Here is a 57,671-nt window from a genome sequence, read left to right as displayed (position 1 = left end):
TGGGCTCGGTCACCATGTATGACGACCAGGGCCATGCTCACACGCTGGCGATGGACAACGTCGATGGCGCCCTCCATGGCCACGGGCGGCTGGCGTTTCAACTCCCTGACGACGAAACGCTGCAGCCGATCTTGCTGAGATTCGAACCCAGCGGCACCCTGGCCGCGCCCGAACGTTTCGCGCTGCAGAACCTCGACGATTATTTGCGCGAGGACGCCACCTGGCTGGCGTTCGCCTCGGCGTGCTTCGCCATCATGATGGCGATGGCGGTGATGGCGCTGTGCTTCGCCATCATGCTGCGTGACGTCACCTTCGCCTGGTACACCGGCTACATGCTTTGCTACGTGATCGTGCAAGGCGTGCAGACGGGCTTCCTGTTCCATCCGCTCGGCTTCAGCTGGCTGGCCGGCTCCGAAGTGCTGGTAGGTGTGTCGGCGGTGGCGCTGTCGGTGTCGTTCGCGGCGCTCTTCATCAGCCGATTCTGCGACGTGCAGCGTTATGCGCCAGCGTTGCGCGTGCCAGTGGTGGCGCTGGGTTTCGCCATGCCGTTGATCGTGCTGATGCGCTGCAGCGGCATCAACGAGCTGGTGGTAATGGCGCAAACGCTGGTCAATCCGGTGTTGATTCTCGGCGCCCTGCTTATGTTGCTCACCGCGCTCGTCACCGGCGCGCGCGGCTCGCGCCAGGCATGGTTCTTTCTTACCGGATGGACGCCATTGCTACTGCTGACCGCGCTGACCAGCGCGCAGGACACCGGCGCCTTGCCGAATCTGGACTGGCTCAACGACGCCAGCATCGCGATGGGCGCGTTCGAGGCGATCGTGCTATCGCTGGGCCTGGCCGATCGCGCGCTTACCATGCGCCACGATCGCGACCATGTTCGCGTACTGGCCGACCGCGATCCGCTCACCAACATCCTCAACCGGCGCGCATGGACAGAAGCGGCCACGCGCCTGCTCACCGATGCGGCCGGTTCGGATCGCTCGATCGCCCTGCTGTTTCTGGACCTGGACTACTTCAAGACCTTGAACGACCTGCGCGGCCATGCGGCCGGCGACCGCGCGCTGGTGACCGTGGCGCAGGTGCTAGGCAGCGAACTGCGCCCCACCGATCTGCTTGGCCGTTACGGCGGCGAGGAATTCGTCGCCATGCTGCACGACGTCACCCAGGACCAGGCCATGCAGGTGGCCACGCGCCTATGCCGGCGCGTGCATCGCCTGGAAATCCCGGTGGATCACGAGGATTTCCGCTTGAGCGTAAGCATCGGCCTGGCGATGCGCAGCATGGGCGATACGTTGGAATCGATGATCGAACGCGCGGACCAGGCGATGTATTTCGTGAAGCTCAACGGGCGCAATCATGTGCATGCGTATGAGCGGCGGGCGGAGATTTATGCCAATCGCAATCCGCCGGGGAGAGCGTAGCGTCGCTTTGATTTTTATAAAGGCGCAACGACTCTCGACAAGACAAATCACACCTCACCGTCATTCCGGCGAAGGCCGGTACGCGGGGAGAACACATGGATGTGTTCGGCTTTGAGGAGCGAGGAATCCATGCTCCGTACTGGCGATAGATTCCGGCCTTCGCCGGAATGACGTTGAGGTGATATGAATGATTACGCGCGTTTATCGGCAAGCTTCCTCGCTGCCGCCACCACATCTGCATCCCCCGGCAACACCAAAAACGCCGCACCTGCCAGCGGTGTAAAAGTATCCGCGCCCGCCACGCGTTCCAGCGGCGTGCTGCCAAAACCGGCTTCCACGATGGCGGTGATCACGCCCTCGCCCACGCCCGCGCTCTTGCGGCCTTCATCCAGCACCAGGATGTGCTTGGCGCCCTTGGCCTGCTCGGCGATGAAGCCATCGTTGAGCGGTGCCAGCCAGCGCAAGTCGACCACGCGCACCTTCCAGCCCAGTTCCTTTTCGATGGTGCGCGCCGAACGCAGAGCCATCGGCACGCCGTTGCCGAAGGTGAAGATCACCAGGTCATTGGCTTCGGCGTTATACACGCGGCCTTCGCCCAGTGGCATCGCTTCGCCGAGTGCGGGATAAGCGAACTGCCACTGGCTGTCGCCGGGTTCGTAGAGATCCTTGGTCATGTAGAGCGCGATCGGCTCCAAGTATGCGCACACGCGGCCATCCACTTTCGCCAGCGCCATCAGCGTGCGCAGCATGGTGGCGGCATCGTCGCCGCGGCTGGGGCAGCCGACGACCAGGCCGGGGATATCGCGCAATGCGGCGATCGAGTTGTCGTTGTGGAAATGCCCGCCGAAACCGCGCTGATAGCCGAGCGAGGCCACGCGCATCACCAGCGGATTGCGGAACTGGCCGTTGGAGAAGAACTGCAGCGACGCCGCTTCACCGCGGATCTGGTCGCAGGCGTTGTGGAAATACGCCAGGTACTGGATCTCCGGAATCGGCAGCATGCCCATGTTGGCGTAGCCCTGCGCAAGTCCGAGGATGATCGTTTCATCCAGCAGCGTGTTGAACACGCGGTTGCCCTTGAAGGCCTTGTGCAGGCCCTTGGTGACGGTATACACGCCGCCCTTCTGCGCCACGTCCTCGCCGAACAGCAGCGATTGAGGATACTTCGCCATCAGGTCGTGCAGGGCCTGGTTGATCTGGATGGCCAGATGGCGCGGCGGCAGTTTTTCCGGCAGCTTGTCTTCGCTGCCGAATACCGCGATGCGCCGGTCCTGGTAATCGCAGCGCTCGGCTTCCGCTTTTACTTGGTTTGGCGTGTAAGGCGCGAGCGGCGCCATCACTTCTTCCAGGCTTTGCAGGCGCGGACGGCGATCGGCTTCCTCAGCCGCGGCGAAGCAGCGCTCGCGGAAAGTTTCGTACAAGGCCAGCAGTTCGCCCTTCGAATACAGGCCTGATGCCAGCGCGATCGCCGCCGAACGCAGCAAGGGATCGGAGGCTTCCACTTCCACCAGTTCCTCGATGCTGCGCCATTCGATTTCGAAATCGGTGCCGGCATGACCCATCACGCGCGTGGTCTTCAAATGCAGGAACGTCGGCCGGCGTGTTTCGCGGCAATGCGCTACCGCGCGCTGCACCTGCTCGTAACCGCTGGCCAGATCCAGGCCGTCGGCAAAGAAATAATCCAAATCGCGACGATGCTGAAAATTGTTCGCCACCCAGCCACTGGGTGTTTTCACCGAGATGCCGATGCCGTTGTCTTCGCACACGAACAGTACGGGCGCCGGCAGTTTCTGATACGCCGTCCACGCGGCGGCATTGAATGCGGTTTGCGCGGTGGCATGATTGCTCGAAGCATCGCCGAACGAACAGATGGCGATGGAATCGTTGGGAATCGGCAACGCGTGCCCGATACGGCGCGCCTGCTCGATGGCGACGGCCGTGCCCAGGGCCTTGGGCAAATGCGAGGCGATGGTCGAGGTTTGCGGCAACACCCACAACGGCTTGCTGCCCCACACTTTATGGCGTCCACCTGAAGCGGGATCTTCCTTGCTGGCGGCGAACGACAGCGCCGAATCCATGATTGGATCCATGTCCGGCAGCTTGCGGAAGCGCTCGGCCATGAAGCCGCCAGAGCGATAATGCAGGAACGCCGGATCGGTGTAGCGCGTCAGGCGCGCCACCATTGCGTTGCCTTCGTGGCCGGAACTGCCGATGGTGTAGAACACTTTGTTCTGCACGCGCAGCACGCGCGCCATTAAATCGAGATGGCGGGAAATCAGTTGCGATTCCAGCAGTTCGCGAAATCCGCGCGCGTCCAGCGCGCTGCCTGGCAGCACCGATTCATGCTCGCCCGGCCTGGCATGCACGTCGCCTTGCCACAGCCGCACGAACTCGGTGAAGTTTTGGTCGACGATCTCGGCGCGATTGAAGCCCTTGTGGCGGGCGGCGATGGGACTGGAAGACATGGCGAGGTTCTCTACGATGATCGGTTTGGTGCGCCGTGCGTTTTCACAAGGCGCGCAGAAGATCGGCGCGCGCAAGATCCTTGGGGCGGCCGAAGCTTTCGAGGATGCGAATCTGCTCGTCGCGGGCGGGAATGGGCACCTCGATACCCGCGACATTCACGTGGACGACATCCTGCACGCGCACGGCCTGCCAGCCGCGCCCATCGTGCAGTTCAAGCCCGCCCATGACTTCGAGCGGCATGCCGGGAAACTGGAAACGCGCAAAGCACGAACGGAAGCGATCGGCACCGGCGGGGACATAATCAACATCCAGGCGCGACGGCCACAGCGAGATCAAACGTTGCGCGTCCGCGACGCTGGTCAACAGATCCAGATCGGCCGCCTGCACGTCGACGCCGGCCAGTGCAGCAGAGGCGCTACCGATTACCACCCACTCATCGCGGCAATGCGCGTGCAACTGCGGCACGCTGGCCGCGATCACTTCGCACAAGGCCGCGCTCAGCTGCTTCATGCGCGTCGAGCCCATTCTTCCCGCGTCTGGCCCCAGATTTCCACGGTGATGTCCTGATAAGGCTCCGGCAGGCCGGAGTGGCGCAGGAAGCGGGAACCCAGGCGCCTGGCCAGCGCCAGCGACGGCGCGTTGTCCGCGTTGATGGAATGGATCACTTCCGCCCAGCCCAGATGCTCGAACGCCCAGTCGATGGCCGCGACGGCGCCCTCGTAGGCATAGCCCTTGCCCCAGGCCTCGCGCACCAGGCCCCAGCCGACTTCGGTGCCCGGCCAGCCTTCCGGCTGCCAGGGCCCAAGCCGGCCGATCCAGCGGCCGGTGGCTTTCTCGATCACCGAAAACATCGAATAGCCCTGGATCATCCAGGCGCCGGCCAAGGTGAGAAAGCCGCGCCAGGCGACCGGGCGCGCCTGCATGCCGCCGATGAAATGGGCGGCTTCGGCGTCGGCCATGTTGCGTGCGTAGGCGTCGAAATCCTCGTGGATCGGCGGGCGCAGGATCAGGCGTTCGGTTTCGATGATGCGGATATCGTGGATCGACATGGTTGGCTCCCAGCACTTATCAACTGAGGTTGCGCGCCGCGCTCGCCCCCTCTCCCCTCCGGAAAGAGGATTGAGATGAGGGGTCGAGGCTTGCCGTAACCGCTACATTGATCTCGCTCCGATGGAGCTCTATCGCGAGAATGCCCCGTAACCCCAACCCTCTCCCCGCAGGGGGAGAGGGCGCCAAGATCAGAACGCGTTGATGCCAGTCAACTCGCGTCCCACCACCAATTGATGCACCGTCTCGGTCCCTTCATAGGTGATCACCGATTCCAGGTTCAACGCATGGCGGATCGCCGAATGCTCCACGGTGATGCCGGCGCCGCCGAGCATGTCGCGGCAATCGCGCGCGATGTCCAGCGCCATGCGCACGTTATTCCACTTCGCCAGTGACACCTGGGTGGGCTCCATCTTGCCGGCATCCTTCAGGCGGCCGAGCTGCAGCGAAATCAGTTGCGCCGAGGTGATGCGGCGGGCCATGTCGGCCAGCTTCAGCTGGATCGCCTGGTTGGCGGCCAGCGGGCGGCCGAACAGCACGCGCTCTTGCGTGTAATCCAGCACTTCTTTCAGGCAGGCCTGCGCGGCGCCGATCGGGCCCCAGGTAATGCCGTAGCGCGCCTGCGTCAGGCAGCCGAGCGGGCCTTTCAAGCCCTTCACGTTCGGCAGGCGCTGCGCATCCGGCACGCGTACGTTGTCGAGGAACAGCGCGGAGGTCACGGACGCGCGCAGGCTCATCTTCTTGTGCACTTCCTGCGCGGTAAAGCCCTTGCTGTCGGTGGGCACGATGAAGCCCTGGATGCCATCGTCGGTCTGCGCCCACACAATTGCAATGTGCGCGAGATTGCCGTTGGTGATCCACATCTTGGCGCCATTGATGACCCAGTCGCCGCCGTCTTTCCTGGCGTTGGTCTTCATGTTGGCCGGATCGGAGCCGCCATGCGGTTCGGTGAGGCCGAAGCAGCCGATGATTTCGCCCGCCGCCATCTTGGGCAGGTGCTGCATCTTCTGCTCTTCATTGCCGTAGGCGTAGATCGGATACATGCACAGCGAGCTCTGCACCGAGGCGAAGCTGCGCAGGCCCGAATCGCCGCGCTCCAGCTCCTGGCAGATCAGCCCATAGCTCACGCCGTTCATGCCGGCGCAGCCGTATTTTTCCGGAATGGTGGCGCCGAGCAGGCCAAGGTTGGCGATTTCCGGAACCAGCTCGGCGGGGAAACGCCCCTGGTCGAAGCAGTCGCCGATGATGGGCAGTACCTTTTCGTCGACGAACCGCCCGACGGTGTCCTGCACCATGCGCTCCTCGTCGGTGAGCAGGGAACGAACGTCGTACAGATCGAGCGGATTCAAGCGGGCTGCCATAGGAGTTCCGTGAACGGTCGGGGAAGCCCTACATTGTAGCCGTGGCGCCTGAGGGCGGTCATGACGGGGTGCAGCAGGGCTGCCAGGCTGGCGCAAAGGGCGCCCGTAGGTTGAGGTGTAAACCCCAACAGTGTCAGCGCAGCGCCCACGTGTTCGATTGCATGGGCAAGCACGCCCTGCCGAGGGTCAGAAGTAGTAGCCGATGTTCATGTAGAGCTGCCCTTTCCAGCGGTTGATGCCGCCTGCACCCGGGCTTTGCGCGTAATTGCTGCCACCGATGTAAGGGTCGTTGCGCCCTTCCAGCCATTCGACGTACACCGAGAGGAACTTCAGCGAGAACGATGCGCCGGTGATCCAGCGCTGCGTATCGCGAAACTGCGGATTGGATTTCTGGTAGCGGCTGTAGTTGGAATACAGCGTGATGTCCTTCGCCCAGCCGCCGAGATGGTTGCCCGGGATGGCGTAGCTGGCGTTGACGGAATACAGATTGCCGCGCGTGGCCAGGTTGAACGTGCCATCGAAGCCGCCGAGCGTCACCAGCTGGCTGCTGTCCGGATTCTTCGGCGTCATCAACTGCCGCGCGTATTGCAGCTTCACACCCCACGGTCCGTTGTTGCCGGCGTAGTGCGCGCCGTAGACCAGGCGACGCCCGTCTCGCTGCGTATCCAGGTTGCGCAAGGTGGACGCGAACAGGGAAACGCCCGCCTCGCCCTTCCACTGGCCGGCCTGCACGTCATGGGCAAGACGTCCGGCGAACAGGTTGCGTTCCACGTTGCGCGTACCGCCTTCCACCGAAGGATCGGCCGGCGTCAGCACGATCGAGTAGGTGCTGCCACGGCTGGTGCCCTGCCCCGACCATGCCGGTCGTGCGTAATAGCCGGCCTGCACATTCCAGCCATCGAGCGCCTGCACATACTTCACGCCGATCTCGCTGAAGTCTTCCACGCCCACGACGTTGCCCAGACTTTCGTAGAAAGTGTCGCCGAACAGCGGCTGCAGCCCGAACGGCACCTGGTTCAAGCCCACTTCGAGATGACGCCTGGCATCGAGGCGATAGCCTATCCAGGCCTGGTCGGCAAAATTGATATCGCCGAAACGGCGCGTGTACTGGAAGGGATAGTCCTTGCCGTAGAAGCGGTAGCCGGCCGCGCCGAGCCAGCTGTCGGAGGTGTACTTGGCGTTGAGCATCACGGTGTCGATGCCCAATTCGCGGATGCCACGGCTGCCATCGTGATCGACGCGCGCGCGTATCGCGCCGCCGAGGTTCCAGTAGTCGGACACCTCCACCGCAAGCGCGGGAGCAACGGCGCCAGCCAGCGCGACAAACAGGGCAGTGGCGATGCGGGTTCGTCCATGAAACATGGCGGTCGTTTCCTTACGTGGAGGACGGCGAGGCGCCAGCCTGCGTGCAATCTCTGCTGGGCCTATGCCACGGTTGGAGTGGATTCATCCTCGGCGACCCGACTGTCGAAGGATGCCCGCCTTTGCCCGCGATCCATGTAGGACGCGAGCCTGGATCAACCACCAAAATTCCTTAGGAATTGTCATTCACGCCCGGTATCCTGCTGCATCAGCGCGGCAAACCCCGATCCTGATCACCAGGATGGCCGGAACCCGCGCATCCGCCCACGCACAACGTTCTGCCCAGCTGCTTCGCACCGGAATTTGCATGATCAAAGGTATTCTTCTTGGCTTCGCCAGCTTCGCGGCCTATGCGATCAGCGATGCCTTCGTGAAGTCGCTGCACGGCTCGGTGCCGCCTTATGAATCGGTGTTCTTTGGGGCGGCGTTCGGGCTGATGGCCCTGCCCTTCATCATGAGCAAGGACAAGGGCGACCGCTGGCGCGACGTGGTGACGGCGCAGCGGCCGTCCTTGTGGTGGGTGCGCGCGGCGGCAGGCGCCTTCGGCAATATCGCCTCGGTGACGGCGTTCACGCTGCTGCCGATGGCCGAGGTGTTTACGATGATCTTCCTGATGCCGATCTTCGTGACGGTCCTGTCGGTGATTTTCTTGAAGGAGCATGTCGGCTGGCGCCGCTGGTCGGCGGTGGTTGTGGGTTTCGCCGGCGTGCTGGTGGTGTTGCGTCCGGGCTTCCGCGCGTTGGGCGCGGGCGACGTCGCAGGACTGGTGTGCGGCTTGTTCGCCGCCGCTTCGGTGGTAGCGCTGCGCATGGCCGGCCCGCATGAAAAACGCATCAGCCTGTATGGCGCGGGAGTGATCGGCCCGCTGATCATCGGCGGCCTGATGATGTTGCCGCATTTCCGCTGGCCGAATCTGCACGAATGGTTGCTGCTGGCCGGCTACGGCCTGCTCGCCGCGCTGGCCGGCGTGCTGCTGATGTACGCCACCTTGATCGCCCCCGCCAACCGCGTGGCGCCCACCCAGTACAGCCAGATGCTGTGGGCCATCGGCCTGGGGTATTGGCTGTTCGGCGACGGGCTCGACTGGCCGATGCTGGTCGGCATCGTGATGATCCTGGGCGCTGGCTTGTTCACGCTGGTGCGCGAAGAAAAAGTGACGCCATGGTGGCGGCGGCAGAAGATCGTGATTGGCGATTGAACGCGTGGGTTGGGGTGCGAACCTCGACATCGCTGTATATGCGCATATAACGATGTTGGGGTTTGCACCCCAACCTACGCGGCAATGCGTAAGCTTGCACAAGCGTCTGCCATGCGATCGCACCGGCAACATTGCCGGCCTGCGTAGCACTGCACGATCTTCACTTTCCGCATGCAAGCGTGCCATACCACAACGCCAATGCCATCGACAGACCCAGAAGACCCTGCTGTTTTAACCCGCTAATACATTGATGGTCGCGGCGGCGCGCCGAAATATGTCAACCACGCGCGCGACAGGCCGTTACAACTGTTCCGACCGTCGCGCTGACGGCCACCGTTCGCCTGGATCGCGATGCGTTTCGATCATTGAAAGCGCTCTCGTGAACACGGGAGCGGGTATTTGGAGATGGTTATGAGTGCGGACAGCCCGCGAACAGCCGGATACGCTCGCCGCCGACGCGGCCTATGGATCGCGCTAGCGATCTTGGTGGCGGTGATCGCCCTCGTGGTATTCCATATCGTCAACAGAAAACCGGCCAGGATTGGCGCGCCTGCGCAAGTGGTCAGCGTAGCGACCGCGCATCGGGGCGATATGCCGGAGATACTCCGTTCGCTCGGCACGGTCACGCCGCTGGCCACCGTCACGGTACTGCCGCAGTTGAGCGGGTATCTCACCGAAGTGGGTTACCAGGAAGGCCAGGATGTGAAGAAAGGCCAGTTCCTCGCACAGATCGATCCGCGCCAGTACCAGATCAGCAAGCAACAGGCCCAGGCGCAGCTGGCAAAGGATCAGGCTACGCTCGACCAGGCACGCGCCGATCTGGCGCGCTACACGCAGCTCTACCAGAAGAAATCGATTGCCGAACAGCAGTACATGGACCAGAAATTCCTGGTCGAGCAATCCGAAGCCGCGGTGAAGGCGGACAAGGCCAACATCGCGCAGTTCGATCTGGATCTTGCCTATTGCCGCATCACCGCGCCGGTCGACGGCCGGGTCGGCCTGCGCTTGGTGGACCCGGGCAACTACGTTACGCCATCCAGTTCCACCGGCATCGTGGTGATCACCACGATGAAACCCACCACCGTGCAATTCACGGTGCCGCAGGATTCGCTGGGCAAGGTGCTCGATCGCGTCAACAGCGGCGCCAAGCTGCCGGTGACCTTGTACAACAGCGACAACACCAGGCAGCTGGCTACCGGCACGCTGTATGCCATGGGCAACCAGATGGCGACCAGCACCGGCACGGTGACCTTGCGCGCAAACTTCGCCAACGACGACGAGAAGCTCTACCCGAACGAATTCGTCAATGTGCAATTGCTGGTGGATACGCTGCGCAACACCGTGCTGGTGCCGACGCCCGCCGTGCAAACCGGCGCGCCGGGCGATTACGTGTTCCTGGTGAATGCGGACGATTCGGTCTCGGTGCACAAGGTGACGCCAGGCCCGAGCGATGGTCAATACACGGCGATTCTTTCCGGCCTTTCCGCCGGCCAGACGGTGGTGACGGACGGTACGGATCGCTTGAGCGACGGTGCCAGGATCCGCGTTGCGCAAGCGCAGCCAGCCAGCGCAGCAAGCGCGCCTGCCACGCCATCATCCGCTGGTGCGGCGCACGGCAATGGAAGAAGGCACGGCGCCGGCCAGAACACCGGTTCCACCTCTGCGTCGTGACCGGCAACGTGTGATCCGATGAATATTTCCCGCCTGTTCGTGCTCAGGCCCGTGGCGACATCGTTGCTGATGATCGCGCTGGTGCTGGTGGGCCTGGTGGCGATGCGCTTTCTGCCGGTATCGTCCCTGCCCAGCGTCGACTACCCGACCATCCAGGTGCAAACCTTCTATCCGGGTGCGAGTCCCGACGTGATGGCGACCACGGTGACCGCACCGCTGGAAGTGCAGCTCGGCCAGATTCCCGGCCTGCAGCAGATGACGTCGAGCAGCTCGGCCGGCGCCTCGATCATCACCTTGCAGTTCGATCTGTCGCTCAATCTGGACGTAGCCGAGCAGAACGTGCAGGAAGCGCTCAACGCCGCCAATAGTCTTTTGCCCAGCGGCCTGCCCGCGCCACCGACCTATGCGAAGGTGAATCCGGCTGACCAGCCGATCCTGACGCTGGCCGTTACCTCCAAGTCGATGTCGCTCACGCAGTTGCAGGACGCCGCGAACAATCGCCTCGGCACCAAGATTTCCGAAGTATCGGGCGTCGGCCTGGTGACGCCATCCGGCGGCAACGTGCCGGCCGTGCGCGTGGAAGCTGATCCGCAAAAGCTCGCCGCTTACGGGCTCAACATCGACGACCTGCGCTCGCTCTTGGCCAATGTCAACGTGAGCCAGCCGAAGGGTAATTTCGACGGGCCGGCGCTCGATTACACCATCAACGGCAACGACCAGATCCAGGATCCTAAGGATTACCTCGATACGGTAGTGTCCTACCAGAACGGCGCGCCGGTGTTCCTGCGCGACGTTGCGCGCGTCACTCAATCGGCACAGAACGTCGAACAGGGCGCCTGGTACAACAACACGCCGGCGATCATCCTCAACGTGCAACGCCAACCCGGCGCGAACGTGATCGCCACGGTCGACCAGATCAAGCGCATCCTGCCGCAGTTGGAATCCACATTGCCGGCCGGCATGCAAGTAGCGATCGTCAACGACAGCACCGGCGTGATCCGCGCCTCGGTCGCCGATGCGGCTTTCGAGCTGGTGTTGGCGGTGATGCTGGTGGTGCTGGTGATCTTCGTGTTCCTGCGCAACCTGCCCGCCACCATCATCCCCAGCATTTCGGTGCCGGTGTCGCTGATCGGCACGCTGGCGATGATGTACGAGCTCAACTATTCCATCGACAACCTTTCGCTGATGGCGCTGATCATCGCCACCGGTTTCGTGGTGGACGATTCGATCGTGATGATCGAGAACATCGTGCGCTATCTGGAGGAAGGCGAAACGCCGTTGAACGCGGCATTGATCGGTGCAGGACAGATCGGCTTCACCATTGTGTCGCTGACCGTATCGTTGATTGCGGTACTGATTCCCTTGCTTTTCATGGGTGGCGTGATCGGGCGATTGTTCAGCGAGTTCGCGGTCACGCTCGCGGTGACCATCGTGCTCTCCGGCGTGGTGTCGCTTACCCTGGTGCCGATGTTGTGCGCGCGTATCCTGCGCGCACAGGCCGAGCGTCATCCCAGCCGTTTCGAACGCATCAGCGAAGGGCTGTTCAACAAGCTGTTGCACGCCTACGAGCGCGGGCTGCGTTTCGTGATGGCGCACCAGACCGCCACCTTGCTCACCTTCGTGATCACGATGATCATTACCGTGATCCTGTACGTGATGATTCCCAAGGGCCTGTTTCCGGTGCAGGATGTCGGCGTATTGCAAGGCATCAGCATTGCTGACAACTCCGTCTCCTACAGCAGCATGGTGGATCGGCAGGCGCAACTGGCCGAGGCCATCCTCAAGGATCAGGACGTCACCAACCTCACGTCCTACGTCGGCATCGACGGCACCAACAACACGCTCAACCATGGTCGCTTCCTGATCAACCTGAAGCCGCGCGACGATCGTTCGGATACGGCCGCACAGATCGCGCGACGCATCCAGGATGAAGTCGCGCATGTGCCGGGCATCAAGCTGTATCTGCAACCGGAACAGGATCTCACGCTCGACACCACTGTCTCGCCCAACCAATACCAGTTCGTACTGCGCGGCCCGAGCCTGCAGGCCTTCCAGCACTACGTGCCGGCACTGGTCGCGCGCATGAAGCAGATTGCGTCAATCACCGACGTCACCAGCGATTTGAACAACGAAGGCTTGAGCGTCAACGTCAACGTGAACCGCCCGCTGGCGGCGCGCTTCGGCATCACGCCCGCGACCATCGACAACGCGCTGTACGACGCGCTCGGCCAGCGCATCGTGTCGACCATCTTCAACCAGTCGAACCAGTATCGCGTGATCCTGGTGGCCAAGCCTTCGATGCTGCCGACGGTGGAATCGCTGGGCGATTTGTATCTGCCCAGCCAGACCGCCAGCAACGGCCAAGTGCCGCTCAAAGCGATCGCCAAGATCGAAGTGACCAAGTCGCCGCTGGCGATCAGCCATCTGGCGCAGTTTCCGTCGGTAACCATTTCCTTCAACCTCGCCAATGGCGCATCGCTGAGCAAGGCGGTTGAGGAGATCAACCAGGCCGAGCAGGCGGTAAAACTGCCACCATCGATCACTTCATCGTTCCAGGGCGCGGCGCAGGCGTTCCAGGATTCGCTGTCCAGCGAGGTGTACCTGCTGATCGCGGCATTGGTGGCGGTCTACATCGTGCTGGGCGTCTTGTACGAGAGCTTCATCCATCCGGTGACGATTCTCTCCACCCTGCCCTCGGCCGGCATCGGCGCACTGTTGGCCTTGATGGTCGCCGGCGCGGACCTGGACATCATCGGCATCATCGGCATCGTGCTGCTGATCGGCATCGTGAAGAAGAACGCGATCATGATCGTGGACTTTGCGCTGGAAGCCGAACGCGACCACGGCAAGCCGCCGGCCGAAGCGATCTTCGAAGCCTCGCTGCTGCGCTTCCGGCCGATCCTGATGACCACGCTGGCGGCGATGCTCGGTGCATTGCCGATGTTGCTAGGCACCGGCACCGGTTCGGAACTGCGCCGGCCGCTGGGCCTGGCGATCATCGGCGGCTTGACGCTGAGCCAGTTGCTGACGTTGTTCACCACGCCGGTGATTTATCTGTTTTTCGACCGGCTGGCGCAGCGGTTCCATAGCAAGCCGTCGCTGGCGGCAGGAGACAGAGCGCCATGACCTGGCGCGGAACCCGCGTAGGTTGGGGTGCAAACCCCAACGCTGCGATGTCGATCGGCATGACGATGTTGGGGTTTGCACCCCAACCTACGCGGCATCGGTGTGATGGGTGGCGGCCATGAACATCTCCGCCCTGTTCATCCATCGCCCCGTCGCCACCACCCTGCTGGCGATCGCCATCCTGCTCTCCGGTACGCTGGCGTATTTCCATCTGCCAGTCGCGCCGTTGCCGAACATCACTTATCCGGTGGTGGTGGTACAGGCCAGCATGGCCGGCGCGAGTCCGGACATCATGGCTTCCACCGTGGCCGAACCGTTGGAAAAACGCCTGGGCGCGATCGCCGGCGTCACCGAGATGACCTCCACCAGCACTGTAGGCTCTGCGCGCATCGTCATCCAGTTCGCGCTCAATCGCGACATCAACGGCGCCGCGCGCGACGTGCAGGCGGCAATCCAGGCGTCGCGCGCCGACCTGCCAAGCACCTTGCGCAACAACCCGACCTATCGCGAATACAACCCGGCCGATTCGCCGATCATGGTGCTGGCGCTCACCTCCGACACGCTTACGCGTGCGCAGCTTTACGATTCGGCCAATTCGGTGATCCAGCAGCAGTTGTCGCAGGTCGACGGCGTGGGCCAGATCACGCTGGGCGGCAGCGCCCTGCCCGCCGTGCGCGTGGAGCTGGAGCCGAACAAGTTGAACAGCTACGGCATCGGCCTGGAAGACGTGCGCGCAGCGATCAGCGCGGCCAATGCCAACAGCGCGAAGGGTTACATTGACCAGAACGGCCTGCGCTACGAAGTCACTTCCAACGACCAGATCCGAAAGGCCGCACCGTACCGCGACCTGGTCATCGCCTATCGCAACGGTGCGCCGGTGCAATTGCGCGACGTGGCCGACGTCGAGGATTCGGCCGAAAACATCCGCAACATGGGCCTGTACAACGGCAAGCCGGCGGTGCTGGTGATCGTGTATCCCACGCCTGGCAGCAACATCGTCAAGACCGTGACGCAGATCCGCAGCGTGCTGCCGGCGGTGGAAGCGACCCTGCCCAGCAGCATCCGCATCGGCGTGGCGATCGACCGCTCGCAATCGGTCAACGCCGCGGTGGGCGATACGGAACGCTCGCTGTTCATGGCCGTGCTGCTGGTGATCGGCGTGGTGTTCGTGTTCCTGCAATCGCCGCGCGCCACGCTGATTCCGTCGGTGGCGTTGCCGCTGTCGATCGTCGGCACGTTCGGGCCGATGTACCTGATGGGCTACAGCCTCGACAACCTCTCGCTGATGGCGCTCACCATCGGCACCGGGTTCGTGGTGGACGATGCGGTGGTGGTGCTGGAAAACATCGTGCGCCACGTGGAAAACGGCATGGACGTGCACGAGGCGGCGCTCAAGGGCAGCGGCGAGGTCGGCTTCACGGTGATCTCGATGAGCCTGTCGCTGATTGCGGTGTTCACGCCAATCCTATTGATGCCGGGCATCATCGGCCTGCTGTTCCACGAGTTTGCGGTGACGCTGTCGGTCGCCATCGGGCTGTCGATGGTGATCTCGCTCACCGTCACGCCGACCATGGCCGCCTATCTGCTGCGCCCGGGCGCCGCGATGCATTCGAAGGCGCGCTGGGCGGTGTGGTACGAGCGGCAGTTCGAGCACTTCAAGCAGGCGTATTCACGATCGCTCACCGCGGTGCTCGACAACGCGTGGCTGGTGGGCTTGACGCTGATCGGGCTCTTGGTGCTCAACGTATTCCTGTTCAAGCTGCTGCCGTCCACGTTCTTTCCGGAGCAGGACAACGGCATCCTGATGGGCCAGATCATCGCCGACCAGAGCATCTCCTTCCAGGCGATGGAAAAGAAGCTCGCGCAGTTGCAATCGATCGTGCAGAAGGATCCGGCGGTGGCCTCGGTGGCGGGCTTCACCGGTGGCCGTGCGCTCAACAGCGCCAACCTGTTCGTGGAACTGAAGCCGCTGGCCGAACGCAAGCTTTCCGCGGCGCAGGTGGTCGACCGCCTGCGCCCCCGGCTCAACGCCATCTCCGGCGCGAAGCTTTTTTTGCAGGCTGCACAGGACCTGCACATCGGCGGCCGGCAATCGGCTTCCGAATACCAGTACACGCTGACCAGCGACGATCCCAACGCGCTGTATACCTGGATACCCAAGCTGGTGACGGAACTGGGCAAATACCGCAGCCAATTGCAGGACGTAAACTCCGACCTGCAGCAGAACGGCCTGCAGACCTATGTGAAGTTCCACCGTTCCACCATGGCGCGCTACGGCTTTGCGCCGAACCAGATCGACAGCGTGCTGTATGACGCGTTCGGCCAGCGCACCGTGTCCACCGTCTACAACCAGCTCAACCAGTACTACGTGGTGATGGAGATCGCGCCCAAATACTGGCAATACCCGCAGATGCTCGATCGCATGTATTTCAGCAAGGCCGCTGGCAATCCCACCGGCACGCAGCAGACGCAGATGTCGTCCAGTATCGTCAAAGGTGTAACCAGCTACTCGGCAGTAAGCGCCTCCACCAGCGGCAGCGCAACCACCAACTCGCGCAATGCCGATGCACAGGCCAATCAGCTGACCAACGCCATTTCCAATGCCAAGGGCGGCACGTCCAGCGGCAGCGCGGATAGCACCGCGGCGGAAACCATGGTGCCGTTCCCGGCGATGCTCAGTTACACCAACAACCACACCGCCACGCAGGTGAATCACCAGGATGGGCTGGTGGCCGGCACCATCTCGTTCAACCTGCCGCCGGGCGGCTCGCTGGGCAACGCGTTGTCGGCGATCCAGCAGGCCATGCGCGAGATGGGCATGCCCGCATCCATTCATGGCGCCACGGCCGGCGCCGCGCAGGTGTATTCGCAGTCGATGTCGACCATGCCGCTGTTGATTCTCGCAGCGCTCGGTGCGGTCTACATCGTGCTGGGCATCCTGTATGAAAACACCGTGCATCCGATCACCATTCTTTCCACGCTGCCGTCGGCTGGCATCGGCGCGACATTGGCGTTGCTGATCTTCGGCACGCCGTTCTCGGTCATCGCGATGATCGGCATCATCCTTTTGATCGGCATCGTGAAGAAAAACGCGATCATGATGATCGACGTGGCGATCCATCTGCAGCGCGATGAAGGCTACGAACCGATGCGCGCCATCCATGATGCCGCGGTGCTGCGCCTGCGCCCCATCATGATGACCACCGCCGCCGCGGTGCTCGGCGCGGTGCCGTTGGCGATCGGCATCGGCCAGGGCGCGTCGCTGCGCCAGCCGCTGGGCATCACGGTGATGGGCGGCCTGATTCTCAGCCAGGTTTTTACCCTGTACACGACACCGGTGATCTATCTCTATCTCGACCGCCTGCGCGCGCGGCTGGCGCGCTGGTCGCAGACCCTGCCATGGAACCGATCGAACGCGAGTGCATGAACATGAAGACTTTGCCTGCGGCTCTGGCCGCTACGCTGGCGTTGTTGCTCGGTGGCTGCATGGTCGGCCCGGACTACCACCGCCCGCAAGTATCGATGCCAGCGCAATACAAGGAGCTGCCCGGTTGGACGACTGCCGCGCCCGATGCTGCCGAAGCGCCCAAGGGCGACTGGTGGACCGCTTTCGACGATCCGCTGCTCGATGAGCTGGAGCCGATGGTGTCGGTCTCCAACCAGACCGTGCGGCAAGCCTATGCGAACTACCAGCAGGCGCAGGCCGAAGTGAAGGTCGCGCGCGCATCGCTGTTTCCCACACTCGGCGTCACGGCAGCGGCCACCAAGTCGCGTACCGGAAGCGGAAGCAGTACCGGCGCCAGCCTGCGTCCTGCCATCGGCACGTCCGGTTCGCTGGAAGGCGACGTGAGCTGGGCACCGGATCTGTGGGGCAAGGTGCGCCGCTCGATCGAAGAAAGCAAAGCGGCCGCGCAAGCCAGCCAGGCGACACTGGCCAACGCCACCTTGTCCGAACAGGTAGCGCTGGCCAATGCCGTGATCCAGTTGCGCGTGACCGATGCCGACGCCGATCTGCTGCGCAAGACAGTGGATGCCTATACCGAATACCTGCACGTGGTCGCCAACCAGGGCGAAGCAGGCACGGTGCCGCCTTCGGATGTGCTTACCGCGCGCACGCAGCTGGAAAGCGCGCAGTCCAGCCTGATCGCCCTCGGCATCGCGCGTGCGCAGTACGTGCACGCCATTGCGGTGCTGGTCGGCAAGAATCCGGAAGAGCTGGATATTGCGCACAGCACCAGCCTGCCCACATTGCCAGCGACACCGGCAGGCATGCCATCAACCCTATTGCAGCGCCGGCCTGACATCGCCGTGGCCGAACGGCAAATGGCGGCGCAGAATGCCGCGATCGGCGTGGCCATCGCCGCCTACTATCCAAATCTAACCTTGTCGGCGAGCGACGGCTTCAGCCAATCGCCGCTCGCGGGCCTTTTGCACGTGGCCAATCATGTGTGGTCGCTCGGCGCCGATGCGAGCGAAACCGTGTTCGACTTCGGCGCGCGCCACGGTAACGTGCAGGCCGCCAAGGCCGCATACGAAGCGGCGCTCGCCAACTACCGCGGTACCGTGCTGGGTGCACTGCAGAACGTGGAAGACGATCTTTCCGGCCTGCGCATCCTGGCGCAGCAGTCGCACGTACAGGATGCGCTGGTGCGCGATGCCACGCAGGCCGCGCAGATCGCCTTCAACGAATACCAGGCCGGCACCGTGGACTACACCACCGCCGCTATCGCGCAGGCCACCCAGCTGAGCGCGCAGCAGAACCAGTTGAGCATCCTGCAAAAACAGTTGCTCGATACGGTATCGTTGATTGGCGACCTGGGCGGCGGCTGGTCGGCCGACCGGCTCGATGCGTCGCAAACCTCCTCTTCCAAGCGCTGAGCCGGCATGACCATCGACGCCAACCGTTTTGAACTCTCCCCGATCGTCGCCGGCCTGTGGCGCATCACGGAATGGAAGCTCGGTGTGCAGGAACGCGTGCGCTGGATCGAGCAGGCCCTGGCGCTTGGCATCACCACGTTCGATCACGCCGACATCTACGGCGACTACCGCGCGGAAGGCCTGTTCGGAGAAGCACTGCAAGCCTCGCCAGATTTGCGCAGGCGCATGCAACTGGTGACCAAATGCGGCATTCGCCTGCGTTCCGCGCAAAAGCCTTACCGCATCAATTACTACGACACCGGCGCGGCGTACGTAAGCGCGCAGGTGGAGCAATCGCTGCGCAACCTGCATACCGAACAGCTCGACCTGGTGCTGGTCCATCGTCCCGATTACCTGATGGATGCCGCCGCATTAGCGGAAACATTCACCCAGCTCACCCGCAAAGGCAAGGTGGCGCACTGGGGCGTATCCAATCACAGCACCAGCCAGTTCGCGCTGCTCAATCAGCACCATCCGCTGGTCACCAACCAGGTGGAGCTGTCGCCGCTGCAGATGCACGCCCTGGACGACGGCACGCTCGATCAGGCGCAACAACTTGGCTTGCGTCCGATGATCTGGTCACCGCTTGCAGGCGGACAGTTGTTCACGGGCGAGGATGAACCAGCCACGCGGGTGCGCGCCGAAATGTCCGCGATTGCCGCGCGCTACGGCATTTCGCTGACGACGCTGGCTTTCGCATGGGTGCTCCGGCATCCATCGCGTCCCTATCCGATTACCGGCACCGGGCGCATCGATGGTTTGCGCGATGCTGTTGCGGCATTGAACGTGCAACTCGATGTCGAGGATTGGTACGCGATCTGGACCGCAAGCAAAGGGCACTCCGTGCCTTGAACGTAGGTTGGGGGTGCGAATCTCAACGCCGTAATGCTTGCGACCTGCGATGTTGGGGTTTGCACCCCAACCTACGGATTGCTTACCCCATGCGGCACGTGCCCCGTCGCCACATGCTTGCGCGCCGATTCCACGTTCGCCGGCGAATCATCGAAAAAGATGTCCGCGCCGAACGCATCCAGGAACGGGCCCTTGTCGCGTCCGCCAAGAAACAACGCCTCGTCGATACGCACGCCCCAGCGGCGCAGCGTAAGAATCACGCGCTTGTGCGCCGGCGCCGAGCGCGCGGTGACCAGCGCGGTGCGGATGGGCGAGTTCTCCGCGGGAAACGCCGCCTGCAAGCGATGCACTGCGCTGAGAAAACCACGAAATGGACCCACCGATAGCGGCTTTTCAGCAAGCTCGGTTTCACTGCGATGGAATGCTTCCAGGCCTTCTTCGCGCGAGACGCGTTCGCCTTCGTCACCGAAGATCACCGCATCGCCATCGAAGGCGATGCGCAATTGTTCGCTGGCGCGCGGCGGCGCGGTGGAAGGCAGGATCGTCGCCGCGGCCACGCCGGCTTTCAACGCGCGGCCGACGTCTTCGGCGTTGGCGGAAAGAAAAAGATCCGCCCTGAACGGCGCAATGTAATCCGACGTCGGCGCACCGCTGGTGAACGCGGCGCGGCTGATTTCCAGCCCGTAATGCTGGATGGAATTGAAGATGCGCAAACCCGTATCGCCCGAGTTGCGCGACAGCAGGATCACCTCGACCGGCGGCACGTCGCCGGCAAGCTTGTTCAGGCCAAGCAGCTTTTGCACCAGCGGAAACGCCACGCCGGGCTGGAGGATTTCGTTCTCGTGATCGATCTGGAAACCACGGTAGGCATCCAGCCCTTCTCGCTCGAACAAGGCGTGGCTGTCGCCCAGGTCGAACAATGCGCGCGAGGAGATGGCCACGACGAGCCGGTTGTCGTTGCTGGCATCGGGATCGTGGGCGGTCTTGGTGGGGCGGGTCATAACCAACAATCTAGCGCAAAGCCTGTAGGTTGGGGTGCAAACCCCAACGTCGCGACGTTTGGTAGATGGCAATGTTGGGGTTTGCACCCCAACCTACTAGTCCGCTGCGAATTGTTCGTCCAGGATGCGCTGCTCCAGATTGTGCTCTGGATCGAACAGCAAACGCACGCCCTGTTCGGGGGACTGGCGCACCTCCACCGTGCGCACATTGCGTACTTCCAGGAAATCGGCGGTGGCGCTGACCGGACGCTTGCCGGGATCGAGCACGCGCAGGCTCACCAGGGTGCGATGCGGCAGGATCGCGCCGCGCCAGCGGCGCGGACGGAACGGGCTGATCGGCGTGAGCGCCAGTACGTTGGCATCCAATGGCAAGATCGGACCATGCGCGGAAAGGTTGTAGGCGGTGGAACCGGCTGGCGTGGAAACCAGGATGCCGTCGCAGGTCAGGTTCTGAAGTTTGACGATGCCGTTGAGCTTCACCTCCAGGTGCGCGGCCTGGTTGGTTTGCCGCAACAACGACACTTCGTTGAAGGCCAGCGCGATGTGCGTCTGGCCGTCACCGTCGACCGCTTCCATTTCCACCGGGAACAGCTCTGCCGCATGCGCGCGCGCGATGCGTTCGGGCAGCTCGTCCAGGTTGTGCTTGTTCATCAGGAAACCGACACGGCCCAGCTTCATGCCGTAGACCGGCACGCCGATCACGCGATGGGCGTGCAAGGTGCGCAACATGAAGCCATCGCCGCCCAGCGCGATGATCACTTCCGCATCGGTAACCGGCACATTGCCGTAGCGATCCACCAATTTTCGGCGCGCCTGCTGGGCAACATTGGTTTCGCTGGCGACGAACGCGAGGCGCATGGTGGGGGATCCATCAGAAAGCGTTGGTCGATCGAGCTTACGACAGGTGGAGCAAACTGACTATTCGTTGCGCTTTGCTCCCTCCCCTGTCTGCAGGGGAGGGCCGGGCTGGGGTTGCTTGCGCTTGCAGTGCTGTTTGAGCTCACCGCGAGATTGCTTCACCCCACCCCAACCCTCCCCTACTGCACGTAGGGGAGGGAGCTGTTTCGGCAAGTGCGAAATTACACCGGCACCTGCGCCAACTGCGCCAGGCGGCGCACCGCCACCGAAGCGATCGGGTAATCCGCGTTCTGGGTGAGGATTTCCGCGAGCATGCTGCGGGTGTACTTCAAGGTGGGATCGTCGCGGTTGAGCCATGCCTGCACCGGCGACACCTCACTGCCACCGCCGTTGAACGCCAGCACCTGGGTGGCCAGGGCGCGATGCTGATGGTTGAGTTCATCCAGCAGCGAGCCGCGTGCCTGCGCATGCCAGTGGCCTTCCACCGGCAGCGCTTCGATCTGACCGCGCAGCCATTCCAGGTCCAGCGTGTGGCCCAGTTCGAAGAACACGTTGGCGACCTTGGCGATCGGCTGGCCGGTCTGCTGCGCCACTTCCACCATATCGAGCATGGCGCGCAGTTCCGGCAGCTTGGCCAGGCGCAGCGCCAGGTCAGTGGGCAACCCCAGGCCTTCCCATTTCTCCTGGCTGGTGGCGAAGTCTGCCTTGCCGGCGGGTGTCAACGCCTGTGGAAGCGTATTGCTGAGTTCGGCCACGGCGGACTGGTAGCGCTCCACGTTCGCGGCAATGTCCAGCGTGCCGCCCGGACGATTGAGCAGCCAGCGCGTGAGATGGCGCAGCATCGACCAGATCTGCATCACCGCATCGACCTGGGTGTTTTCGGCCACCTTGCTGTCCTGCGCCTCGATATCCGCCCACAGGTCGCGCGCACCGAGAATTTCGCGCGCCGCGGTATACGCCTTGGCGACCGCCGCAGGCCCCTGCCCGGTGTCTTCCTGCATGCGCATCATGAAGGTGGCGCCCATGCGGTTGAGGGTGGAGTTGGTCACCGCGGTAGCGATGATCTCGCGCTTCAGGCGATGACGCTGCATGTGCGCGGCGTATTTCTCATGCAAGGGGCGCGGGAAGTAGCGCACCAGTTCCTTGGACAAGTACGGGTCTTCCGGCACATCCGAATCGAGTAGTTGCTGATACAGGCGGATCTTGTCGTACGACAACAGCACCGACAACTCCGGGCGCGTCAGGCCCTGTCCGCGCGCCTTGCGGTCGGCGAGCTCGCTTTCGCTGGGCAGGTTTTCCACCTGGCGATCGAGCAGGCCTTCGCTTTCCAGCGTGCGGATGAAGTGCGCCATCGAGCCCAGGCGTTTCACCGACTGGCGTTCCATCAGCGTGATGGCCTGGTTCTGGCGGTAGTTGTCCCACAGCACCAATTGGCCGACTTCGTCGGTCATGGTGGCGAGCAGGCGATTGCGATCATCGGTGGTCATCTCGGCGCGCTGCACGGCGTCGCCAAGCAGGATCTTGATGTTCACCTCGTGGTCGGACGTGTCCACGCCGGCGGAGTTGTCGATGAAGTCGGTGTTGAGCAGCACGCCGTGCTGCGCCGCTTCGATACGCCCCTTCTGCGTGCAGCCCAGGTTGCCACCCTCGCCCACCATCTTGCAGCGCAGTTCTGCACCATTGATGCGCAGCGCGTTGTTGGCGCGGTCGCCGACGTCGCCATGCGTTTCGCTGGTGGCTTTCACATAGGTGCCGATGCCGCCGTTCCACAACAGATCCACCGGCGCCTTGAGGATCGTGCTCATCAACTCGTTCGGCGAGAGATGCTGCACATCGCCCCTCAGGCCCAGCGCCGCGCGCACTTCCGGCGAAATCGGAATCGACTTCACGCTGCGCGGCCACACGCCGCCGCCGGCGGAGATCAGCGACTTGTCGTAGTCGTCCCAGCTCGAACGCGGCAGCTTGAACATGCGCTCGCGCTCGGCGAAGGACTTGGCCGTATCCGGATCCGGATCGAGGAAGATATGGCGATGATCGAACGCGGCCAGCAGCCGGATATGCCGCGACAGCAACATGCCGTTGCCGAACACGTCGCCGGACATGTCGCCGATGCCCACGCAGGTGAAATCCTCGCTCTGGCAGTCGCGGCCCAGCGCACGGAAGTGGCGCTTCACCGATTCCCACGCGCCCTTGGCGGTGATGCCCATGCCCTTGTGGTCGTAGCCGTTGGAACCGCCGGAGGCGAACGCATCGCCCAGCCAGAAACCGTGCTCAATGGAGATGGCGTTGGCGATATCGGAGAACGTCGCGGTGCCCTTGTCGGCCGCTACCACCAGGTACGGATCGTCATCATCGTGACGCACCAGGTCGTGCGGCGGCACCACCTTGCCTTCCACCAGGTTGTCGGTGATGTCGAGCAGGCCGTTGATGAACAGGCGATAGCAGGCGATGCCTTCGGCCAGCTGCGCGTCGCGATCCCCACCGACGGGCGGATGCTTGACGAAGAAGCCACCCTTCGAACCCACCGGCACGATCACCGTGTTCTTCACCATCTGCGCCTTCACCAGGCCCAGCACTTCGGTGCGGAAATCCTCGCGACGATCGGACCAGCGCAAACCGCCGCGCGCCACCGGACCGAAGCGCAGATGGATACCTTCCACGCGCGGCGAATACACGAAGATCTCGCGATACGGCACTGGCTTGGGTGCATCCGGCACCTGCTTGGAGTCGAACTTGAAGCTGATGTAGTGACGGTGCGCGCCGTCCCACTTCTGGAAGAAATTGGTACGCAGCGTGGCGCGGATCGTATTCATGAAACTGAGCACGATGCGCTCGTCGTCCAGGCTGGCGACGTCGTCCAGCAGCGACTTCAGCGCCTGCCACAGCGCATGGATCTGCTGATCGCGCTTGTCGGCCAGGGTGTTGACGATGTCGTCGATCAGCTCGGGCTTGGCCTTTTGCGTATCGGCCGGAATCAGCGCCTGCATCTCGCGGCGCAGGTCCGATTGCGCACGCTCCAGCTCACCGGCGGAAAGCAGTTCGCGGCGCGGATCGAACTTGGCGTTGAACAGCTCGATCAGCAGGCCGGCAATGGCCGGGTAGCGGATCAGCGTTTCTTCCATGTAGCTCTGCGAGAATGCGATGCCTACCTGCTGCAGGTATTTGCAGTAGCCGCGCAGCATCGCCACCTGGCGCCAGTCGGCCTGGGCCAGCAGCACGAGATTGTTGAAGCCGTCGCTTTCGGCCTCGTGGCGCCACAGCGCTTCGAAACCCCGTTCGAAACGGTCGCGGAGATGCGCCAGGTCGAACGCCAGCGGCGCCTTGGTTTTCAGCTCGAAGTCGTGGATGGTGAGCGTGCGGCCTTCGCTTTCCAGCGTGTAGACATGCTCGGCGAGCATGCGTACACCCATGTTTTCCAGCATCGGCAACGCGTCGGACAGCGAGATCGGCGCGCCGACGTGGATCACCTTGAAGCGCAGGCTCTGGTCGCGCGCGTCTTCGTACAAATGCAAATGGATCGAATCGTCGCTCTTGAGCGCGGTGAGCGCGATCACATCCAGTGCGGCCTGTTCCGGCGCCACGTCTTCGATGTAGCCGGCCGGCAGCAGTTTGTCGAAACGGTTGAACAGCGCCACGCCCTGCGCCGCGCCGGCATGGCCGATCAGGCTGTCGCGCAGGCCGTCGTGCCAGTTGCGCACGATGTGCAGTAGGCGCGTTTCCAGCTCCTGCAGGTTGAACCTGGGATGTTCGCCCAGGTGCGGGCGCACGGTGACGTGCAGGCGCGCCAGCGCCGACTCGCCCATCAGCACGTTGGAATCCAGGCTCTCGCCGTGGAACACCTCGCGCAGCATCGCTTCGATGCGCTCGCGCACCGAAGTGTTGAAGCGTTCGCGCGGCACGAACACCAGGCAGGTGAAGAAGCGACCGTAGCGGTCGCGGCGCACGAACAATCGCGTGCGGGCGCGCTGCTGCAGTTCGAGAATGCCGGTGGCGGTGGCGAACAGTTCGTCTTCGGTGCTCTGGAACAGTTCTTCCGGCGGCAGCGTTTCCAGGATGTGGCGCAGCGCCTTGCCGGAATACGCATCGCGCTTCAGGCCCGAGCGCGCCATCACCGCCTCCACGCGCTGGCGCACCAGCGGCATGTCCTGCGTGCGCGTCATGTAGGCGTTGGAGGTGAACAGGCCGAGGAAACGCTGTTCGGAAACCGGTTTGCCGTAGGCGTCGAACTTGAGCACGCCCACGTAGTCCATGTTGCCGGCGCGATGCACGTGCGAGCGCGCGTTGGTCTTGGTGAGGATGATGGCGTCGTACGCACCGGACTGCGGAAGATCATGCGCGGCCAGCGAACGCAGCGAGCGCAGCGCCACCGAGCGTTCGCTCTTGTGCAGGATGCCCAAGCCCGATTCCTCGACCGGGCGCAGCACTTCGTCGTCACCGGACTTGGCCACTTCGTATTCGCGGTAACCCAGGAAGGTGAAGTTGTCATCCGCCAGCCAGCGCAGGAATTCGCTCGCTTCGTTCACCGCGGCGGCATCGAGCGGCAGCTTGCGGCTGGGCAGGTCGGCCGCGATGGCCAGCGCCTTGTCGCGCATTGCGCGCCAGTCGCGCACGGCCGCGCGCACGTCTTCCAGGGCATCTTCGATGCGCGTCTTCAGCTGTGCCTGGATGGATTCGTCCAGGATGCTGTCCACTTCGAAATGCATCACCGATTCGGACGCGCCATTTTCGTCGCCCAGGTCCTGGAGCTGGCCGTTGGCGTCGCGGGTCACCTTCACCACCGGATGCAGCACCAGGTGCACGGGCGAGTGTTCGGACAGGATCATGCTGGCAGTGTCGACCAGGAACGGCATGTCGTCGGTGACGATTTCCACCGCGCTGCGCGCCGCATGCGCCGCGCTGGTGATGCGCACCGCGGCGCGCTGCGGCGTGCGCTGCTGCAGGAAATCGAGCAGGCCGGTGATCACCTGCGCCCATTCGGCGGGCGTATGCAGGTCGACGTCGGTGCTGGCGATGCGCGCGAAAAAGGCGCCGATAAAAAATTGCGCCTCATCAAGGCGCTTGGTCGGATAACCGCTTTTCTTCAATTCTTCGAATACGACAGACACGAGGGGAATGTCGTTGGCCGCACGGATCGCATTCATGGCTTCTACTTAAGAAGTTGATGATGGGGGTATGTGGAGCAGAAAGCTTTAGAAGGATACGCTTCGTGTTGCATTGAATCTATCGGCAGCGCAGCAACGCGTGTTGTAGTTCGTGGCCGCTCGATGCATGACGCGTCGCTTTCGCTGCGTACGGACATGCTCGCAAAAGTATCCGAATCTCGAAGCAACCCCATGCACGTCCTGTAACGCTGAAGTTGTATGACAAGAACATCCTCGCCGCCGCCTGCTCCGCGGGAGCACCGAGGCGCGCCGATCCATCCCCCGTTCACAACCCGCCGGTTGGCGCCCGTGTCGCAAGTCATCCTCGCGAAAGGCTGGATTCCCGTGAAGAATAAATTGTAAACTGGCCGGTATACTTGATCGATTGTCCGTCAGCGGGACAAACGGCACAGGAAAAAGTAAACCCCAATCCGTTAAACGTAAGCTTTTCCGGCCGGAACAGCCGGGCACCGGGCGAGCCGCGCCCGCCCCCTACCCCGATTACGCAAGTCATGGAGTTCTCATGAAGTCGACGCCAATGCGCACACCGGTGCTGTGCCTGAGCCTGCTGGCACTGGCCGCCTGCAGCAACAAGACACAGGGCCCGCCGCAAATGCCGACCCCGACCGTCGGGGTTATCGAAGCCCAGCCGCAAACCGTGCCGCTGACCAAGGACCTGGTCGGCCGCCTGTCCGCCTTCCGCAGCGCCGACGTGCGCGCCCGCGTTTCGGGCGTGCTGCTCAAGCGCGTCTATACCGAAGGTACGGACGTGAAACAGGGGCAGTTGCTGTTCCAGATCGATCCGGTGCCCTACAAGGCCGCCCTGGCCAATGCCGAGGCGGCGCTGGCTTCGGCCCAGGCCAGCTATACCAATGCGCACGTGATCGCCAACCGCGACCGGCAGCTGGTGCCGCAAGGCTATATCTCGCGCCAGCAGCTCGATACCGATGAAGCCAACGAGCGTTCCGCCCAGGCGGCAGTGCGTCAGGCCCAAGCGAACGTGGAGACCGCGCGAGTCAACCTGGGTTACACCAATGTCACCTCGCCGATCGACGGCCGCGCCGGCGAGCAGCAGGTGACCGAGGGCGCAATTGTCGGCAACGGCATCACCGACGCCGGCGCCAACGCCACCTTGCTGACCACGGTGGACCAGCTCGACCCGCTGTACGTGAACTTCACGCTCGGCGCCGCCGACCTGGACACCCTGCGCCACGCCCAGGCCAAGGGCAACGTGCAGCTGGCCGAGCAGGACAAGACCACGGTGCAGATCACCCTGCCCAGCGGCGCCAAATATGAGAAGGAAGGCACGCTCAACTTCTCCGACACCTCGGTCAACCCGACTACCGGCGCCATCAACCTGCGCGCCGTGGTGCCCAACCCAGACCGCCGCCTGCTGCCGGGCATGTACGTCACCCTGACCGCCCACATGGGCGAACTCAACAAGGTGTTCCTGATTCCCCAGGCCGGCATCCAGCGCGACCCGACCGGCGCCTTCGCCCTGCTGGTCGGCAAGGACGGCAAGGTGGCACAGAAGCGCGTCACCGCCGACACCATGCACGAGCACGACTGGGTGGTCACCAGCGGCCTGGAACCGGGCGATCAGGTGATCGTGTCGGGCGTCCAGGGCATCAAGCCGGGCGCGCCCGCCAAGGCGACCCCATGGAAGCCTGACCAGACGTCGGCAGGCCCCGCTGCTGCCGCCGCCAAGCAGTAAGGAGACCGCTGATGCCGAGTTTCTTTATCGACCGTCCCATCTTTGCGTGGGTGGTCGCCATTCTCATCACCCTGGTCGGCACCATCTCGGTGCTGGGCATGGGCGTGGAGTCTTATCCCAACATCGCGCCGCCGCAGGTCACGGTGACGGCCACCTTCCCGGGCGCCAGCGCCCAGACCATGGAAGATACCGTCACCAAGGTGATCGAGCAGCAGCTCACCGGCGTGGATAACCTGCTGTATTTCAGCTCGGCTTCCAGCTCCAACGGCACCGCCTCGATCACCCTGAGCTTCGCCACCGGTACCGACCCGGACATCGCGCAAGTGCAGGTGCAAAACAAGGTGTCGCTGGCCCAGCCGCAGCTGCCAGCGGCGGTGACCCAGCAGGGTGTGGTGGTGGCCAAGGCCAACCCGGACTTCCTGATGTTCGTGGGCCTGATCTCCAGCAATCCGGAGATCGACAGCGGCCGCCTCAGCGACATTGTCGGTTCACAGGTCATCAACCAGGTCGGCCGTATTCCCGGCGTGGGCAGCACCTTCCAGGTGGGTTCCGAGTACGGCATGCGCGTGTGGTTGAACCCGGACAAGATGCAGGGTTACGGCCTTTCCGCCACTGACGTGCGCAACGCGATCTCGGCGCAGAACGTGCAGTTCGCCGCCGGCTCGCTGGGCGCCGATCCCGCGCCCAACGGACAGAGTTTCACCGCCTCGGTATCGGCCGAAGGCCTGTTCCGCACGCCCGAGGAGTTCGGCAACATCATCCTGCGCGCCAATCCCGATGGCACCGTGGTGCGCATGAAGGACATCGCGCGCATCGAACTGGGCTCGCAGTCCTACGGCTTCGCCTCCACCTGGAGCGGCCAGCCGGTGGGCGGTTTCGGCGTGCAATTGCTGCCGGGTGCGAACGCGCTGCAGGTGGCCGAGGCTGTGCGCGCGAAGATGGACGAACTGGCCAAGGATTTCCCGCCGGGCGTCACCTGGTTCGCGCCGTACGACAGTACGCCGTTCGTGCGCGTGTCGATCAATGAAGTGGTGCACACGCTGATCGAGGCGATCATCCTCGTCTTCTTCGTGATGCTGATCTTCCTGCAGAACTTCCGCGCCACGGTCATTCCCACGCTGGTGATTCCGGTAGCGCTGCTGGGTACCTTCATCGGCCTGGCGCCGATGGGCTTCACCATCAACCAGCTCACCCTGTTCGGCATGGTGCTGGCCATTGGTATCGTGGTGGACGACGCGATCGTGGTGATCGAGAACGTCGAACGCATCATGACCGAGGAAAACCTGCCGCCGAAGGAAGCCACGCGCAAGGCGATGAGCCAGATCACCGGCGCAGTGGTGGCCATCACGGTGGTGCTGGCGGCGGTGTTCGTGCCGTCCGCGCTGCAGCCGGGCGCCACCGGCGTGATCTACAAGCAGTTCGCGCTGACCATCGCGGTATCGATGGGCTTCTCCGCGTTCCTCGCGCTGTCGTTCACGCCGGCGCTGTGCGCGACCATCCTCAAGCCCACGCATGGTGAAAAGAAGAACTTCATCTATCGCGGCTTCAACAACATCTTCGACCGCGTCACGCATACGTACCAGGGCCATATCGGCAGCGCGATCCGCCATGCGCCGCGCTGGATGATCGTGTTCGCGTTGATCGCCGCGCTGGCCGGTTTCCTGTACACCAAGCTGCCCACCGGCTTTGTGCCCAGCGAAGACCAGGGCTTTGCGCTGGCCATCGTCAGCCTGCCGCCGGGCGCCTCGCTCGCCCGCTCCGAGCAGGTGATGAAGGAAGTCAAGGACACGCTGGACCACAGCGCGCTCAAAGACGACTACGTGGGCATGTACCAGATCAGCGGCTTCAGCTTCGTCGGCCGCAGCGAGAACGCCGGCATGGTGTTCATCAAGCTCAAGGACTGGAGCGAGCGCTCGATCACCGCCGATGACTTCATCCGCCAGGCCAACGGCGTGCTGCACGGTGGCATTCGCGACGCCATGATCTTCGTGGTGAACCTGCCGACCATCCGCGGCCTCAGCCAGTTCGGCGGCCTGGACATGTACCTGCAGGCACGCAATGGTCAATCGCGAGGCGAACTGGCCCAGGCGATGGGCATGCTGCTGGGCAAGGCGGCGCAAAGCCCCGTGCTGTTCGGCACACGCCCGAACATCCTGCCGGATGCACCGCAGTACGACCTCACCGTGGATCGCGTGCAGGCCGGTGCGCTTGGGCTTTCGGTGAGCGATGTGTACTCCGCCATCCAGCTGATGCTGGCGCCGGTGTACGTCAACAACTTCATCTACGAAGACCGCGTCAAGCGCGTGATGGTGCAGGCCGATGCGCCGTACCGCATGGATACGGATGCGCTCAGCCACATCTACACGCCCAGCTCGCTGAGCACCGGCACCACCTCGAGCACGTCGTCGAGCAACACCAACTCGCCGTACGGCCCGTACAACATGATCCCGCTGTCCAGCGTGGTGCATCCCAGCTGGACCATGGCCGCGCCCTCGCTCACGCGCTACAACGGCTATCCGGCCATCGAAATCGTGGGCGATTCCAACAAGGGCTACTCCACCGGCCAGGCCATGGCCACGCTGCAGGGCATCGTCAGCAACGACCTGCCCCACGGCTTCGGTGCGGACTGGACCGGCCAGTCGTATCAGGAATTGCTGGCTGGCAACTCGGCCACGCTGCTGATGATCCTGTCGATCTTCATCGTGTTCCTGTGCTTGTCGGCGCTGTACGAAAGCTGGTCGATTCCGGTGGCGGTGCTGCTGGTGGTACCGCTGGGCCTCTTGGGCATGGTGGTCGCCTCCATGCTGCGCGGCTTCCCCAACGACATGTACTTCAAGATCGGCATGGTGACGGTGATCGGCCTGGCCGCGAAGAACGCGATCCTGATCGTGGAGTTCGCGGTAGAGCAGCAGGCCGAAGGCCAGACGCTGTTCAACGCCGTGGTCACTGCCGCTCGCCTGCGATTGCGCCCGATCCTGATGACCTCGATGGCCTTCATCCTCGGCGTGTTGCCGCTGGTGACCTCGACCGGCGCCGGCGCCAACTCCCGCCACGAGATCGGCACCGGCGTGATCGGCGGCATGCTGTTCGCCACCTTCCTCGGCCTGCTGCTGATTCCCGTGTTCTACGTCGCCGTGCGCCGTACGCTGGGCGACAAGATGGATGAAGCCACGCACAAGCTGGCGCGCCACGAGCACCAGCAGTCGTTCGATTCGGATCCGCGACGCGGACATTGAGGAAACGAAAAACCCCGGCAGCGCCGGGGTTTTTCGTAGGTTGGGGTGCAAACCCCAACGTCGTGATGCATGGATGGCTATGTTGGGGTTTGCACCCTGATATATCCCCACGTTTTTTTCGTTTGGTGCATATGTGCCCGAAATGCCGTCATTCCCGCGAAAGCGGGAATGACGGCCCAGTAATCTGGAAGATCATGTGCAAGATGTATAGCTCGCTGATTTTATTGAAATCATCGAGCAAAAACGTGGGGATACCTCAGGGTGCGAACCCCGACAGCTCAATCTTGGGAAGCATGCGATGTTGGGGTTTGCACCCCAACCTATGTCAGCTGCTCGGGATCACCAGCATCGTGCCGGTGCGCACGCTGTTGCTGTTGATGCCGTTGGCGGTCTTGAGCGTATCCACGCTCACGCCGTACTGCTTGGCGATGCTGCGCAAGGTTTCGCCATCGGCAACGCGGTGCATGTCGCGCACGTCGTTGTCGGCAGGCTCGTCCACGCTGGCCACCGCGTCGGTCTTGGCATCGACCACCACGCCCTTGCGGCGCGCGGCTTCCATCGCGAACCAGGTACCCTGCGGCGGGTTGCTCAGGAAATAGCCTTTCACGCCGCTCATGATCGCGTTGGCCAGCTGCTGCTGGTGGGCCGCGTCGCGCAGCTTGCGCTCTTCCGTCGGATTGCTGATGAAGGCCGTCTCCACCAGGATCGAGGGCACGTCCGGCGAGCGCAGCACCACGAAGTTGGCGCGCTCCACATAGCCGCGATGCGTGGGGCCGAGCGCTGACAGCGCGTTCAGCACGTTCTGCGCCACCGTCTCGCTGGCCTGCACCGCCCAGCCTTGCTGCATGTCGAGCAGCACCGAGGCGAGGCTGTCGTTCTCGGCCGCCAGCGATACGCCGCCGATCAGGTCGGAACTGTTTTCACGATCGGCCAGCACCTGCGCCGCCACCGAGCTCTTGCCGCGCGGCGACAGCACCCACACGGAGGAACCGCGGGCGTCACTGCTGGTGTACGAATCGGCGTGGACGGATACGAACAGGTCCGCCTGGTTCTGGCGGGCGATCTCGTAGCGCTGCTTGAGCGGAATGAAATAGTCGCCATCGCGCGTCAGCACCGCCTTCATGCCCGGCTGGCGGTTGATCAAGGCCGCGAGGTTGCGCGCTACGGCGAGCGTGACGTTCTTCTCCAGCGTGCCGTCCGGGCCATGCGCGCCCTGGTCCTTGCCGCCGTGGCCGGCGTCGACGGCGACCACCACCTGGCGCTGGCTATTCAGCAGCACCGCCGCCTGGCGGGTGGTGACGCCCTTGCGGGAAGTAAGCTTGCTGCTGGCATTGACCACCACCGGCGCAGCGGGGGCGTCGCCTTTGTCATCGCCGGTGCTGGCGTTGGAACTGGCTGGCGCCGGCTTGGCGGATGCCACCGCGCTGCCGCCTGCCTTGTCGGGCGTGGCGGGTGCCGCCTTGCCATCGCCCGGATAAAGATCCAGCACCAGCCGATAGCCGGCCTGGCCGGACGGGCCCAGCACGAAGGTCTTGGGCTGGCTACCCGGCTTTACCGAGGCCGCCAGACGCAGCCTATCGCCTTGCGAGGCGCTGTCCAGGGACTTGAACAGTCCTTGCGCAGAGGGTGTCAACTTGCCGCCGGCGCGGCTGTCGGCCAGGTCGAGCACGATGCGGTCGCCGTCCTGGCTGAGCTTGTACTTGGCCGGACCGGAAAGATCGAACACCACGCGCGTGTAGTCGGGACCGGCCCAGACGCGGGCGTTCCTCACCTCGGCCGCGTGCAGGGCAAAACCGGGCGCCGCAGCCATCAGCGCGGTACCGGCAAGCCAACCAATGCGAGTGAGATAGCCCCTCATGGTGCCGCATTGAAGCTCACCACATTCCTGAATGCAAGAGGTTTTCCTTTGAATTTCCGTAACCTGCAAGGTATTTGTCAGGAGCGCTCAAGCTATCGGGCCTAAGCTGCGCATTTTTGGCGGGCTGTCGCCAGGCTCGGGATTGTTAAGTTTTCTCAGGCAGCACCGGCACTTAGCTGTCAGCCAAGGCGGGCCAGAACCTGTTCGCCGCGCGCGGTCTTGGCTTGCAGGCGCGCATGGCGCCCGGCGCCGCTGTAGCTCAGATGCGCCTCCAGATCCGCCGCGGGCAGCGCGCCCTGGCCGCGCTCGGGCCACTCCACCAACACGATCGCCGCTGGCTCGGCCAGCGCGTCCAGGCCCAGCCATTCGAGTTCGCCGGGATCGGCAATGCGGTAGAGATCCAGATGCCAGGCGGGACGCCCATCGCGGGTCTGATAGCCCTCGACCAGGCTATAGGTGGGACTCTTGATGCGCTCGCCGACGCCCAGCGCCGTCAACAAGGCCCGGGCGAAGCTGGTCTTGCCGGCGCCGAGTTCGCCACGCAGGTAGACCACCAGGCCGCCGTCGGGCGCGCCGGCAACCTGCGCGCCCAGGGCGCGCGTAGCGTCTTCATCGGGCAGCTCCCAGTGCTGCTCACTCATGCTCGATGCCGTTGCCGAGTGCGCGCAGCGGTTCCAGGAGATCCGTGGCGAGCAGGCCACGCTCGCCCTTGCGTGCGGCGACGTCGCCGGCGCGCGCATGCAGGCCGACACCGATGCGTGCCGCATCCCAGGCGGTGCTGCCCTGCGCCATCAGCGCGGCGATCACGCCGGTGAGCAGGTCGCCCATGCCGCCACTGGCCATGCCGGGATTACCCCAGGTGCAGACGTCTAGACGTCCATCTGGGTGCGCGATAAGCGAGCCCGCACCCTTGAGCACGATCACCGCGCCATAGCGCTGCGCCAGCTCGCGCGCCGCGGCAAAGCGATCCTGTTGTATATCGGCGTTGCTCTTTTCGAGCAGCCGCGCCGCCTCGCCTGGATGCGGGGTGAGCACGGCAGGCGTGGTGAAGCGGTGTTGTTCCTGCGCAAGCAGGTTCAAGCCGTCGGCATCCAACACCAGCGGCTTGCCGCTGTCGAGCGCGGTGAGCCATAACGCATGGCCCCAGGCGGCCTGCCCCAATCCCGGTCCAACGGCGAGTACCGTGGCGCGCGTCAACAAGGCTTGCAATTCCTGCGGCCCATGCACGCCATGCGGCATCAATTCCGGACGCGCACAGTTCAAGGCAAACAGGTTTTCCGTGCGCGTCGCCACGCTCACCAGCCCGGCGCCGCAACGCAGCGCGGCTTCGCTGCACAAGCCAATTGCGCCGGCCGTGCCGTGATCGCCACCGATCGCCAGCACGTGACCGTTATCGCCCTTGTGCGCATCGCGCGAACGCGGCCCCAGATGCATGGCGTCAAGCAGCACGGCATCGGCTGGCATGCCCTGCCACAGGATGTCAGGCAAGCCGAGCGCATCGGCAACCACGGCGCCGGTTTTGGTGGTGGCCTGCCCGGTGTAAAGACCGCGCTTGGCCGCGATGAAACCGACGGTAGCGTGCGCACGTATCGCCGTGCCCGGGCAATGTCCCGTATCCGCGTTCACGCCGGACGGTACATCGAGCGCCAGCACCGGGATGCTGGCCGCGTTGATGCGCTCGATCAAGGCGCTGGCCTCGGATTCCGGCGCGCGGTTCAAGCCGGTGCCGTAGAGCGCATCCACATAGACATCGGCCGGCGGCAACGATGCATCCTGACGCCAGCGGTGCGTGAGGCCTGCGCCACGTTGCCAGGTTTCACGCGCGCGCGCCGCATCGCCGCTTGCAGTATCGGTAAGCTCCATTACCTCGACCGCCATGCCCGCTTCATAGGCCAGGTTCGCCAGCAGATAGCCATCGCCGCCGTTGTTGCCCGGGCCACAGAACACCACCAGTCGCCGCGCCTGTGGCCATTGCTGGCACAGGAAGGTGAGCGCCGCTGCGGCGGCCCGGTTCATCAGCTCGAAGCCGGTGACGCCGAGGTCGTCATTGGCGCGCCGGTCGAGTGCGCGAACCTGCTCGACGGTGTAGAGATCGCGAAGGTGGCGGTCTGCATGCATCGGCGGATTATAGGGAGTAGCCAGCGCACTACACTATGCAAATGTCCCCGCACGTCGCCCCCGACTACCTCGCACTCGCCCGCGATATCAAACGTTGGGCGCGCGAACTGGGCTTTGCCGAGGCCGGCATCAGCGGCGTGACGCTGGAACAGGACGAACAGCACCTCCAGCGCTGGCTGGACGACAGCTACCACGGCGACATGGACTACATGGCGCGCCATGGCACCAAGCGCAGCCGCCCGGATGAACTCGAACCCGGCACACAGCGCGTGATTTCGGTGCGCATGGATTACCTGCCGCCCGGCACCCAGCACGCCTGGGATGTGCTGCGCGATGCCGAGACCGGCTACGTGGCGCGCTACGCCTTGGGGCGCGACTATCACAAGCTGATGCGCAACCGCCTGCAGAAGCTGGCCGAACGCATTCGCGAAGCTGTGGGTGATTTCGGTTATCGCGCCTATGTCGATTCCGCGCCAGTGCTGGAAAAAGCGCTGGCGCGCAACGCGGGGCTCGGCTGGATCGGCAAGCACACGGTGCTGATCCACCGCCAGGCCGGCTCGTATTTCTTCCTGGGCGAGCTGTATACCAACCTGCCGCTGCCGGTCGACGCACCGGCCAGCGCGCATTGCGGTACGTGCAGGAAATGCATCGACATCTGCCCGACGCAAGCGATCGTCGCGCCGTATCGGCTGGACGCACGCCGCTGCATTTCCTATCTCACGATCGAATTGAAAGGCGCGATCCCGGAAGAACTGCGCGCACCGATGGGCAACCGCATCTTCGGCTGCGACGATTGCCAGCTGATCTGTCCGTGGAACAAGTTTGCGCAGGACGCCACCGAACCGGATTTCGCGCCGCGGCACAGCCTGGATGGCGCCAAGCTGGTGGAACTGTTCGCGTGGAGCGAAGAGGAGTTTCTCAAGCGCACCGAAGGCATGGCGATTCGCCGCGCCGGTTACGAAGGCTGGTTGCGCAATATCGCTGTGGCGCTGGGAAATGCGCCCACCTCAGAAGACGTGCGTAGCGCGTTGCAGGCGCAGGCGGCGCATCCATCGGCAATGGTGCGCGAGCACGTAGCCTGGGCGCTCGCACGACACCCGTAGGTTGGGGTGCAAACCCCAACATGCCCGATGCATAAGATGATGACGTTGGGGTTTGCACCCCAACCTACGTCAGGCGGCAGCCATCTGCTTCGGAATCGAGCGATTGGTATGGCTGATGCGGTTGTCCTTGTCCACGTACACCAGGGTCGGCTGGAATTGCTCCACTTCCGCCTGGTCGAGATGGACGAAGGCCGCGATGATGACCAGGTCGCCGGGCTTGGCGCGGTGCGCGGCGCTGCCGTTCACGGAGATGATGCCGGAGCCTTCTTCGGCGCGCAGCGCATAGGTGACGAAGCGCTTGCCGTTGTTGATGTTCCAGGCGTGGATCTGTTCGTATTCGCGAATACCCGACGCGTCGAGCAGCAGGCCATCGATGGCGATCGAACCTTCATAGTGCAGTTCCGCGTGGGTCACGGTGGCACGATGGATCTTCGCCTTGAGCATGTTCAGGTGCATGACTTTTTCCAGCAGGAACTGCCTGCATAGCTCACTATTATCCTGCCGCAACGGTCATGGCCGCAACGGCGCCTGGCCGGTATGTGGGGATCGACCCAATGCCGCGCAAGGCTCAGTCGAACAACAGGTTATCGATCAGCCGGGTGCTGCCCAGCTTGGCGGCGATCAGCGCTACCAGGCCCTCGTGCTCACCATCGGCCGGCTCGGCGAGGTCTTCGGCGCGCCGGATAGCGGCGTAATCAGGGACGAAGCCGGCACGTTCCAGCTTGGATGCCGCCGCCTGCTCCACTACCTTGCGCGCGTGGCCCTTGGCGATCAGCTCACGCATCTGCTGCAAGGTTTCGTAGATCAGCGGCGCGGTAGCGCGGTCGGCGTCCGACAGGTACTGGTTGCGCGAGCTCAGCGCCAGGCCGTCGTCGGCGCGCTGGGTCGGAGCGCCCATCACCTTCACCGGCAGTGACAGGTCGCGCACCATGCGTTCGATCACTTTGAGCTGCTGGAAATCCTTCTGACCGAAGATGGCGATATCCGGCTGCACCAGGTTGAACAGCTTGCACACCACCGTGGCCACGCCATCGAAATGGCCGGGCCGGTGCGCGCCTTCCAGGGTATCGGTGAGTTCCGGCACGTGCAGGCTCACGCTCTTGTCGGCGCCGAACGGATATAGGGTCGTCACGTCCGGCGCGAACAGCAGGTCGCAGCCGGATTCGGCCAGGCCGGCCTGATCCTGCGCCAGCGTGCGCGGATAGCGTTCGAAATCCTCGTTCGGGCCGAACTGCGTGGGGTTCACGAACACGCTCGCCACCACGCGATCGGCACGCGCGCGCGCCAGCTTCACCAGCGAGTGATGGCCCGCGTGCAGGTTGCCCATGGTCGGCACGAAGCCGACCGTGTGCCCTTGGGTGCGCCAGCCGCGAATGGTGGCGCGCAGGCCTGCTGCGTCTTGAAGCGTTTGCATGAATGAGTCTTCTTCAGTTGTAACCGTGTTCGGCGGCGGGAAACGCGCCGCTGCGCACGTCGGCGACGTAGGCGGCGATGGCGTCCTGCACCGAGTCGCGGCCGGCAAGGAAATCCTTGCTGAACTTGGGCCGCTTGCCGGGCGTGATGCCCAGCATGTCGTAAATCACCAGCACTTGGCCATCGCAATGCGGGCCAGCGCCGATGCCGATGACAGGGATGTCCAGTGCCTGCGTGACGCGGTGGCCCAGCGCGGTCGGCACGCCTTCCAGCACCAGGATGTCGGCGCCGGCCTGCTGCACCGCCAGCGCCTCGCTGAGCACGCGTTCGGCCGCTTCGTGCTCGCGACCCTGCACCTTGTAGCCGCCGAATTTATGCACGGATTGTGGCGTAAGCCCGAGATGGGCGCAGACGGGAATCGCGCGTTCGGTCAACGCATGGATCGATTCAAGAATGTGCGGCGCTGCGCCTTCGATCTTTACCATCGCCGCACCCGCCTCGCCGACCAGTCGCGCGCCGGCTTCCAGCGCGTAGTCGGCGTTGCGATCGGCCATGAACGGCATGTCGGTGACCAGCAGCGTGGCGGACAAGCCGCGCGCCACCATGCCGGTGTGGTAGGCCATCTGGTCGAGCGTCACCGGCAGCGTGCTGCGCTGGCCCTGCACCACCATGCCGAGCGAATCGCCGACCAGCGCGATATCGACACCGGCGAACTCCAGTTGCGCGGCGAAGCTCGCGTCGTACGCGGTGAGCATCACGATCTTGCGCCCTTCCACCTTCATCGCATGCAGGCTCGGCACAGTGACCGGCTTGCGGGCAGGAGCGCTGGCGTTTTCCACGTACACGGGCATTCCTTCAATGTTGCGGTGAACAATTATCGGGCGTTGAGCGGGCAGCGCTCAAGCGAAAGGTAGGCTGGGATGCAATCCCGGCATGTGGGGTGGATGGCGATGCTGGGATTGCATCCCAGCCTACAGAGCCGTACAGCCCTGCGCATCAACGTTCCGTAGAAGCTCGACTACCTTGCCCTGACCGGGAATGTCCAACTCAGGCGCCACATCGTGCAGCGGCAGCAGCACGAAGGCGCGATCGGCGATATGCGGATGCGGCAAGGTCAGGCGTTCATCGTTGATAGTCTGGCCAGCGACATGCAGCAGATCCAGATCGAGCGTGCGCGGCCCCCAGCGCTCGCCGCTGCGCTGGCGGCCCGCGGCGCGCTCGATGGCCAGCAAGGCGTCCAGCAGGTCGTGCGGCGGCAGCGTCGTTTCAAGCGCCAGCACCGCATTGAGAAAATCCGGTTGATCGGTCACGCCCCACGGCGGCGTGCGGTAAATGCGCGAGCGCGCGATCACCGCGATCTGCGGCAATGCCGCCAGCGCCTCGATGGCATCCAGCAGGTGTTGCCGCGAATCGCCGAGATTGCTGCCCAGCGCCACGTAGGCGCGCATCAGGCCGTTCCGGATTTGCCGGCGGCGGGCTTGCGGCGGCGCTTGCGTTTGCGCGGAGCCGCCGCACGCACTGGCTCGATATCCCCCGCCGCATTCGCCTGGTGCAGCGGCAGCGCCGCAGCAAGCGTTTCATGCGGCAATTGCTGCGCGTGCTCCCACCAGCGACCGAGTTCGCCGATCGCCGGCGATTCGGCTTCGCGCAGCAGCAGGAAATCGAACGCGGCGCGGAAACGCGGATGCGCCAGCAGGCGGAATACTTTCTTGCGCTGGATCTGCTCGAAGCGCGGTTGCAGCGACCAGATCTCTTCCATGGTGATGGTGAAGCGGCGCGGGATCGCCACGCGCTGGCATTGCTCGGCCACCACGTGCACGGCCGCGCGCGCCCACGCTTCGTTGGCGTCCTTGCCGTGGGTGATCCAGGTATGCGCAAGATCGCGCACCTCGCCCCACAACAGCACCGCGAACAGGAACGCCGGCGTCACCGACTTGCCTTCGACCACGCGCGCGTCGGTGTTTTCCAGGCCGCGCTCGATCAGCGAACGCAGCGCCACGTCGCCGCGCTTGAGCGCGCGCGCGGTGGCCGGAAACATGTATTTGAGCAGGCCGCACTCTTCGAGCATGCGGAAGCTTTTGCGTCCGTGGCCGGCCAGGAACATCTTCAGCGATTCGTCGAACAAGCGCGCCGGCGCCACGCCGCTGAGCAGCGGGCCCAGTTCCGCAAACGGCGCGGAACCGGAGGGATCGATATGGAAATCCAGCTTGGCCGCCAGGCGCGCGGCGCGCAGCATGCGCACCGGATCTTCGCGATAGCGTGTGGCCGGATCGCCGATCAGGTGCAGTACGCGATCCTTTAGATCCTGCATGCCGCCGACGTAGTCGCGCACCGAGAAATCGCTGATGTCGTAGTACATCGCGTTGACGCGGAAGTCGCGGCGGATGGCGTCTTCCTCGATGCTGCCCCACACGTTGTCGCGCACGATGCGGCCGTCGACGATGTGGCGATCGCCCTCGACACCCTCTTCCTCACTGGTGCCGCGGAAGGTGGCCACCTCGATGATCTCGTTGCCGTACACCACGTGCGCCAGGCGGAAACGGCGGCCGATCAGGCGGCAGTTGCGGAACAGCTTCTTCACCTCGTCCGGCGTGGCGTTGGTGGCCACGTCGAAATCCTTCGGGTGCCCGCCCAGCAAGAGGTCGCGCACGGCGCCGCCGACCAGGTAGGCGTCGTAGCCGGCTTCGTTGAGGCGATAGAGCACGCGCAAGGCCGCCTTGCTGATGTTCTTGCGGGAAATCGTGTGCTGCTCGCGCGGGAAAATGCGCAGGGCAAGCTTGGCGTCGTTCACAGCCTGCATTACTCGCACCCCTCCGTAGCGAGGGGGCCTAGCCTGCGGCCGGACGTGCGATGCGCACTCAAGGGGAGCGAAGGCGTACTCCACAGTACGTCGAACTCACCCGAGGAAGCAGCGCGCGACCGGCCGCTGGCTAGGCGACCGCAGCAGGAGGAGTGCGAGTAATGCGGGCTAACTGTGGGAGTGAGGTTCAAGCGGTCGAAATCCTTGCGGTTCCAAATCCGGAGGTCTGGCCGAGCATGCCTGGCATGCTGCAACCATCCGAAACCGGTCGTAAGCATTGTCCTGCAAGTGCTTGAGCGGATGCGAGGGCGCGCGTGCAGGCGTTGCCGGACGGGGCGATTCAGCTATACTAGCGCGCTTCGCAGCAATACGCTCCCATCGTCTAGTGGTCTAGGACACCGCCCTCTCAAGGCGGGAACACGAGTTCGAACCTCGTTGGGAGCGCCAACCTCCAAAGACGGTCCGTCTTTCCGGTCCAGAGGCATACGGCAGCATGACCTTCGTCGTCACCGACAATTGCATCAAGTGCAAATACACCGATTGCGTCGAAGTCTGTCCGGTCGACGCCTTTCACGAAGGCCCCAATTTCCTGGCGATCAACCCCGACGAGTGCATCGACTGCACCTTGTGCGAGCCGGAGTGCCCGATCAATGCGATCTATCCGGAGGACGACGTTCCCGCCGGGCAGGAGCATTTCACCGCCTTGAACAAGGAACTCGCCAAGGAGTGGCCCGTGATCACCGTGCGCAAGGACGCCTTGCCGGATGCGAAGGAGTGGGAAGGCAAGCCGGACAAGTTGAAGCTGCTGGAGCGTGAGAAGCCCCACACTCCCTAGCATTGCGGAAACGAAAAAAGGCACTGCGCGAGCAAGTGCCTTTTTCTTTGTGTGCGGAAAACGGCCTGTATGCCGGAGAATTTAATCCCGCCTCACCGTCATTCCGGCGCAGGCCGGTATCCAGGTCAAATACGCTGTCCGAAGGACACGAAACCGGTTTCGAGTGCTCCGCACGGTTTATTGAAACTGGATTCCGGCCTGCGCCGGAATGACGGGGAGGCAAATTCGCCGTTATCGCAAACCTGCGGTCCGCGATCTAATCAACCCTTGCCACCCAGGCGCGACTTCAAGCTATCGACCACCTTGGCGACCGCCGCCGCTTCACCCTGCGCACGCACTTCGCTCGAACCCTGTCCGCTGGCGGCGACCGTGACCACCACCTGGCGCGGCGCCACGTTGGGGCCGCTTGCGCCGCTGCTGCCGCGGCCGAACATGCGGCCGAAGAAGCCCGCCTTTTCGGCCGGCTGATCGGAGGCCATCACGTTGAGGCTGTAGCTGTGCGCGGCATCGTCATGGCTTTGCAGCGTGCCGATTTCACCGTTGCTCAGCGCCTCGCCGACGCGGCGGTAGGTGTCGTCGACGTTGTCGGCCAGGATGAAGCCGTCGGTGATGGAGCTGGGCGCATTGCCCACGCGCGCGGTGGCGCCATTGGCGGTCGGGCGGTTGGCGCCGGGCGGCGGAATCACCAGCGCAGCGCTGGCGTTGGGTGTATCCATGCCGGGCGGGATTTCCAGCGGCGATTGCTGCTGGGCCGTCTGCCAGGCCTTTTCGGAACGGAAGATGCCGCAGCCGGAAAGTAGCAGGCCAGTCAGAACCAGGGCCGGCAGGGCGACGGCGAGGGAAGATTTCTTCATGTATGGGGTGTCCGTTGTGTTCCGAAGTTGAGTCGAGCAGGCGACCGGCCTTGAATTCAGGCGGCATCCGCCAAGGATGCCAGAGTCGCCAAGGCCTTGCGTAGCTGTTCGCGTGCCGGCCCCTGTTCCAGTTCCACCAATGGCAGCCGCGGCAGCGCCGTGCCCAGTCCCAGGTCCGGCAAACCGGCTTTCACCGCAATCGGGTTGGGCGCGCAATTGAGCGCCTGCACCAGCGGTTCGAGCGCGGCATCGCAACGTGCCGTGGCGGCACGATCGCCCGCTACAGCCGCATCGCACAATGCACGGAAAGCCCTGGGCGCCAGGTTGGCCACCACCGAAATGACGCCGGCGGCGCCGGCCAGCATGGCTTGCGCCCCGCTGGCGTCGTCGCCGGACAGATAGACGAAATCCGAGCGCACAAGTTCCGCCGTGCGCCGGATGCGTTCCGCGTCGCCGCGCGCTTCCTTGATGCCGACGATGGCGTCGTGCTCGCGCAGTATCGCCGTGGTCTCGGGCAAGAGATCGCAGCCGGTGCGGCTGGGTACGTTGTAGAGAATGACCGGCAGGCCGCCATGCTCGGCCACTTCCAGGAAATGCCGGCGCAGGCCTTCCTGCGTGGGGCGTACGTAATAGGGCGTGACCACCAGCGCGGCATCCGCGCCCAGGCTGCGGGCGCGTTGGGTGATGGCGACGGTTTTGGCGGTGCCGGCCTCGCCGGTGCCGGCGATCACCGGAATACGGCCGGCGACATGCTCCACCGCGAAGGCGAGCAGGCGATCGTATTCGTCGTGTTCGAGCATATGGGCTTCGCCGGTGGAACCGGCGACGACCACCGCCTGGGTGCCGCCCGCGATCTGGAAGTCGAGCAGGCGGCCGAAAGCCGCCAGATCGAGCGCCCCATCCGAGCCGAATGGAGTAACCAGGGCGCAGACGCTGCCGTGAATCTTCATGGGGCTATCCGCACAAAACCAAGCTCAGCATCTTACTTGCGGCCTCGCGGGACGGGCAAGTAAGCTGGCGTATCGTTCGTCGTCATCCCGCACGACGCGGGGTCGCTTGCCATCCATGTCCACCAACCCTTTTTCCGCGCGATCCAGCAACGACCACCAACTGCTGATCCAGACGCTGACGCCGGCCACGCGTACGCCGCTGCTCGCACTGGCCAAGCGCATCGCCGATGCCGGCTGCAATCTTTCCGATGCACGCGTCTCGACCATCGGCGCGGACACCTCCCTCACCCTGCTCGCCAGCGGCGCGTGGGACGCGGTGGCCAAGCTGGAAACCGCACTGGCCAAGCTGGCACGCGAAGAGGAACTGCGCCTTACGCATTACCGCACCAGCCCGCGCGAGCCCAGCGGTCATCTGCTGCCCTACCTGGTGGAAGTGGTCTCGTCGGATCGCCCCGGCATCCTGGTGAAGATCGTGGATTTCTTCAGCCGCCACGACATCAGCGTGGAGCAGCTCAGCTCCATGCGCTACCAGGCCATGCAGACGGGCGCGGCGATGTTCCAGGCGCAGTTCACGATCGGGGTGCCGGACAAATTGCACATCGCCGCCTTGCGCGACGATTTCCTGGAGTTCTGCGATGGCTTGAATCTGGATGCCATCATGGATCCGGTGAAATTCTAGAAGTCCATTTTTTTGCGGACTTCCACGTAGGTTGGGTTAGCGCCGCGGAACCCAACAATGCCGCCCTGGAACGTTGGGTTAAGCTGCGCTAACCCAACCTACGGCGATGGATCCGGAGAAATTCTAGAATGCTCCGCTCCGTGTCATCTGACAAGCCTGTTTCCGTCACATAACACGCGCTAGTCTCCGTCCCAGCAGTTGCAATACTGGCTACCGGAGAGCCCATGCCCGAACTAGGCAAGAAAGTCCCCAAGCTGCAAGGCGTCACCGGCGACGGCAGTACGCTGAAACTCGATTCACTGAAAGGCCAATGGGTAGTCGTCTACTTCTACCCCAAGGACAGCACCCCCGGGTGCACCAACGAAGCGAAAGACTTTCGCGATCTCTACCCGAAGTTCAAGAAGCGCCATGCCGAAATCATCGGCGTCTCGCGCGACTCGGTGAAATCCCACGCCAACTTCGCCAGCAAGCAGGAGCTGCCCTTTCCGCTGCTGTCCGACTCCGACGAAACCTGGTGCAAGGCCTTCGACGTAATCCACGAGAAGGTGTTGTACGGCAAGCGTTATCTCGGCGTGGTGCGCAGCACTTTCCTGATCGATCCCGACGGCAAGCTCGCTGCGGAATGGCGGGGCGTGAAAGTGCCCGGCCACGCGCAGGCGGTGCTCGACGCCATACCTGCCAAGTGATCGCTACGCCCGACGTGCCCGCCAACGTACTTCGTTTCCTCCACCTCCCACTTCGCGAGGTTTCTTCCGTATGACCGGAAGCAAGCGCATCTACGCTCTCGACACCAACGTGCTGTTGCATGACCCGACGTCGCTGTTCCGCTTCGAGGAGCACGACATCTTCATTCCGATGACGGTTCTGGAGGAACTGGACGAAAAGAAAAAAGGCGCCTCGGAAGTTTCGCGCAACGGTCGCCAGGTCAGCCGCTTCCTCAATGAACTGATCGAACGCGGCAATGGTCATGGCATCAGCAATGGCCTGGAACTGCAAAGCCCTGAAGGCATTTCGCTCCGGCGTGGCGCAGCGGTTGGGCGGCTTTATTTCCAGCAGCGCACCACCAACGGACACGGCAAGGCCGACAACCTGATCCTTTCCGCGGTCATCGAGCTGAAGGAAGAAAATCCGGGTCGTTCGGTGATCCTGGTCACCAAGGACATCAACCTGCGCATCAAGGCCAAGATCTACGGCATTGATGCGGAGGATTACGAGAACGATCGCGCACTGGACGATTTTGCCCTGCTCTACACCGGCTCGGCGCAATTGCCGGAGGATTTCTGGGATCGCCATCCGGAAGTGCAATCGTGGAACGAGCGCGGGCGCACCTTCTACAAGTTCGACCGGCGCAAGGACGAAGACTGGTATCCGAACCAGTGCCTGTTCCTGCCCGGCGACGACAGCGTGGAATTGCGCGTACTGCACGTGGATGAAGTGCGCGCCACGCTGGTACTGATGGATGACCACAGCCATAGCAACCACGCCGTGTGGGGCATCGCCGCGCGCAACCGCGAACAGAATTTCGCGCTCAACATGCTGATGGATCCGGACGTCGATTTCGTCACCCTGCTCGGCACCGCCGGTACCGGCAAGACGCTGCTCGCGCTCGCCGCCGGCCTGGCGCAGGTGATGGACCAGCAGCGCTATCGCGAAATCATCATGACGCGCGCCACCGTGTCGGTCGGCGAAGACATCGGCTTCCTGCCCGGCACCGAGGAAGAAAAGATGACGCCGTGGATGGGCGCGCTCACCGATAATCTCGAAGTGCTCGCCAACCCGGAAGAAGGCGGCAGCTGGGGACGCCAGGCCACCAACGATCTGCTCGCCTCGCGCATCAAGATCCGCTCGCTCAACTTCATGCGCGGACGCACCTTCCTCTCACGCTATCTCATCATCGACGAGGCGCAGAACCTCACGCCGAAGCAGATGAAGACGCTGATCACGCGCGCCGGCCCCGGCACGAAGATCGTGTGCCTAGGTAATGTGGAGCAGATCGATACGCCGTACCTTACGGAAACCACCTCGGGTTTGACGTATGCGGTGGATCGCTTCAAGCATTGGGCGCATTCGGCGCATATCACGCTGCGGCGTGGCGAACGTTCGCGCCTGGCGGATTTTGCGTCGGAGGCGTTGTAATTCCGGTGCATCTCAATCCCTATCACGGTGATGGACCCCGGTCTTCGCCGAGATGACTTTCGAAGCGAAACGTCATCCCGGCGAAGGCCGGGATCCATTTGGAATCTAGCCATGGATCGGCAACCTTGCGTTTACATCCTAAGCAGCGGCAGAAGAGGCACGCTTTACATCGGAGTCACGAGCGACCTGATCAAGCGTGTCTGGCAGCACAAAAATCACGTCGTTGAGGGTTTCACCAACCGATACGACGTGCATCGGCTCGTATGGCTCGAACTTCATGAAACCATGGAATCGGCCATACTTCGCGAAAAGGCTATCAAAAACTGGAAGCGTAACTGGAAGATCAGGTTGATTGAGGAGGAAAATCCTCATTGGATCGACCTGTATCCAGCACTGAGATAGATGGATTCCGGCCTTCGCCGGAATGACGAGCAAAAAAGCGTGGCATCCTCCAAGCAACCGCCCATCGCCCTCACCATCGCCGGTTCCGATTCCGGCGGTGGTGCCGGCATCCAGGCCGACCTGAAAACCTTCCACGCGCACGGCGTGCATGGGCTATCCGTCATCGCCGCGATCACCTCGCAGAACACGCGCAACGTCACGGCCGTGCATCCGGTTCCGCTTGCGCATATCCGCAGCCAGCTCGACGCGGTGTTCGATGATTTCCCGATCGCGTCCGTAAAAACCGGCATGCTGGGAAACGCCGCGACGGTACGGCTCGTCGCCAGGGAACTGCGCAAGCGCAAACCGGCCTGGGTGGTGGTCGATCCGGTGATGATCGCCACCAGCGGTTCGCGCCTGCTCGACGAAGATGCGGTCGATGCGCTGATCCATGAACTGATCCCGCTCGCCGACGTGCTGACGCCCAACCTGCCGGAAGCCGAAGCCCTGCTAGGACGCCCATTGAAAACCTCGAAGCAACTTGCGGACGCGGGAAAGGCCTTGCTTGCCCTCGGCGCTCGCAGCGTCCTGCTGAAAGGCGGGCATGGACGCGATCATGAGGTGGTCGATCGCTACCTCGACGCCAAAGGTACGCTGGACATCCGCCATCCCCGCCTTGCACGCGAAGGCCACGGCACCGGCTGCACGCTGGCCTCGGCCATCGCCGCGCAACTGGCCAGCGGTTCAACGCCGCGCCAGGCCGTGCGCCGCGCCATCGCCTATGTGCAACGCGCGCTGAAAAACGGCTACCGCCCGGGCGCCGGTGCGGCATTCGTGCTCCGTCACTGAACGGGATTTGCCGTAAAATCGACCATCGGCATTTCTTCAGGCCACCCGGGCCGCTTCCACGATGGATTTCCTCAGCCTCCGTTTCATCGTCCTCTACGTGCTGCTGGCGTTCGTGCTGTGCGTGCTGCTGGTGCATCTGCGCGGCCGCTCGCGACTACGCTTCGATCGCCAGCTGGTCGATCATTCCGCCGTGTTCGCGCCGTACAACCTCCTGATGTACGCCTTCTCGGCGGTACCGGCGCGGCCGATTCTCGATCGCAACGGCTTTCCGCAGCTGGATCTCTTGCGCGACAACTGGCAGGTCATTCGCGAGGAAGCGTTGCAATTGTTCGACGAAGGCCATATCCGCGCCGCCGAAAAACACAACGACGCCAGCTTCAACAGTTTCTTCAAGCAAGGCTGGAAGCGCTTTTATCTGAAGTGGTACGGCGAACCGCTCGCCTCGGCCGAAACGCTGTGCCCGAAAACCGTGGCGCTGCTCAACGCGATTCCCAGCGTGAAGGCGGCCATGTTCGCCACGCTCGCGCCGAACAGCAGGCTCAATCCGCACCGCGATCCGTTCGCAGGCTCCTTGCGCTATCACCTGGGTTTGATCACACCGAACTCGCGCGATTGCCGCATCTTCGTCGACGGCGAGGAGCACGCCTGGGGCGACGGCAAGGACATCGTGTTCGACGAAACCTACGTGCACTGGGTGGAAAACAAGACCGACCAGACGCGCGTGATCCTGTTCGCCGACGTCGAGCGCCCGCTGCGCACGCGCCTGATGAGCGCGATCAACCATCGCGTCGGCGCCTTCATGGGCAAGATTACGGCCTCGCCGAACACCGAATCGCCGGAAGAAAAAACCGGCTTCGTCAATCGCATGTTCGCGCTCAACCAGCGCAGCCGCGAGCGCAGCCGTGCGTTCAAGAAGAAATACCCGCGGCTGTTCCGGACGGTGAAATACATCGGCATGCTGATCTTCATCTGGCTGGTGTTCCTGGCGCCCTGGCCGTTCGTGCACTGAGGCGTCACGTTTTCGCGCACCTGCGCGTCCTGGCCACAAGCCCCTTTACGGAGACGACCATGGACGCGCACACCGAACTGTTCCAGAAAAACCACTCGCGCCTGCTGGGCCTTGCCTATCGCATGCTGGGCAGCCGGGCCGATGCCGAAGACGTGCTGCACGATGCTTGGCTGCGCTGGCACGCGCAGGACAAGGGCGAGGTGGACGACGCCGAGGCCTGGCTGGTCACCGTCACCACCCGCCTGGCCCTGGACCGGCTGCGACGTGCCAAGGTGGAGCGCCAGCACTATCCCGGCCCATGGTTGCCCGAACCGCTGGAACCGATCGAAGAGGCGCCATCCGAGCAACTGGAGCGCGCCGAGACGCTGAGCCTGTCCTTCCTGCTGCTGCTCGAGCGGCTCAGCCCGGAAGAACGCGCGGCCTTCCTGCTCAAGGAAGTGTTCGACTACAGCCACGCGGAAACGGCGGCGATCCTTAGCATTACCGAGGAAGCCTGCCGCCAGCGCGTGCATCGCGCCAAGACGCGGCTGCGCGAAGGGCGCCCGCGCTTTCATCTGGATCGCGCCGCGCAGCAGCGCATGCTGCAGCGTTTCATCCAGGCGATGGAGCGGCCCGATCTCGATTCCCTGCGCGCCTTGTTCGCCGAAGACGCGGTGCATATTTCCGATGGGGGCGGCGTGGTCACCGCGGTACTGCACCCGCTGCATGGCGCCGATCGCCTGGCCCGCTTGTACCGGCAGATCGCGATCAACTCCTACGGCGCCGCGCGCTATCAGCTCAGCACGCTCAACGGCGCGCCGGCGCTGCTGATCTGGGCGGGCGAGCAACTCAGCTCGGTGATGTGGGTGGAGGCCGAGGGCGAGCGCATCACGGCAATCCACGCCATTCGCCATCCGGAAAAACTGTCGCGCATCGAAGCAGTCACGAAATCGGCGGGCTCCACGTCCTTGCATTGAACGGCCAATACCGGCCGCACATCCCAAGGAGTCCGTCATGTCCCGTTTCGATATGCGTAAACATTTCCAGGCCGTGCAACCGCTGCTGGCGCTGAGCAAAAACATCAAATCCGGCACGTTGGAGCCGGCATTGATCGAGCTGGTGCTGATGCGCGTCTCGCAGATCAACGGCTGCGCCTACTGCCTGGATATGCACAGCAAGGACGCACGCGCCGCCGGCGAAACCGAGCAACGCCTGTACGTACTGGCCGGCTGGCGCGAGGCGCCGTTCTACAGCGAGCGCGAACGCGCCGCCTTCGCCTGGGCCGAAGCGCTCACGCGCCTGGTGCCGGGGGATTCGGTACCCGATGCGCTGTATGAGGAAGTCAGCCACCAGTTCAACGAAAAGGAACTGGTCGACCTTACCTTGCTGGTGACCAACATCAACGCGTGGAATCGTATCAACCTGGCGGCGCATACCGTGGCGGGTGATTACAAGCCCGGCATGTTTGGTTGAACACGCGCATGTAGGTTGGCGCGCCAACCCCAACGCTCGAGATGCCTATGCATGACGATGTTGGGGTTGGCACCCCAACCTACGGGTGTTCTGGGCGAGATTCCCCTCTCCCGAAGAGGAGAGGGGATGCAGAGGGGATCAAGCCTTCACGCGCTTGGCGATCGCCTCGCCAAAGCTCTGCGTCGAGCCCTTGCCGCCGATATCCGGCGTGACGCTGTCACGATCGTTCGCCATGGTGTCGCGAATCGCCTCGCGCAGCTTGGTGCCCTTCTCCACCAGGCCCAGGTGATCGAGCATGTCGGCCGCGGCCAGCAGCAGCGCGCATGGATTGGCGACGCCCTTGCCGGCAATGTCCGGCGCCGAGCCGTGCACCGCCTCGAAGATCGCCGCGTGCTCGCCGATGTTGTCGCCCGGCGCCAGGCCGAGGCCGCCGACGAGGCCGGCGCACAGATCGGAAAGAATGTCGCCGAACAGGTTGGTGGTGACGATCACGTCGAACTGTTCCGGACGCATCACCAGTTGCATGCAGGCGTTGTCCACGATCATCTCGTTGAACTCGATCTGCGGGTAATCCTTGGCGATTTCGCGCGCCACGTTGAGGAACAGGCCCGAGGCGGTCTTGATGATGTTGGCCTTGTGCACGGCCGTGACTTTCTTGCGGCCTTTCTTCACCGCCATCTCGAACGCGTAGCGCACGATGCGCGCGCAGCCTTTGCGTGTGACGCGGATCATCGAGGTGGCCAGTTCGCCGTCTTCGGACAGCGTCTGTCCTTCGGAGAGATATGCGCCCTCGGTGTTCTCGCGCACCGTGATGATGTCGATGTTGTCGTAGCGCGCCTTGGTGCCGGGAAAGCTGATCGCCGGACGCACGTTGGCGTAGAGATCGAAGTGACGGCGCAGCGTGACGTTGATCGAGGTGAAGCCACCGCCCACCGGCGTGGTCAGCGGCCCCTTCAGCGCCACCTTGTGCTTGGCGATCGCATCCAGCGTGGGCTTGGGCAGCAGGTCGCCGTGCTTTTCGAGCGCAATCATGCCGGCTTCGACCGTGTCGTAGGTGAGACCGCAATCGAGCGCGTCGAGCACGTGCAGCGTGGCGGCCATGATCTCCGGGCCGATGCCATCGCCCGGGATCACCGCAATGGTCTTGCTCATGGGGAAAACTCCTTGGGAATGAAGCAGGGAGGCCGGCGCGCATGGGGGAGGCGCCTGGCTGAAAACTGCGCAATTATCCCTGATGGGCTTGTCGGCGAATAGCCTGGAACGAGTGGCAGGCGTTGCAAATGCTCGTATGGAGCATCGCTTCAATTCGAATGGATATGTGCAAATAAACTCCCTCCCCCGCTTGCAGGGGAGGGTCGGGTGGGGTTGCTCGAGCTTGCCGTGTGCTGAAGCTCACCGCGAGGTTGCTTCACCCCACCCTAACCCTCCCCTACTACACGTAGGGGAGGGGACTGTCTGAGGTGAGAACAAACTACGCGTGCTTGCCGCAGCCTTCCGCCTGCTCGCTTGCTGCGCCGCCTTCCAACCGATCAAGAAAATCCACCGCCCTTCGCAAATGCGGAATCACGATCGACCCGCCTACCACCAGTCCCACACTGAACACTTCGAAGAACTCGTCACGTGTCACGCCCACTTCCTTGCACTGCGCGATGTGGTAGCTGATGCAGTCATCGCAACGCAGCACCATCGAGGCAACCAGGCCGAGCATCTCCTTGGTTTTCACCTCCAGCGCGCCGGCTTTGTAGGTCTGCGTGTCCAGGGCGAAAAAGCGACGCACGACCTGGTTGTCTTCGGCCAGGATGCGTTCGTTCATGCGTTGACGGAATGCGCTGAATTCGGCGACGCGATCCTTCTCGGCGCTCATGCGGCCGCTTCCAGCAGTTGCGCCAGCTTGCCGCTGCGATCAGCGGCGACCAGGTCGTCGTAGCCGCCCACGTGGTGATCGTTGATGAAAATCTGCGGCACGGTGCGGCGGCCGCCGCTGCGCTGAAGCATGGTGTCTCGCTGGGCCGGATCGGTGTCCACCCGCACTTCCTGCCAAGTCAGGCCCTTCGCCTTCAACAGGTTCTTCGCGGCCACGCAGTACGGACATACCGCGGTGGAATAGACTTCGATCTTGGGCATCGCAGAAACTCCCGGACTGACTTGCGCCGTAAATGGCGGTGGCGGTGTTCGAAACCAAGCACCGGACGCTGAACTGCCGCATCAGCGAACGGTCTGAGTGCTATTGTCGTTCATCTATGACCATGCCGCATCGACATCTCCGTCACCGCCTGCTCACCGCGCTGGCCTCGGCCGCCGTGGCCTTTGCCGCCGGCGCCCAGGATCGCACCGACGACATCCGCCTGCCTGACCTGGGCAGCTCGGCCAACGCGCTGATTTCCCCGCAGGAAGCGCAGGATTACGGCGCCATGATGCTGCAGCAGATGCGCGCGCTGGACATGGTGGTGGACGACCCATTGCTGGACGACTACATCAACAATCTGGGCTTCCGCCTGGTCGCCAACTCGGCCCGGCCGAAGGACCACTTCGCGTTCTTCATCGCCAAGGATCCGGTGATCAACGCTTTCTCCGCGCCCGGCGGCTATATCGGCATGAATTCCGGCCTGATCGTCATCACGCGCAGCGAGGACGAACTGGCCGCGGTGATGGCGCACGAAATCGGCCATATCACCCAGAACCACCTGCAGCGCGCCTACGAAGCGGCGAAGAAGGACACGCCGCTGCTGGCATTGGTCGCGCTCGGCGCCATCGCCGCGGGCGGCGCCGCCGGTGGCCAGGCCGCCGCGGCCACCCTCTTGGGCGGCCAGGGCGTGCTGATGCAGAAGCAGATCAACTTCACCCGCAAGGACGAAGCCGAAGCCGACCGCACCGGCATCGAGACACTCGCCAAGTCCGGCTACGACCCCAACGCCATGGCCGGCTTTTTCCAGCGCATGGAAGACGAAATGAGCGCCGACGCCGGCGGCATCGACGTGCCTTCCCTGCTGCTGGATCACCCGGTTACCTCCCAGCGCATCAGCGATGCGAAAGCGCGCGCCGGCTCATTGATCGCTGCGCAGAAACTGCAACCGAAGGGCAACCTGCTGGACAAGGAGCGCTGGGCGCAGCAGACGGCGCCGATCGCCTACGTGAAAGACCCGACCTCGCTGCTCGCCTCGGGCAGCGCCGGCAAGGATCTCAGCATCTATCTGCTGATGCGCGAGCGTGTGCGCGTGCTGTCCGACGATGCGTACCGCATGAGCAACTATTACGCCGGCTTGCTTGGCCGCCAGGACGGCCGCTACGACACGCCGGAAAACCGCTACGGCTACGCACTCGCCCTGACCCGCAGCGGCCAGGGCGGCAAGGCCATCGCTCAGTTGCAGCCGCTGCTGGCCAAGCACCCGGACAGCCTGGTGCTGCGCCTGGCCATGGCCGATGCGCACCTGCAGGACGGCCAGCGCGCCGCGGCACTGGAACTCTACGCCGCGCTCAACACCGAATCTCCGCGCAACAAGGCCATCGGCCTGGCCTACGCCAACGCGCTGATCCAGGGCGGCAGCAAGGCGCAGGCCGAGCAGGCCGCCAGCATGCTGCGGCCGATGCTGGAAGACACCGACGAACCGGGCCTGTTCACCGCTTATGCCCGCGCCAGCGAACGGGCCGGCGAGGCGGTCCGCGCCGGCGAGGCTTACGCCCAGGCCAGTTTTCTCTCGGGTCGACCGTTCGATGCGATGGAGCAATTGAAAACCCTGCTCAAGCGCAACGATCTGGACTACTACGCCCGCGCCCGCATCCAGGCCCACATCGCCGACCTCACCCCGTTGGTGCTGGAACTGCGCAAGCGCCGCGTGGCCACCGATGACAACCCGGATGGCACCAGCCAGACGCAGCAGCAGTTCGGGCCTGGCTGCAGCGGACGGCTTTGTTTCAGCGCCGAGAAATAACCCAGCCTGGGATGAAATCCCGGCTTATATGTATGATCGTGCTGGGATTTCATCCCAGCCTACGGTTCGCCTTCTGCGGGATTCCGGTCATCCTGCATTCCTTCCCTGCGTAGCTTTTTCGCGCACTGTCATTGCCGCGTAACATTTGACCGCTGCAATATTTGCGTCATAGGCCACCCAACCGGACCTTCGCGTGCACAAACGCATCCTGATTGTTGAAGACGAAGCTTCCATCCGCGACATGGTCGCTTTCGCCCTGCGCAAGGCCGGAATGGACACCTCACAAGCCGCCGATGCGCGCACGGCGCAGATGTCGATCGCCGAACAGGTGCCCGACCTGATCCTGCTCGACTGGATGCTGCCCGGCACCAGCGGCCTGGACCTGGCCCGCCGCCTGCGCAAGGAAGAGCTCAGCCGCGAGATACCGATCATCATGCTCACCGCTCGCGGCGAGGAAATGGATCGCGTCAACGGCCTGGAAGCCGGCGTGGACGACTACGTGGTCAAGCCCTTCTCCACCCGCGAGCTGATCGCTCGCATCAAGGCGGTGCTGCGCCGCAGCCAGGGCGACGATGGTTCCGGCATGGTGGAACTGGGCCGGCTGCGCATCGACGGTCCCGCGCATCGCGTATTCGCCGGCGACGAACCGGTGCCGATCGGCCCCACCGAATACCGCCTGCTGTACTTCTTCATGACCCATCCGGAACGCGTCTACTCGCGCGCGCAACTGCTCGATCACGTGTGGGGCGGCAGCGTGTATGTGGAAGAGCGCACCGTGGACGTGCACATCCGCCGCCTGCGCAAGACGCTCGAGCCATGGAAGCTCGAGGACATGGTGCAGACGGTGCGCGGCGCGGGTTATCGGTTCTCGGCCAGCACTTGAGGCGTCAATCGTGAATCGGGAGTCGGGAATCGCAAAAACACCGCGGCTTCCCCCGCTTCACCGGTTACGATTCGCGCTCCTCGATTGCCGGTGAGCCTCATGCCAGCAGCGCAAAGCGCCTGGAAACTCCCTCTTGCCCTCGCGGCAGGGCTGCTCGCGGGCGGCGTCGGCGGCTGGTTGGCGCATGGCCACGTGGCGACTGGCGTGGCGCTCGTCGCGATAGCGGAGATTGTCTTGCTGCTGACGCATTTGCGTCACATTGCTAAGCCCATCATGAGCTTACCGACCACAACGCCGGGCGAGATTTCCTCCGACCCCCGGCACGACCGATTCATGATGCGCTCCCGACGCCTAGCCGCCAACCTGCATGATCTACGCCGTGCCGCGGGCAGCCTGCCGGACGCGATCGTGCTGCTCGACCAGGACCAGCACGTGCGCTGGTTCAACCACGCCGCCGAAAGCCTGCTCGGCCTGCGCCGCCCACAGGACCGCGGCGTGGTGCTGAAGGAAAAACTGCACAACTCCGAATTGGCCGGCTGGCTGGAAGAACCCTCACCCGAGCCGCTGAACGATGTGAGCGCACCTGGCGCGCCCAGCCGCCACATCAACGTCACTTTGCTGCCGTTCGGCCAGCGCCAGCGCCTGCTGCTGGCGCGCGACATCAGCCACATGTCGCGGCTGGAGCAGATTCGCCGCGACTTCGTCGCCAACGTCTCGCATGAGCTGCGCACGCCGCTCACCGTGATCCACGGTTATCTCGAACTGCTCGATCCGGAAGACGTGCCGCATCTGGCGCCGGTGCTGAGCGAAATGCGCGCGCAATCCAAGCGCATGGGCCAGATCGTGGAAGACCTGCTCACGCTGTCGCGCCTGGAAACGCAGGACCACGTCAGCGAAGAGCGCGTGCAGATGGCGCCGCTCTTGGCCACCTTGCGCAAGGAAGCCGAAGCGCTGAGCCAGGGCCGCCATACCGTCACGGTGGAAAACGTCGCCAACATCGACCTGCTCGGCTCGCCCAAGGATCTGCACAGCGCGCTGTCCAACCTGGTCAGCAACGCGGTGCGCTACACGCCCACCGGCGGGCGCATCACCATCCGCTGGGAACGCACCGCCGACGGCGCCAATTATTCGGTGACCGACACCGGCTACGGCATTCCGGCCGATCACCTGTCGCGCCTGACCGAACGCTTCTACCGCGTATCGTCCAGCCGCTCGCGTGACAGCGGCGGCACCGGCCTGGGGTTGTCGATCGTCAAGCACGTGCTGGGCCTGCATCAGGCGCGCCTGGATATCCGCAGCACGCCCGGCCAGGGCTCCACCTTCACCTGCTGCTTCGGCCGCGAGCGGCTGATGGCGCCGGAAGTGCACGATTCCAAACCAGAATGACGTAGGTTGGGGTGCAAACCCCAATATTGGGATGCTTAGCATGCCGGTTGGGGTTTGCACCCCAACCTACGTGCTTGTCGCCTCGCCGTGCGTCGCATTACAAAACATTGAACGCCGCGTGACACACGCATAGGCGCTGCCCCCGCGCATGAGTAAGAATGTGCGAATGCCACGCCGCCAAGCCACCCAACCTGCCGTCCAGAGCGAAACCTCCCAGCCCGAGCTGTTCCTGAGCCGCGAGCTGGCCACGCTTGAATTCAACTTCCGGGTGCTGGCGCAAGCGCGTGACACCAGCATGCCGTTGCTGGAACGCCTGCGTTACTTGAGCATCGTGGCGAACAACCTCGACGAATTCTTCGAGGTGCGCGTGGCCATGCTCAAGCATCACCACCAGTTCGGCTCCGCCGCGCCCGGCCCCGACGGAATGCTGTCGGGCGAGTTGCTGGCGCGCATCCGCGAACGCGTGCTGGACCTGGTCAGCGCGCAGTACACCACCTGGCAGGAGGAACTCGGGCCTGCGCTCGCCGCCGAGGACATCCACTTCCTTACCCGCAAGCAGTGGACGCCGCGCCAGCGCCGCTGGCTGCACGGCTACTTCGAGAACGAAGTGCTGCCGGTGCTCTCGCCACTGGGGCTGGACCCCGCCCATCCGTTCCCGCGCATCCTCAACAAGACCTTGAACATCGCGGTGGTGCTGCAAGGCCGCGACGCGTTCGGCCACGAAGGCCATATGGCGCTGGTGCGCGCACCGCGCTCGCTGCCTCGCATCATCCGCGTTCCCAACGAGGTGAGCGGGTCAGGCGATCACTACGTGTTCCTGGCCGAGCTGCTGCAGGCCTTCGTCGATATGATGTTCCCCGGCTTCAAAGTGGCCGGCTCGTACCAGTTCCGCGTCACGCGCAATAGCGAGCTGATCGTCGAGGAAGAAGAAGTCGAAAATCTTGCCCGCGCGCTGGCGGAAGAACTGCATGGCCGCGGCTATGCGCGTCCGGTGCGCCTGGAGATCGGCGCCGACTGTCCGCAGTCGATCGTGTCGATGCTGATCAGCAATTTCGAACTGGAAGAAACCGACGTCTACCGCTGCCACGGCCCGGTCAACATCATCCGCGCCGGCCTGGTCTATGACGATCTCGATCGCCCCGCGCTGAAATTTCCGCGCTTCACCTCCGCCCTGCCGGCGGCGCTCAGCACCGGGCGCAAGATTTTCGACGTGCTCGGCCAGCGCGACATCCTGCTGCATCACCCTTACGAATCGTTCAACGCCGTGGTCGACCTGCTGCGCGAAGCGGTGCAGGATCCGGACGTGCTGGCGATCAAGCAGACCCTGTACCGTGCCGGCAAGGACACGCCACTGGTGGATCTCTTGGTGGAGGCGGCGCGCACCGGCAAGGACGTCACCGTGGTGATCGAGCTGCGCGCGCGCTTCGACGAGGAGGCCAACATCCGCTTCGCCACGCGCCTGCAGGAAGCCGGCGTGCAGGTGGTGTACGGCGTGGTGGGCTTCAAGACGCACGCCAAGATGATGCTGATCGTGCGGCGCGAGGACGGTCATCTGCGACGCTACGTGCACCTGTCCACCGGCAATTACCACCAGACCAACAGCCGCCTCTATACCGACATCGGCCTGATGACGGCCAACCCGGAAATCGGCGAAGACCTGCA

General features: G+C 63.7%; 44 protein-coding genes and 1 tRNA gene (2 of these 45 only partly in view). 24 read left to right on the top strand and 21 right to left on the bottom strand.

The features are described 5' to 3' along the window. Positions 1-1,424: the 3' portion of a sensor domain-containing diguanylate cyclase gene (locus ACTHNE_RS08950; protein ID WP_440269069.1), read on the top strand. The gene continues 289 nt to the left of window position 1, outside the view; only the last 1,424 of its 1,713 coding nucleotides appear in the window; its start codon lies off the left edge, out of view; the stop codon is at positions 1,422-1,424. Positions 1,425-1,615: 191 nt separating this feature from the next. On the opposite strand, the gene ACTHNE_RS08945 is transcribed toward ACTHNE_RS08950, so the two are convergent. From ACTHNE_RS08945 to ACTHNE_RS08925, 5 genes are all read right to left on the bottom strand, one after another. Beyond that, positions 1,616-3,889, bottom strand: coding sequence for a thiamine pyrophosphate-dependent enzyme (locus ACTHNE_RS08945; RefSeq protein WP_440269068.1), 2,274 nt, complete (start codon positions 3,887-3,889; stop codon positions 1,616-1,618). A gap of 43 nt (positions 3,890-3,932) precedes the next feature. Further along, complete coding sequence (locus tag ACTHNE_RS08940) at positions 3,933-4,400, bottom strand: hypothetical protein (protein ID WP_324939873.1); 468 nt, start codon at positions 4,398-4,400, stop codon at positions 3,933-3,935. After that, positions 4,397-4,939: a GNAT family N-acetyltransferase gene (locus ACTHNE_RS08935; RefSeq protein WP_440269067.1), complete on the bottom strand. Its 543-nt coding sequence runs from the start codon at positions 4,937-4,939 to the stop codon at positions 4,397-4,399. The genes ACTHNE_RS08940 and ACTHNE_RS08935 overlap by 4 nt, the downstream gene beginning before the upstream one ends. A 189-nt stretch (positions 4,940-5,128) precedes the next feature. Next, positions 5,129-6,298, bottom strand: a complete 1,170-nt coding sequence (locus ACTHNE_RS08930) for an acyl-CoA dehydrogenase family protein (protein ID WP_440269066.1) — start codon at positions 6,296-6,298, stop codon at positions 5,129-5,131. 186 nt (positions 6,299-6,484) lie between these two features. Then, positions 6,485-7,660: a hypothetical protein gene (locus tag ACTHNE_RS08925; protein ID WP_324940597.1), complete on the bottom strand. Its 1,176-nt coding sequence runs from the start codon at positions 7,658-7,660 to the stop codon at positions 6,485-6,487. 307 nt (positions 7,661-7,967) lie between these two features. Here ACTHNE_RS08925 and ACTHNE_RS08920 point away from each other — a divergent pair, with 307 nt between their 5' ends. The 6 genes from ACTHNE_RS08920 (at position 7,968) to ACTHNE_RS08895 (ending at position 19,424) form a co-directional block, all read left to right on the top strand. Beyond that, on the top strand, positions 7,968-8,858 hold the full coding sequence (locus ACTHNE_RS08920) for a DMT family transporter (protein WP_324940594.1): 891 nt from the start codon (positions 7,968-7,970) through the stop codon (positions 8,856-8,858). 411 nt (positions 8,859-9,269) lie between these two features. Then, on the top strand, positions 9,270-10,529 hold the full coding sequence (locus tag ACTHNE_RS08915; RefSeq protein WP_324940592.1) for an efflux RND transporter periplasmic adaptor subunit: 1,260 nt from the start codon (positions 9,270-9,272) through the stop codon (positions 10,527-10,529). An 18-nt stretch (positions 10,530-10,547) separates the two neighbouring features. Beyond that, the gene (locus tag ACTHNE_RS08910) at positions 10,548-13,655 is read left to right on the top strand and encodes an efflux RND transporter permease subunit (protein ID WP_440269065.1); all 3,108 of its coding nucleotides are present in this window, start codon (positions 10,548-10,550) and stop codon (positions 13,653-13,655) included. 118 nt (positions 13,656-13,773) lie between these two features. Beyond that, positions 13,774-17,082, top strand: coding sequence for an efflux RND transporter permease subunit (locus ACTHNE_RS08905; RefSeq protein WP_440269064.1), 3,309 nt, complete (start codon positions 13,774-13,776; stop codon positions 17,080-17,082). Between the two features lie 2 nt (positions 17,083-17,084). Then, a complete protein-coding gene (locus ACTHNE_RS08900) occupies positions 17,085-18,533 on the top strand; it encodes an efflux transporter outer membrane subunit (RefSeq protein WP_440269063.1) in 1,449 nt (482 codons plus the stop codon). Positions 18,534-18,539: 6 nt separating this feature from the next. Then, positions 18,540-19,424, top strand: a complete 885-nt coding sequence (locus ACTHNE_RS08895; RefSeq protein WP_440269062.1) for an aldo/keto reductase — start codon at positions 18,540-18,542, stop codon at positions 19,422-19,424. Between the two features lie 71 nt (positions 19,425-19,495). Here the strand turns inward: ACTHNE_RS08895 and ACTHNE_RS08890 are convergent, their stop codons facing one another. From ACTHNE_RS08890 to ACTHNE_RS08880, 3 genes are all read right to left on the bottom strand, one after another. Continuing rightward, on the bottom strand, positions 19,496-20,425 hold the full coding sequence (locus ACTHNE_RS08890) for a 5'-nucleotidase (protein WP_440269061.1): 930 nt from the start codon (positions 20,423-20,425) through the stop codon (positions 19,496-19,498). Positions 20,426-20,521: 96 nt separating this feature from the next. After that, positions 20,522-21,283, bottom strand: a complete 762-nt coding sequence (locus ACTHNE_RS08885; RefSeq protein WP_324940575.1) for an NAD kinase — start codon at positions 21,281-21,283, stop codon at positions 20,522-20,524. Between the two features lie 221 nt (positions 21,284-21,504). Then, complete coding sequence (locus ACTHNE_RS08880; protein WP_440269060.1) at positions 21,505-26,424, bottom strand: NAD-glutamate dehydrogenase; 4,920 nt, start codon at positions 26,422-26,424, stop codon at positions 21,505-21,507. 523 nt (positions 26,425-26,947) lie between these two features. Here ACTHNE_RS08880 and ACTHNE_RS08875 point away from each other — a divergent pair. Further along, entirely contained in the window at positions 26,948-28,138 is a 1,191-nt protein-coding gene (locus ACTHNE_RS08875) for an efflux RND transporter periplasmic adaptor subunit (protein WP_440269059.1), read from the top strand. 11 nt (positions 28,139-28,149) lie between these two features. Further along, positions 28,150-31,374: a multidrug efflux RND transporter permease subunit gene (locus ACTHNE_RS08870; protein ID WP_440269058.1), complete on the top strand. Its 3,225-nt coding sequence runs from the start codon at positions 28,150-28,152 to the stop codon at positions 31,372-31,374. Positions 31,375-31,699: 325 nt separating this feature from the next. On the opposite strand, the gene ACTHNE_RS08865 is transcribed toward ACTHNE_RS08870, so the two are convergent. The 3 genes from ACTHNE_RS08865 to ACTHNE_RS08855 form a co-directional block, all read right to left on the bottom strand. After that, entirely contained in the window at positions 31,700-33,232 is a 1,533-nt protein-coding gene (locus tag ACTHNE_RS08865) for an N-acetylmuramoyl-L-alanine amidase (RefSeq protein WP_324944328.1), read from the bottom strand. Positions 33,233-33,411: 179 nt separating this feature from the next. Beyond that, positions 33,412-33,873, bottom strand: a complete 462-nt coding sequence (tsaE, locus tag ACTHNE_RS08860) for a tRNA (adenosine(37)-N6)-threonylcarbamoyltransferase complex ATPase subunit type 1 TsaE (RefSeq protein WP_324944325.1) — start codon at positions 33,871-33,873, stop codon at positions 33,412-33,414. Beyond that, positions 33,866-35,350, bottom strand: a complete 1,485-nt coding sequence (locus tag ACTHNE_RS08855; protein ID WP_324944322.1) for an NAD(P)H-hydrate dehydratase — start codon at positions 35,348-35,350, stop codon at positions 33,866-33,868. The genes tsaE and ACTHNE_RS08855 overlap by 8 nt, the downstream gene beginning before the upstream one ends. Before the next feature lie 41 nt (positions 35,351-35,391). On the opposite strand from ACTHNE_RS08855, the gene queG reads away from it, so the two are divergent. Further along, on the top strand, positions 35,392-36,453 hold the full coding sequence (gene queG, locus ACTHNE_RS08850) for a tRNA epoxyqueuosine(34) reductase QueG (protein ID WP_440269057.1): 1,062 nt from the start codon (positions 35,392-35,394) through the stop codon (positions 36,451-36,453). Positions 36,454-36,522: 69 nt separating this feature from the next. Here queG and panD read toward each other — a convergent pair whose 3' ends face one another. The 5 genes from panD to pcnB all read right to left on the bottom strand — a co-directional run bounded on the left by panD (position 36,523) and on the right by pcnB (position 40,666). Next, the gene (panD, locus tag ACTHNE_RS08845; protein ID WP_440269056.1) at positions 36,523-36,909 is read right to left on the bottom strand and encodes an aspartate 1-decarboxylase; all 387 of its coding nucleotides are present in this window, start codon (positions 36,907-36,909) and stop codon (positions 36,523-36,525) included. Between the two features lie 112 nt (positions 36,910-37,021). Continuing rightward, entirely contained in the window at positions 37,022-37,867 is an 846-nt protein-coding gene (panC, locus tag ACTHNE_RS08840) for a pantoate--beta-alanine ligase (RefSeq protein ID WP_440269055.1), read from the bottom strand. Between the two features lie 13 nt (positions 37,868-37,880). After that, positions 37,881-38,717 carry a 3-methyl-2-oxobutanoate hydroxymethyltransferase gene (panB, locus tag ACTHNE_RS08835; protein ID WP_440269054.1) on the bottom strand — a complete coding sequence of 279 codons (837 nt, stop codon included), beginning with the start codon at positions 38,715-38,717 and terminating at the stop codon, positions 37,881-37,883. 120 nt (positions 38,718-38,837) lie between these two features. Continuing rightward, positions 38,838-39,317: a 2-amino-4-hydroxy-6-hydroxymethyldihydropteridine diphosphokinase gene (gene folK, locus ACTHNE_RS08830; RefSeq protein WP_440269082.1), complete on the bottom strand. Its 480-nt coding sequence runs from the start codon at positions 39,315-39,317 to the stop codon at positions 38,838-38,840. Beyond that, positions 39,314-40,666 carry a polynucleotide adenylyltransferase PcnB gene (pcnB, locus tag ACTHNE_RS08825; RefSeq protein ID WP_440269053.1) on the bottom strand — a complete coding sequence of 451 codons (1,353 nt, stop codon included), beginning with the start codon at positions 40,664-40,666 and terminating at the stop codon, positions 39,314-39,316. The genes folK and pcnB overlap by 4 nt, the downstream gene beginning before the upstream one ends. Before the next feature lie 371 nt (positions 40,667-41,037). Here pcnB and ACTHNE_RS08820 point away from each other — a divergent pair. Next, positions 41,038-41,113, top strand: a tRNA-Glu gene (locus ACTHNE_RS08820). A 46-nt stretch (positions 41,114-41,159) separates the two neighbouring features. Beyond that, entirely contained in the window at positions 41,160-41,501 is a 342-nt protein-coding gene (fdxA, locus tag ACTHNE_RS08815) for a ferredoxin FdxA (RefSeq protein ID WP_440269052.1), read from the top strand. Positions 41,502-41,761: 260 nt separating this feature from the next. Here the strand turns inward: fdxA and ACTHNE_RS08810 are convergent, their stop codons facing one another. Both ACTHNE_RS08810 and dapA read right to left on the bottom strand, forming a co-directional pair. After that, positions 41,762-42,355: a hypothetical protein gene (locus ACTHNE_RS08810; RefSeq protein WP_440269051.1), complete on the bottom strand. Its 594-nt coding sequence runs from the start codon at positions 42,353-42,355 to the stop codon at positions 41,762-41,764. Between the two features lie 56 nt (positions 42,356-42,411). Further along, positions 42,412-43,305 carry a 4-hydroxy-tetrahydrodipicolinate synthase gene (gene dapA / locus ACTHNE_RS08805; RefSeq protein ID WP_440269050.1) on the bottom strand — a complete coding sequence of 298 codons (894 nt, stop codon included), beginning with the start codon at positions 43,303-43,305 and terminating at the stop codon, positions 42,412-42,414. Between the two features lie 115 nt (positions 43,306-43,420). On the opposite strand from dapA, the gene ACTHNE_RS08800 reads away from it, so the two are divergent. The 8 genes from ACTHNE_RS08800 (at position 43,421) to ACTHNE_RS08765 (ending at position 49,811) form a co-directional block, all read left to right on the top strand. Further along, entirely contained in the window at positions 43,421-43,984 is a 564-nt protein-coding gene (locus ACTHNE_RS08800; protein ID WP_440269049.1) for a glycine cleavage system protein R, read from the top strand. Between the two features lie 224 nt (positions 43,985-44,208). After that, positions 44,209-44,670, top strand: a complete 462-nt coding sequence (locus ACTHNE_RS08795; RefSeq protein WP_440269048.1) for a peroxiredoxin — start codon at positions 44,209-44,211, stop codon at positions 44,668-44,670. Between the two features lie 70 nt (positions 44,671-44,740). After that, positions 44,741-46,120 (top strand): PhoH family protein, encoded by a 1,380-nt coding sequence (locus ACTHNE_RS08790; RefSeq protein WP_440269047.1) that lies wholly within the window; start codon positions 44,741-44,743, stop codon positions 46,118-46,120. A gap of 111 nt (positions 46,121-46,231) precedes the next feature. Beyond that, positions 46,232-46,522: a GIY-YIG nuclease family protein gene (locus tag ACTHNE_RS08785; RefSeq protein ID WP_440269046.1), complete on the top strand. Its 291-nt coding sequence runs from the start codon at positions 46,232-46,234 to the stop codon at positions 46,520-46,522. Between the two features lie 39 nt (positions 46,523-46,561). Beyond that, complete coding sequence (gene thiD, locus ACTHNE_RS08780; protein ID WP_440269045.1) at positions 46,562-47,350, top strand: bifunctional hydroxymethylpyrimidine kinase/phosphomethylpyrimidine kinase; 789 nt, start codon at positions 46,562-46,564, stop codon at positions 47,348-47,350. Positions 47,351-47,435: 85 nt separating this feature from the next. Then, a complete protein-coding gene (locus ACTHNE_RS08775) occupies positions 47,436-48,359 on the top strand; it encodes an aspartyl/asparaginyl beta-hydroxylase domain-containing protein (protein ID WP_440269081.1) in 924 nt (307 codons plus the stop codon). Between the two features lie 59 nt (positions 48,360-48,418). Further along, a complete protein-coding gene (gene sigJ / locus ACTHNE_RS08770) occupies positions 48,419-49,315 on the top strand; it encodes an RNA polymerase sigma factor SigJ (protein WP_440269044.1) in 897 nt (298 codons plus the stop codon). Positions 49,316-49,352: 37 nt separating this feature from the next. Then, positions 49,353-49,811: a carboxymuconolactone decarboxylase family protein gene (locus tag ACTHNE_RS08765; RefSeq protein ID WP_440269043.1), complete on the top strand. Its 459-nt coding sequence runs from the start codon at positions 49,353-49,355 to the stop codon at positions 49,809-49,811. 138 nt (positions 49,812-49,949) lie between these two features. Here ACTHNE_RS08765 and ACTHNE_RS08760 read toward each other — a convergent pair whose 3' ends face one another. The 3 genes from ACTHNE_RS08760 to grxC all read right to left on the bottom strand — a co-directional run bounded on the left by ACTHNE_RS08760 (position 49,950) and on the right by grxC (position 51,935). Beyond that, entirely contained in the window at positions 49,950-50,963 is a 1,014-nt protein-coding gene (locus tag ACTHNE_RS08760) for an isocitrate dehydrogenase (RefSeq protein ID WP_440269042.1), read from the bottom strand. Positions 50,964-51,282: 319 nt separating this feature from the next. Next, the gene (locus ACTHNE_RS08755) at positions 51,283-51,675 is read right to left on the bottom strand and encodes a carboxymuconolactone decarboxylase family protein (RefSeq protein ID WP_440269041.1); all 393 of its coding nucleotides are present in this window, start codon (positions 51,673-51,675) and stop codon (positions 51,283-51,285) included. Next, entirely contained in the window at positions 51,672-51,935 is a 264-nt protein-coding gene (gene grxC / locus ACTHNE_RS08750; protein WP_440269040.1) for a glutaredoxin 3, read from the bottom strand. Before grxC ends, ACTHNE_RS08755 begins: the two co-directional genes overlap by 4 nt. A 122-nt stretch (positions 51,936-52,057) precedes the next feature. Here grxC and ACTHNE_RS08745 point away from each other — a divergent pair, with 122 nt between their 5' ends. The 4 genes from ACTHNE_RS08745 to ppk1 form a co-directional block, all read left to right on the top strand. Next, complete coding sequence (locus tag ACTHNE_RS08745) at positions 52,058-53,740, top strand: M48 family metalloprotease (RefSeq protein WP_440269039.1); 1,683 nt, start codon at positions 52,058-52,060, stop codon at positions 53,738-53,740. Between the two features lie 193 nt (positions 53,741-53,933). Then, positions 53,934-54,623, top strand: coding sequence for a phosphate regulon transcriptional regulator PhoB (phoB, locus tag ACTHNE_RS08740; protein WP_440269038.1), 690 nt, complete (start codon positions 53,934-53,936; stop codon positions 54,621-54,623). A 99-nt stretch (positions 54,624-54,722) separates the two neighbouring features. Further along, positions 54,723-56,009 carry a phosphate regulon sensor histidine kinase PhoR gene (phoR, locus tag ACTHNE_RS08735; RefSeq protein ID WP_440269037.1) on the top strand — a complete coding sequence of 429 codons (1,287 nt, stop codon included), beginning with the start codon at positions 54,723-54,725 and terminating at the stop codon, positions 56,007-56,009. Between the two features lie 166 nt (positions 56,010-56,175). Next, positions 56,176-57,671, top strand: the 5' portion of a protein-coding gene (gene ppk1, locus ACTHNE_RS08730; RefSeq protein ID WP_440269036.1) for a polyphosphate kinase 1. It continues 658 nt past the right edge of the window; only the first 1,496 of its 2,154 coding nucleotides appear in the window; its start codon is at positions 56,176-56,178; the stop codon falls past the right edge of the window.

This window comes from Dyella sp., from assembly GCF_051954575.1.
Classification (GTDB): Bacteria; Pseudomonadota; Gammaproteobacteria; order Xanthomonadales; family Rhodanobacteraceae; genus Dyella_B.
The sequence above is the reverse complement of the archived record's forward strand: the minus strand, read 5'-3'. Positions and strand labels throughout refer to the sequence as shown.

Excerpts from the sequence above, each read along its gene's own strand:
- ACTHNE_RS08915 (WP_324940592.1), top strand. The coding sequence starts at position 9,270 with ATGAGTGCGGACAGCCCGCGAACAGCCGGATACGCTCGCCGCCGACGC.
- ACTHNE_RS08785 (WP_440269046.1), top strand. The coding sequence starts at position 46,232 with ATGGATCGGCAACCTTGCGTTTACATCCTAAGCAGCGGCAGAAGAGGC.
- ACTHNE_RS08755 (WP_440269041.1), bottom strand. The coding sequence starts at position 51,675 with ATGAGCGCCGAGAAGGATCGCGTCGCCGAATTCAGCGCATTCCGTCAA.
- ACTHNE_RS08935 (WP_440269067.1), bottom strand. The coding sequence starts at position 4,939 with ATGTCGATCCACGATATCCGCATCATCGAAACCGAACGCCTGATCCTG.
- ACTHNE_RS08905 (WP_440269064.1), top strand. The coding sequence starts at position 13,774 with ATGAACATCTCCGCCCTGTTCATCCATCGCCCCGTCGCCACCACCCTG.
- panC (WP_440269055.1), bottom strand. The coding sequence starts at position 37,867 with ATGCAAACGCTTCAAGACGCAGCAGGCCTGCGCGCCACCATTCGCGGC.
- ACTHNE_RS08885 (WP_324940575.1), bottom strand. The coding sequence starts at position 21,283 with ATGCGCCTCGCGTTCGTCGCCAGCGAAACCAATGTTGCCCAGCAGGCG.
- sigJ (WP_440269044.1), top strand. The coding sequence starts at position 48,419 with ATGGACGCGCACACCGAACTGTTCCAGAAAAACCACTCGCGCCTGCTG.
- ACTHNE_RS08880 (WP_440269060.1), bottom strand. The coding sequence starts at position 26,424 with ATGAATGCGATCCGTGCGGCCAACGACATTCCCCTCGTGTCTGTCGTA.
- ACTHNE_RS08870 (WP_440269058.1), top strand. The coding sequence starts at position 28,150 with ATGCCGAGTTTCTTTATCGACCGTCCCATCTTTGCGTGGGTGGTCGCC.
- tsaE (WP_324944325.1), bottom strand. The coding sequence starts at position 33,873 with ATGAGTGAGCAGCACTGGGAGCTGCCCGATGAAGACGCTACGCGCGCC.
- ACTHNE_RS08890 (WP_440269061.1), bottom strand. The coding sequence starts at position 20,425 with ATGACCCGCCCCACCAAGACCGCCCACGATCCCGATGCCAGCAACGAC.
- ACTHNE_RS08800 (WP_440269049.1), top strand. The coding sequence starts at position 43,421 with ATGTCCACCAACCCTTTTTCCGCGCGATCCAGCAACGACCACCAACTG.
- queG (WP_440269057.1), top strand. The coding sequence starts at position 35,392 with ATGTCCCCGCACGTCGCCCCCGACTACCTCGCACTCGCCCGCGATATC.
- ACTHNE_RS08925 (WP_324940597.1), bottom strand. The coding sequence starts at position 7,660 with ATGTTTCATGGACGAACCCGCATCGCCACTGCCCTGTTTGTCGCGCTG.
- ACTHNE_RS08875 (WP_440269059.1), top strand. The coding sequence starts at position 26,948 with ATGAAGTCGACGCCAATGCGCACACCGGTGCTGTGCCTGAGCCTGCTG.
- ACTHNE_RS08900 (WP_440269063.1), top strand. The coding sequence starts at position 17,085 with ATGAAGACTTTGCCTGCGGCTCTGGCCGCTACGCTGGCGTTGTTGCTC.
- ACTHNE_RS08865 (WP_324944328.1), bottom strand. The coding sequence starts at position 33,232 with ATGAGGGGCTATCTCACTCGCATTGGTTGGCTTGCCGGTACCGCGCTG.
- grxC (WP_440269040.1), bottom strand. The coding sequence starts at position 51,935 with ATGCCCAAGATCGAAGTCTATTCCACCGCGGTATGTCCGTACTGCGTG.
- ACTHNE_RS08930 (WP_440269066.1), bottom strand. The coding sequence starts at position 6,298 with ATGGCAGCCCGCTTGAATCCGCTCGATCTGTACGACGTTCGTTCCCTG.
- ACTHNE_RS08810 (WP_440269051.1), bottom strand. The coding sequence starts at position 42,355 with ATGAAGAAATCTTCCCTCGCCGTCGCCCTGCCGGCCCTGGTTCTGACT.
- ACTHNE_RS08920 (WP_324940594.1), top strand. The coding sequence starts at position 7,968 with ATGATCAAAGGTATTCTTCTTGGCTTCGCCAGCTTCGCGGCCTATGCG.
- ACTHNE_RS08790 (WP_440269047.1), top strand. The coding sequence starts at position 44,741 with ATGACCGGAAGCAAGCGCATCTACGCTCTCGACACCAACGTGCTGTTG.
- ACTHNE_RS08910 (WP_440269065.1), top strand. The coding sequence starts at position 10,548 with ATGAATATTTCCCGCCTGTTCGTGCTCAGGCCCGTGGCGACATCGTTG.
- ACTHNE_RS08795 (WP_440269048.1), top strand. The coding sequence starts at position 44,209 with ATGCCCGAACTAGGCAAGAAAGTCCCCAAGCTGCAAGGCGTCACCGGC.
- ACTHNE_RS08855 (WP_324944322.1), bottom strand. The coding sequence starts at position 35,350 with ATGCATGCAGACCGCCACCTTCGCGATCTCTACACCGTCGAGCAGGTT.
- ACTHNE_RS08745 (WP_440269039.1), top strand. The coding sequence starts at position 52,058 with ATGCCGCATCGACATCTCCGTCACCGCCTGCTCACCGCGCTGGCCTCG.
- ACTHNE_RS08760 (WP_440269042.1), bottom strand. The coding sequence starts at position 50,963 with ATGAGCAAGACCATTGCGGTGATCCCGGGCGATGGCATCGGCCCGGAG.
- ACTHNE_RS08895 (WP_440269062.1), top strand. The coding sequence starts at position 18,540 with ATGACCATCGACGCCAACCGTTTTGAACTCTCCCCGATCGTCGCCGGC.
- fdxA (WP_440269052.1), top strand. The coding sequence starts at position 41,160 with ATGACCTTCGTCGTCACCGACAATTGCATCAAGTGCAAATACACCGAT.
- ACTHNE_RS08940 (WP_324939873.1), bottom strand. The coding sequence starts at position 4,400 with ATGAAGCAGCTGAGCGCGGCCTTGTGCGAAGTGATCGCGGCCAGCGTG.
- ACTHNE_RS08945 (WP_440269068.1), bottom strand. The coding sequence starts at position 3,889 with ATGTCTTCCAGTCCCATCGCCGCCCGCCACAAGGGCTTCAATCGCGCC.
- phoR (WP_440269037.1), top strand. The coding sequence starts at position 54,723 with ATGCCAGCAGCGCAAAGCGCCTGGAAACTCCCTCTTGCCCTCGCGGCA.
- panB (WP_440269054.1), bottom strand. The coding sequence starts at position 38,717 with ATGCCCGTGTACGTGGAAAACGCCAGCGCTCCTGCCCGCAAGCCGGTC.
- panD (WP_440269056.1), bottom strand. The coding sequence starts at position 36,909 with ATGCACCTGAACATGCTCAAGGCGAAGATCCATCGTGCCACCGTGACC.
- pcnB (WP_440269053.1), bottom strand. The coding sequence starts at position 40,666 with ATGCAGGCTGTGAACGACGCCAAGCTTGCCCTGCGCATTTTCCCGCGC.
- ACTHNE_RS08765 (WP_440269043.1), top strand. The coding sequence starts at position 49,353 with ATGTCCCGTTTCGATATGCGTAAACATTTCCAGGCCGTGCAACCGCTG.
- dapA (WP_440269050.1), bottom strand. The coding sequence starts at position 43,305 with ATGAAGATTCACGGCAGCGTCTGCGCCCTGGTTACTCCATTCGGCTCG.